This is a genomic window from Traorella massiliensis, from assembly GCF_900104665.1.
GTDB classification, from domain to species: domain Bacteria; phylum Bacillota_I; class Bacilli_A; order Erysipelotrichales; family Erysipelotrichaceae; genus Traorella; species Traorella massiliensis.
The window spans coordinates 122,262-179,932 of record NZ_LT629966.1; the positions used below are offsets into that span (position 1 = coordinate 122,262).

Annotated in this window: 58 protein-coding genes, 1 tRNA gene and 1 other annotated feature (1 of these 60 only partly in view); of the genes, 7 read left to right on the forward strand and 52 right to left on the reverse strand. The window is 34.7% G+C overall.

From position 1 onward, the window contains the following. Positions 1-1,544: IS1634 family transposase (locus BQ5367_RS00815; protein WP_071440694.1), on the reverse strand; the 1,544-nt coding region annotated here is incomplete at its 3' end. A 309-nt stretch (positions 1,545-1,853) separates the two neighbouring features. Between BQ5367_RS00815 and BQ5367_RS00820 the strand changes: the two genes are divergently transcribed. Together BQ5367_RS00820 and BQ5367_RS00825 are read left to right on the forward strand one after the other, a co-directional pair. Further along, complete coding sequence (locus tag BQ5367_RS00820) at positions 1,854-2,555, forward strand: LytR/AlgR family response regulator transcription factor (protein ID WP_071440695.1); 702 nt, start codon at positions 1,854-1,856, stop codon at positions 2,553-2,555. 3 nt (positions 2,556-2,558) lie between these two features. Beyond that, the gene (locus tag BQ5367_RS00825; protein WP_143052324.1) at positions 2,559-3,791 is read left to right on the forward strand and encodes a CBF/MAK21 family protein; all 1,233 of its coding nucleotides are present in this window, start codon (positions 2,559-2,561) and stop codon (positions 3,789-3,791) included. Positions 3,792-4,203: 412 nt separating this feature from the next. Here the strand turns inward: BQ5367_RS00825 and BQ5367_RS12940 are convergent, their stop codons facing one another. From BQ5367_RS12940 to BQ5367_RS00855, 6 genes are all read right to left on the reverse strand, one after another. Next, positions 4,204-5,364 carry an ISL3 family transposase gene (locus BQ5367_RS12940; protein ID WP_083383112.1) on the reverse strand — a complete coding sequence of 387 codons (1,161 nt, stop codon included), beginning with the start codon at positions 5,362-5,364 and terminating at the stop codon, positions 4,204-4,206. Then, positions 5,348-6,319: an IS3 family transposase gene (locus tag BQ5367_RS00835; RefSeq protein WP_083383113.1), complete on the reverse strand. Its 972-nt coding sequence runs from the start codon at positions 6,317-6,319 to the stop codon at positions 5,348-5,350. Before BQ5367_RS00835 ends, BQ5367_RS12940 begins: the two co-directional genes overlap by 17 nt. Then, a complete protein-coding gene (locus BQ5367_RS00840) occupies positions 6,283-6,585 on the reverse strand; it encodes a transposase (RefSeq protein WP_071440699.1) in 303 nt (100 codons plus the stop codon). The genes BQ5367_RS00835 and BQ5367_RS00840 overlap by 37 nt, the downstream gene beginning before the upstream one ends. Positions 6,586-6,725: 140 nt before the next feature. Then, positions 6,726-6,950: a hypothetical protein gene (locus BQ5367_RS00845; RefSeq protein ID WP_071440700.1), complete on the reverse strand. Its 225-nt coding sequence runs from the start codon at positions 6,948-6,950 to the stop codon at positions 6,726-6,728. A gap of 173 nt (positions 6,951-7,123) precedes the next feature. Further along, complete coding sequence (locus tag BQ5367_RS00850; protein WP_161940457.1) at positions 7,124-8,362, reverse strand: FtsX-like permease family protein; 1,239 nt, start codon at positions 8,360-8,362, stop codon at positions 7,124-7,126. A gap of 143 nt (positions 8,363-8,505) precedes the next feature. Then, on the reverse strand, positions 8,506-9,183 hold the full coding sequence (locus tag BQ5367_RS00855; RefSeq protein ID WP_071440702.1) for an ABC transporter ATP-binding protein: 678 nt from the start codon (positions 9,181-9,183) through the stop codon (positions 8,506-8,508). A 296-nt stretch (positions 9,184-9,479) separates the two neighbouring features. On the opposite strand from BQ5367_RS00855, the gene BQ5367_RS00860 reads away from it, so the two are divergent. Further along, positions 9,480-10,664: an IS110 family RNA-guided transposase gene (locus BQ5367_RS00860; RefSeq protein WP_071440703.1), complete on the forward strand. Its 1,185-nt coding sequence runs from the start codon at positions 9,480-9,482 to the stop codon at positions 10,662-10,664. A 178-nt stretch (positions 10,665-10,842) separates the two neighbouring features. Here the strand turns inward: BQ5367_RS00860 and BQ5367_RS00865 are convergent, their stop codons facing one another. From BQ5367_RS00865 to BQ5367_RS00930, 14 genes are all read right to left on the reverse strand, one after another. Then, on the reverse strand, positions 10,843-12,192 hold the full coding sequence (locus BQ5367_RS00865; protein WP_071440704.1) for an FtsX-like permease family protein: 1,350 nt from the start codon (positions 12,190-12,192) through the stop codon (positions 10,843-10,845). Between the two features lie 58 nt (positions 12,193-12,250). Next, positions 12,251-12,715 carry a hypothetical protein gene (locus BQ5367_RS00870; protein WP_071440705.1) on the reverse strand — a complete coding sequence of 155 codons (465 nt, stop codon included), beginning with the start codon at positions 12,713-12,715 and terminating at the stop codon, positions 12,251-12,253. A gap of 18 nt (positions 12,716-12,733) precedes the next feature. Beyond that, complete coding sequence (locus BQ5367_RS00875; RefSeq protein ID WP_071440706.1) at positions 12,734-13,420, reverse strand: C39 family peptidase; 687 nt, start codon at positions 13,418-13,420, stop codon at positions 12,734-12,736. Between the two features lie 768 nt (positions 13,421-14,188). Then, the gene (gene rlmD / locus BQ5367_RS00880; RefSeq protein ID WP_071440707.1) at positions 14,189-15,496 is read right to left on the reverse strand and encodes a 23S rRNA (uracil(1939)-C(5))-methyltransferase RlmD; all 1,308 of its coding nucleotides are present in this window, start codon (positions 15,494-15,496) and stop codon (positions 14,189-14,191) included. Further along, positions 15,480-16,316 (reverse strand): YihY/virulence factor BrkB family protein, encoded by an 837-nt coding sequence (locus BQ5367_RS00885; protein WP_071440708.1) that lies wholly within the window; start codon positions 16,314-16,316, stop codon positions 15,480-15,482. The genes rlmD and BQ5367_RS00885 overlap by 17 nt, the downstream gene beginning before the upstream one ends. 24 nt (positions 16,317-16,340) lie before the next feature. Next, complete coding sequence (locus tag BQ5367_RS00890) at positions 16,341-16,703, reverse strand: hypothetical protein (RefSeq protein WP_071440709.1); 363 nt, start codon at positions 16,701-16,703, stop codon at positions 16,341-16,343. A gap of 33 nt (positions 16,704-16,736) precedes the next feature. Continuing rightward, positions 16,737-17,126, reverse strand: coding sequence for an Inorganic pyrophosphatase (locus tag BQ5367_RS00895; protein WP_071440710.1), 390 nt, complete (start codon positions 17,124-17,126; stop codon positions 16,737-16,739). Positions 17,127-17,138: 12 nt separating this feature from the next. Beyond that, the gene (locus BQ5367_RS00900; protein ID WP_071440711.1) at positions 17,139-18,152 is read right to left on the reverse strand and encodes an alpha-hydroxy-acid oxidizing protein; all 1,014 of its coding nucleotides are present in this window, start codon (positions 18,150-18,152) and stop codon (positions 17,139-17,141) included. 90 nt (positions 18,153-18,242) lie between these two features. Continuing rightward, complete coding sequence (locus tag BQ5367_RS00905; protein ID WP_071440712.1) at positions 18,243-18,728, reverse strand: thioredoxin fold domain-containing protein; 486 nt, start codon at positions 18,726-18,728, stop codon at positions 18,243-18,245. Positions 18,729-18,780: 52 nt separating this feature from the next. Next, positions 18,781-19,257 (reverse strand): hypothetical protein, encoded by a 477-nt coding sequence (locus BQ5367_RS00910; RefSeq protein ID WP_071440713.1) that lies wholly within the window; start codon positions 19,255-19,257, stop codon positions 18,781-18,783. 28 nt (positions 19,258-19,285) lie between these two features. Then, a complete protein-coding gene (locus tag BQ5367_RS00915; protein ID WP_071440714.1) occupies positions 19,286-19,735 on the reverse strand; it encodes a hypothetical protein in 450 nt (149 codons plus the stop codon). Positions 19,736-19,841: 106 nt separating this feature from the next. Then, positions 19,842-20,420: a bZIP transcription factor gene (locus BQ5367_RS00920; protein WP_071440715.1), complete on the reverse strand. Its 579-nt coding sequence runs from the start codon at positions 20,418-20,420 to the stop codon at positions 19,842-19,844. Positions 20,421-20,558: 138 nt separating this feature from the next. Then, on the reverse strand, positions 20,559-21,155 hold the full coding sequence (locus BQ5367_RS00925; RefSeq protein WP_071440716.1) for an ATP-binding protein: 597 nt from the start codon (positions 21,153-21,155) through the stop codon (positions 20,559-20,561). Positions 21,156-21,233: 78 nt separating this feature from the next. Next, positions 21,234-22,913: a DEAD/DEAH box helicase gene (locus tag BQ5367_RS00930; RefSeq protein WP_071440717.1), complete on the reverse strand. Its 1,680-nt coding sequence runs from the start codon at positions 22,911-22,913 to the stop codon at positions 21,234-21,236. A gap of 174 nt (positions 22,914-23,087) precedes the next feature. On the opposite strand from BQ5367_RS00930, the gene BQ5367_RS00935 reads away from it, so the two are divergent. Next, positions 23,088-23,801, forward strand: a complete 714-nt coding sequence (locus BQ5367_RS00935) for a GTP pyrophosphokinase (RefSeq protein ID WP_071440718.1) — start codon at positions 23,088-23,090, stop codon at positions 23,799-23,801. Here the strand turns inward: BQ5367_RS00935 and BQ5367_RS00940 are convergent. From BQ5367_RS00940 to BQ5367_RS01060, 25 genes are all read right to left on the reverse strand, one after another. After that, positions 23,796-24,749, reverse strand: a complete 954-nt coding sequence (locus BQ5367_RS00940; RefSeq protein WP_071440760.1) for a Gfo/Idh/MocA family protein — start codon at positions 24,747-24,749, stop codon at positions 23,796-23,798. The two genes, BQ5367_RS00935 and BQ5367_RS00940, sit on opposite strands and share 6 nt — an antisense overlap. A 29-nt stretch (positions 24,750-24,778) precedes the next feature. Continuing rightward, entirely contained in the window at positions 24,779-26,518 is a 1,740-nt protein-coding gene (locus BQ5367_RS00945; RefSeq protein WP_071440719.1) for an NADH-dependent [FeFe] hydrogenase, group A6, read from the reverse strand. Between the two features lie 13 nt (positions 26,519-26,531). Next, the gene (nuoF, locus tag BQ5367_RS00950) at positions 26,532-28,328 is read right to left on the reverse strand and encodes an NADH-quinone oxidoreductase subunit NuoF (protein ID WP_071440720.1); all 1,797 of its coding nucleotides are present in this window, start codon (positions 28,326-28,328) and stop codon (positions 26,532-26,534) included. Between the two features lie 2 nt (positions 28,329-28,330). Next, positions 28,331-28,696: a (2Fe-2S) ferredoxin domain-containing protein gene (locus BQ5367_RS00955; RefSeq protein ID WP_071440721.1), complete on the reverse strand. Its 366-nt coding sequence runs from the start codon at positions 28,694-28,696 to the stop codon at positions 28,331-28,333. Next, a complete protein-coding gene (locus BQ5367_RS00960; RefSeq protein ID WP_161940458.1) occupies positions 28,641-29,255 on the reverse strand; it encodes an ATP-binding protein in 615 nt (204 codons plus the stop codon). The genes BQ5367_RS00955 and BQ5367_RS00960 overlap by 56 nt, the downstream gene beginning before the upstream one ends. Then, on the reverse strand, positions 29,237-29,932 hold the full coding sequence (locus tag BQ5367_RS00965) for a PHP domain-containing protein (protein ID WP_071440722.1): 696 nt from the start codon (positions 29,930-29,932) through the stop codon (positions 29,237-29,239). The genes BQ5367_RS00960 and BQ5367_RS00965 overlap by 19 nt, the downstream gene beginning before the upstream one ends. Position 29,933: 1 nt before the next feature. Then, a complete protein-coding gene (locus tag BQ5367_RS00970; RefSeq protein WP_071440723.1) occupies positions 29,934-30,266 on the reverse strand; it encodes a hypothetical protein in 333 nt (110 codons plus the stop codon). Continuing rightward, positions 30,256-31,428, reverse strand: a complete 1,173-nt coding sequence (locus BQ5367_RS00975) for a (Fe-S)-binding protein (RefSeq protein ID WP_071440724.1) — start codon at positions 31,426-31,428, stop codon at positions 30,256-30,258. The genes BQ5367_RS00970 and BQ5367_RS00975 overlap by 11 nt, the downstream gene beginning before the upstream one ends. Further along, positions 31,425-31,811, reverse strand: a complete 387-nt coding sequence (locus tag BQ5367_RS00980; protein ID WP_071440725.1) for an ATP-binding protein — start codon at positions 31,809-31,811, stop codon at positions 31,425-31,427. The genes BQ5367_RS00975 and BQ5367_RS00980 overlap by 4 nt, the downstream gene beginning before the upstream one ends. A gap of 16 nt (positions 31,812-31,827) precedes the next feature. Continuing rightward, the gene (locus tag BQ5367_RS00985; RefSeq protein ID WP_071440726.1) at positions 31,828-32,175 is read right to left on the reverse strand and encodes a hypothetical protein; all 348 of its coding nucleotides are present in this window, start codon (positions 32,173-32,175) and stop codon (positions 31,828-31,830) included. A gap of 1 nt (position 32,176) precedes the next feature. Beyond that, entirely contained in the window at positions 32,177-32,659 is a 483-nt protein-coding gene (locus BQ5367_RS00990) for an NADH-quinone oxidoreductase subunit NuoE family protein (RefSeq protein ID WP_071440727.1), read from the reverse strand. A 188-nt stretch (positions 32,660-32,847) separates the two neighbouring features. Further along, positions 32,848-33,588 carry an ABC transporter permease gene (locus tag BQ5367_RS00995; RefSeq protein ID WP_071440728.1) on the reverse strand — a complete coding sequence of 247 codons (741 nt, stop codon included), beginning with the start codon at positions 33,586-33,588 and terminating at the stop codon, positions 32,848-32,850. A gap of 64 nt (positions 33,589-33,652) precedes the next feature. Then, on the reverse strand, positions 33,653-34,564 hold the full coding sequence (locus tag BQ5367_RS01000; protein WP_071440729.1) for a hypothetical protein: 912 nt from the start codon (positions 34,562-34,564) through the stop codon (positions 33,653-33,655). After that, the gene (gene thrS / locus BQ5367_RS01005; RefSeq protein WP_071440730.1) at positions 34,552-36,294 is read right to left on the reverse strand and encodes a threonine--tRNA ligase; all 1,743 of its coding nucleotides are present in this window, start codon (positions 36,292-36,294) and stop codon (positions 34,552-34,554) included. The genes BQ5367_RS01000 and thrS overlap by 13 nt, the downstream gene beginning before the upstream one ends. A gap of 29 nt (positions 36,295-36,323) precedes the next feature. Continuing rightward, positions 36,324-36,522, reverse strand: a binding site (T-box leader). Between the two features lie 38 nt (positions 36,523-36,560). After that, positions 36,561-37,796, reverse strand: a complete 1,236-nt coding sequence (locus tag BQ5367_RS01010) for an aminopeptidase (protein WP_071440731.1) — start codon at positions 37,794-37,796, stop codon at positions 36,561-36,563. Beyond that, positions 37,797-38,696, reverse strand: a complete 900-nt coding sequence (locus BQ5367_RS01015) for an ROK family protein (RefSeq protein ID WP_071440732.1) — start codon at positions 38,694-38,696, stop codon at positions 37,797-37,799. It lies immediately after the preceding gene. 10 nt (positions 38,697-38,706) lie between these two features. Continuing rightward, entirely contained in the window at positions 38,707-39,543 is an 837-nt protein-coding gene (locus tag BQ5367_RS01020; protein ID WP_071440733.1) for an aldose epimerase family protein, read from the reverse strand. A 9-nt stretch (positions 39,544-39,552) separates the two neighbouring features. Then, entirely contained in the window at positions 39,553-39,918 is a 366-nt protein-coding gene (locus BQ5367_RS01025; RefSeq protein WP_071440734.1) for a DUF1667 domain-containing protein, read from the reverse strand. Beyond that, positions 39,915-41,168 carry an NAD(P)/FAD-dependent oxidoreductase gene (locus tag BQ5367_RS01030; protein WP_071440735.1) on the reverse strand — a complete coding sequence of 418 codons (1,254 nt, stop codon included), beginning with the start codon at positions 41,166-41,168 and terminating at the stop codon, positions 39,915-39,917. The genes BQ5367_RS01025 and BQ5367_RS01030 overlap by 4 nt, the downstream gene beginning before the upstream one ends. Further along, a complete protein-coding gene (locus BQ5367_RS01035) occupies positions 41,155-42,600 on the reverse strand; it encodes an NAD(P)/FAD-dependent oxidoreductase (RefSeq protein ID WP_071440736.1) in 1,446 nt (481 codons plus the stop codon). Before BQ5367_RS01035 ends, BQ5367_RS01030 begins: the two co-directional genes overlap by 14 nt. A gap of 261 nt (positions 42,601-42,861) precedes the next feature. Continuing rightward, positions 42,862-43,650 (reverse strand): hypothetical protein, encoded by a 789-nt coding sequence (locus BQ5367_RS01040; protein WP_071440737.1) that lies wholly within the window; start codon positions 43,648-43,650, stop codon positions 42,862-42,864. Positions 43,651-43,717: 67 nt separating this feature from the next. Continuing rightward, positions 43,718-44,902: a sensor histidine kinase gene (locus tag BQ5367_RS01045; RefSeq protein ID WP_071440738.1), complete on the reverse strand. Its 1,185-nt coding sequence runs from the start codon at positions 44,900-44,902 to the stop codon at positions 43,718-43,720. Then, complete coding sequence (locus tag BQ5367_RS01050; RefSeq protein WP_071440739.1) at positions 44,895-45,572, reverse strand: response regulator transcription factor; 678 nt, start codon at positions 45,570-45,572, stop codon at positions 44,895-44,897. The genes BQ5367_RS01045 and BQ5367_RS01050 overlap by 8 nt, the downstream gene beginning before the upstream one ends. Positions 45,573-45,700: 128 nt before the next feature. Then, a complete protein-coding gene (locus tag BQ5367_RS01055; RefSeq protein ID WP_071440740.1) occupies positions 45,701-46,798 on the reverse strand; it encodes an aldo/keto reductase in 1,098 nt (365 codons plus the stop codon). Between the two features lie 117 nt (positions 46,799-46,915). Further along, entirely contained in the window at positions 46,916-47,383 is a 468-nt protein-coding gene (locus BQ5367_RS01060) for a DUF4352 domain-containing protein (protein ID WP_071440741.1), read from the reverse strand. Positions 47,384-47,489: 106 nt separating this feature from the next. Between BQ5367_RS01060 and BQ5367_RS01065 the strand changes: the two genes are divergently transcribed. Together BQ5367_RS01065 and BQ5367_RS01070 are read left to right on the forward strand one after the other, a co-directional pair. Continuing rightward, positions 47,490-48,200, forward strand: coding sequence for an alpha/beta hydrolase (locus tag BQ5367_RS01065; protein WP_071440742.1), 711 nt, complete (start codon positions 47,490-47,492; stop codon positions 48,198-48,200). 322 nt (positions 48,201-48,522) lie between these two features. After that, positions 48,523-49,794, forward strand: a complete 1,272-nt coding sequence (locus tag BQ5367_RS01070) for an ISL3 family transposase (protein ID WP_235858716.1) — start codon at positions 48,523-48,525, stop codon at positions 49,792-49,794. A 168-nt stretch (positions 49,795-49,962) separates the two neighbouring features. On the opposite strand, the gene BQ5367_RS01075 is transcribed toward BQ5367_RS01070, so the two are convergent. The 3 genes from BQ5367_RS01075 to BQ5367_RS01085 are packed head-to-tail and all read right to left on the reverse strand — an operon-like array spanning position 49,963 to position 53,563. Next, positions 49,963-51,465, reverse strand: a complete 1,503-nt coding sequence (locus tag BQ5367_RS01075; protein WP_071440744.1) for a nicotinate phosphoribosyltransferase — start codon at positions 51,463-51,465, stop codon at positions 49,963-49,965. A gap of 41 nt (positions 51,466-51,506) precedes the next feature. After that, positions 51,507-52,478: a metallophosphoesterase gene (locus BQ5367_RS01080; RefSeq protein WP_071440745.1), complete on the reverse strand. Its 972-nt coding sequence runs from the start codon at positions 52,476-52,478 to the stop codon at positions 51,507-51,509. Continuing rightward, positions 52,475-53,563, reverse strand: a complete 1,089-nt coding sequence (locus tag BQ5367_RS01085; RefSeq protein WP_071440746.1) for an Mbeg1-like protein — start codon at positions 53,561-53,563, stop codon at positions 52,475-52,477. The genes BQ5367_RS01080 and BQ5367_RS01085 overlap by 4 nt, the downstream gene beginning before the upstream one ends. Before the next feature lie 98 nt (positions 53,564-53,661). Here BQ5367_RS01085 and BQ5367_RS01090 point away from each other — a divergent pair. Beyond that, positions 53,662-53,748: transfer RNA gene (locus tag BQ5367_RS01090), tRNA-Leu, on the forward strand. Positions 53,749-53,888: 140 nt separating this feature from the next. On the opposite strand, the gene BQ5367_RS01095 is transcribed toward BQ5367_RS01090, so the two are convergent. The 3 genes in view from BQ5367_RS01095 to BQ5367_RS01105 are tightly spaced (at most 10 nt apart) and all read right to left on the reverse strand, a layout consistent with a single transcriptional unit that may run on beyond the window. Beyond that, the gene (locus tag BQ5367_RS01095) at positions 53,889-55,169 is read right to left on the reverse strand and encodes an alpha-L-fucosidase (RefSeq protein WP_071440747.1); all 1,281 of its coding nucleotides are present in this window, start codon (positions 55,167-55,169) and stop codon (positions 53,889-53,891) included. A gap of 2 nt (positions 55,170-55,171) precedes the next feature. Beyond that, a complete protein-coding gene (locus tag BQ5367_RS13315) occupies positions 55,172-56,155 on the reverse strand; it encodes a GNAT family N-acetyltransferase (RefSeq protein WP_143052327.1) in 984 nt (327 codons plus the stop codon). Positions 56,156-56,165: 10 nt separating this feature from the next. Further along, positions 56,166-57,671, reverse strand: the 3' portion of a protein-coding gene (locus tag BQ5367_RS01105; RefSeq protein WP_071440748.1) for an FtsX-like permease family protein. 891 nt of this gene lie beyond the right edge of the window; only the last 1,506 of its 2,397 coding nucleotides appear in the window; the start codon falls outside the window, past its right edge; it ends in the stop codon at positions 56,166-56,168.

Genomic DNA, 57,671 nt, shown 5'->3' on the forward strand with positions numbered 1-57,671 from the left:
AGTCGATATCTTATATGATATTTCTCATCCGCTAATTTAGTTACTCCCAGCCGTTCATAATCTTTCAATACTTTCGGTACTGTGTACTCTTTTCTATTCGTTTTATACAATTCCTTTAATGACTGATAAATCTCATTCCTGATAATCAATGCTATGAATGATACGAACACTTTGCTTTCAAGTTTCTCTTCCGAATGTACTCTGAATACATCATTCCCTAAATATGTCTTTTCCATCCTGAATATCTTTTCCACCGCATCCCTATCCCGATATGTTTCCAGCGCTTCTTCTGCACTCATCTTTTTTGACGTCACTATCGCAAAATATCCCGCTTTATTTATCAGCTTCATGATTTCGTTATCTTTTCTTTGATAATTCATGAAGTATCCATTCTCATCAAATCCCAATCGATAATATTTCTCATAGCTTTTCACATCTTCTGCTTTCTTTATCTTTTTCTCTTTCTTCTTCTCTAACTCCTCATCCATCTTATTGAATCTGTTATTGATCGTAATCTTTTCTTTTTCCGCTTCTATTCCATTATAATATACATGCACATATTCTTTTTTTCCTGTATTGAATAAATCCTTCTCTACTGTCATCCCGTACAGTTCGTATCCCTGCATATAATTTGAATATCCGTTCTTTAATACTGCTCCTGCTTCTTCTGCCGCTTCCTGTATGAACTTTGCATTCCCCTTCGTCATCAGTATATAGTCATAATTATGCTTTTCGAAATACCTTATATTCCGTAATGAAAAATATCCCCTGTCCAGTATGAATCCTATTTCCCTGCATCCGTACTGCCGGGCTCTCTCCACCATCTTTTCACATTCCGTATTGTCGATGATGCTTCCCGGAAACAATTCATAGAATAAAGGCACCTGATCCGTCTGATTATATCCTATTGATAAATTCACTTGCGGTAATTCATCACGATCCTTCGCATGTCCGTATTCTGCCAATTCAAGATTTCCTGCAGCACTGTTCATATTCGTCGAATCATAAGCTATATAGATTTGCTTCTCAACATGCATATGTACCCACGATCTGATGAACAAATCGATATCCTTTACTTTTATTTTTTTAAACAGTCTTCCTATCGCATTATCATCGAAGTTCTCTGCACTGAACAATGTGTGATTATATCCATAGTCTTCAAAATACTGCATTACGTTATTTTCGCTCATCATCATATATGTCGCTATATCCAGGATCTTGTCCGAATCATCTTTGAAAATCGTCTCCAGCAGTTCTTTTAATCCATTCCCAGCACTTATCTTGTCCGCCACAAAATGAGGTCCCGCAATAACGAAGTCTGCTTTATCTCCGGGTTCATTCTGTTCATATGGAAATATTTCAAAATAGTTCCTGTTTGGAATCAGCTTTCCTTCTTCGTTAAGTTTTCCAATAGCTACTCTTACTGGTCTGGTTTGTTTTAATTCTGGCGAATATTTAACCCTTTGTGTCAAGTACACATAACTGCCACTTCTGCCTTTTATGATGACTGTTCTTTCAGGTAAATCCACAGGATTTTGATGCATAAAATCATCCTTTCTATAGATGTATATTTATACATCTATTATATCATACTCTTTCCGAACAGAAAAGCTCAAATACGCTTATTTTATCACCTATTTGAGCTATTTATATTTTTTCTTTTTTATAGATGTATAAAACTAAATTAAGTTAACGATTTATATTTTTTCTTTTTTATAGATGTATAAAACTAAATTAAGTTAACGATATAAATAAAAATTTAGTATATTGGGTATTATTGTAGGAAAATTGTCTTTGAACAAGTCTTAAATAATATTTTAACTTATGGTATAATTAGAACTAGGAATAGTGCAATGAAGATTTTAATATTTGAAGACAACAAAAGCGATTATGATAACTTAACAGATTGCATATTTAAATTTTTTAATGAAAAAGGCATGAGTTATAAAATAGATATATGTCCTAATAAAGAATTCTTATTTAACAGTATTAATAAATATGATATTTTATTTTTAGATATAGAATTAGGTGATGAAAATGGAATCGATCTTGGATTGGAGTTACGGCAAAGACATGAAAAGTGTATTATTATCATTACCTCTAATTTCGCAAAATATGTTTTTGACGGATACAAAATTCATGCAGACAGATATTTTCTTAAACCTATAAACTATATTGAGTTTAAATTGGAAATGAATTCAGTTATCAAAAATTATATGTTCTATGAAATGGGAATTAATGATCCGGAAATAAGTAAGAAAAAAATCTATTACAGAGATATCCTGTATATCGATATATATGATCGAAAATCAAGAATACATCTTATGAATGGAACGATACTTATAAGTTCACGCCCATTATATGCATGGGTAAAAGATTTGGAAAATCTGTATTTTGGTCAGCCTCATAAAACTTTTTTAGTAAACTACAATCATATTAGTGGTTTCAAAAAAAATGATATCATTTTAATTAATGAAGAGCTGATTCCTTTATCACGCCATTTTAGAAAGGAGTTTGAGCAAGGTTATATCAACTATTTGCACGAAACATTGTAAAATATGAACTACATAATATTATCAAATTTTTTTGTACTTTCAATATTAACTTATTTAGGATCTGCCTTTCTTCCTTTTCGCTACGAGAAGGTCTATAAGCGTATCATTATTTTTATAATTTCATTTTGTCTTATGACTCTTATAAATTACTACGGTGCTTCTTCTTTTAAAGCATGCTTTATCTTTCTTATAATGTTATTTCACTTGCTTGGAATATATAAAGCACCAATATCAAAGCTACTCTTTGTTTTATTACCATTTTATATTATTATAGCTGTTTCAGAAATACTTACTGCAAACATTTTCAATATATTGCTAGAGCTTGATGAACACACAAAACCAAATACCATAGAATATTTTTTTGCATTATGTGTTTCTAACACTATGGCATTCATTATTACAATATTCTATATAAAATTTAGTAAGATATTTAAAGATTCAAATTTACCAAAATATACATGGCTTATTTTTATTCTTCCAGTGACTACCATTATCTATATGGTCAGTATTGAAAACTATTATGAAATTTACCAAAACAACGTTATTCTTGTATTTATTTTAGTTGGTCTGTTTATATCAAATTTAGTGGTAATTTATATTTTCTTTAGAGTTACCGAAATGATCAGTCTAAAAAAAGAAATGGAATTAATACAAGTCAAAGAACAAATGACAAAGCAGAAATTAGATTTGCTTGATCAATACTATAAAAATAATTTTGATTTCTTACATGATTTTTTAAATCAATGTAATAGTCTTAGGAAATTAATAAATGAATGTAAAATAGAAGATTTAAAAAATGAAATGAATAAATTAATAGATTTTACTTATCGAGAATTTAATACTTTATATTCCAATTCTGCTGTATTAAATACAGTATTAGAAAGTAAAAAAGAAACTATTATTAATAATAATATTTATATAAAAACAACAATGGAATATACTGATTTTAGTTTTATGACATTATATGACCAAACAAAGTTATATTCAAATTTATTAGATTTAGGCATTTTTTATACTAAAATGAATAACAGTGATCAAAGAACTATAATTATTAAATCATTTAATCAAGATAATCAAATAATTATTCACGAAAAAATCTATTGTAATACCAAACCAGAAATTTTTTTAAATAAAGATGACTTATTCGATATATTGAATAAATATTCTGCTACCGTTTCAACAAAATATTTAGGAAATGAAAGTATTATGAGTATTATAATTTCTTTTAAACAGTGAAAATAATTATGTAAGAGTAAATCATGGTATAAAAAAAACATTTTTGCTAATTTCTAATAATTCCGTTCTTTTTAATTTGTTTTTCATTTCATATTTCTCAAACTCAATTTTAATATTTTTACAAATAATACTGAATGGCACAACTGATTTAAGTTATCGTGGAAATAATCTTATCTTTAAATGACATAGAACCAAATCGTGTATCAGCATAATTTGGTTCTATGCCTATATTTAAAGGTTTTTTCTCCACTATTTTTAAGTGTTCCGGTTTACTTAAAATCGCAAAATATCGGCGCTTTAAAAAATAGCGGGGAAAAATAAAAAAACCTTTAAATATTAGCGGGGTGAATTTACCCCGCTGAAATTTTAAAGGAGCCTACTTTCATTCTAAAAATCAATCATTAATTAAAGGTTATTTATGTTTCCTATAGGTGACTCTTTTGGCGCCTTTTCTTTTGACTTTTGTCTTCTTTTCAGTAATAGAGTAAGTTTCATATAGGTTCTGCGAATAAAGAAACTTGTTCCTTGCTCTCTCAAAATTAGTAAATCCGTTGGCATTGCTGATGATCTTTTTTATATAAGTATTCTTTCCTTCGATAGGTCCGTTTGATAAACGCCTTTCATCAATCCATACAAATGAGTTTAAGATTTCATCCTTCCAGCTTCGAAGAGTCCCCGCACATCCCTTCATTTCCTCAATGCCTGAATCAAGCATATCCTTGAAAAGTTTATTCAGCTCTTCTTCTTTTGTCTTCCGATTGGTGAAACGCTTCCTGTCGCTGCTGTTGAAGCGAATAAATCTTTCCTTTAGAAAATAAGCTGTTTTTAAATGGCTATCCATTTGAAGAAGCAGATCAGCCAGATCCCTTTCTGTGATGGAATAACCCAGAATCATATCCTTTTTCTTCTTTTCGAATTCCAGTTCATTTCGATTCTTCAGTAACAGCTCGTATCTGTTTTTCAGAAGGCTGTAGGAAAACATATCACCGTTTTCTTTCTTCCTGCGCATGATCCGTTTTCTCAGAGTGTTCAGTGCATCATTGACTCTTTTTGCAGCGTGGAACGGATCGATGCAGACAGCAGCATTGGGGAAATACACAGAGGCAATATCCCTGTAGTTGCGGTACATATCGATGATGATATACTTTACAGCTTTTCTTTCCCGCAAAGGGATGGAATAGAAATAGTCACTTAAATGTTGGACATGTCTGGATTCAAGAATATCGAGGATGACTTTCTTATGGAAATCCATCATGATGAAAGCATATTTATAGCGTGAGCGCCGGTTGAAATAGAATTCATCCCAGCACAGGATATCTGTTAAGTGTTTTCTTGGGATTTGGACATGTTTATCAAAGATATCGACAACCGTTCCGACCGAGAGTCCGTAAGTGGACGCAACAGAGGAAAACGTGGAGTTGTAAGGCTTCAGAGCTTCCAGCACGCTGATGATCGTGGAAGGAGCCACCGACTTGCGGGTGGAGCCGAAAGGATGGTTTTCCACAAAAGACTTTCCACAGTGTTCGCATTTCAGACGTCTTCGCTTTGGTACTATGTCAAGAAAAAGTACCAGTTAAATTGATAGTTTTGTAATTTTGTAGTGATTGTATTTGACGATTGTAATATTCTTTTTCATATGAATCTGGACTCATGTATTGACAATGTCCATGTATTCTCACTGTGTTGTAAAATGTTTCTATGTATTCAAACACTAATCTCTTCGCTTGTTCATAATCCCATATTTTATATCTGTTTATCCACTCCCTTTTCAATAATGAATGAAATGATTCTATGCATGCATTGTCCCATGGTGTCCCTTTTTTTGAATAACTTCTCTTTAAATCTTTAGTTAATTCTCTGTATTCCTCACATGTAAACTGTATGCCGCGATCACTATGTATGACCAGTGGATGATTCACATTTCGCCGCTTCTTGGCTCTTTTAATGACTTCCAAAACTGATGAGGCTTTCATGTCCTTTGTAAGCACCCATGCTATGATCTTTCTTGAATACAGATCCATGATGCTCGTTAAATAGACAAAGCCATCTGTATATGTCCATATATACGTGATGTCTGTACACCATGCTGCATCCGGCTTTTCAGGATTGAAATCCCTTTTGAGGATATTCTTGAGTTTGCTGCTGAAATCTTTTGATATCGTTGTTTTTGTTTTGGGCTTGATGTAGCACGCTTTTATGCCCATTTCATGCATATAATTGGTTACTGTCTTCTGTGATATTTTTAGTCCTTTTTGTCGGAGAATATATGTTATTTTTGGTGCTCCATAGACTTCCTTGCTTGTTTCATAAATTCCCCTGATCATCTTCTTGATTTTCTCCTTATTGCTCTGTTGCTTTGATTTCTTTCGATGGAGCCAGCTGGTCAAGCCACTTCGTGATATGCCGATAATCCTACATACTGACCTTATTGAAATGCCTCTTATTCCTATATTTTGTTCAACATATTCCTTTACTGCCTGATAGATGGCAGCTACTGGCTGTTGAGAATGTTCATAGCTTTTTTTAATATTTCAACAGCATCCTTAAGGTCTCTGTTTTCTTTTTTCAGACGTGCAATTTCCTTAGCTTCATCACTTGAAAAATTGCCAGAGCCCCTAAAAACATTCGATTTATCATCGGTTGAAGCATATTCATTCACCCATCTGTAAAGAGAACTTGTAGATATTCCAAGATTTGATGCCACCTCTTCACAGGTTAAATCAGGATGTTCTTCTTTGTATTTGACTGCATTTATTTTAAATTCTTTATCAATGACTTTCTTTTTACTGCTCATAGTATTCAAAACCTCTTTTCAATTTTATAAACAATATCTGTATATCTTTCTCGCAATAAAGATAGTCTTTTCTTTATTAAAAATCAAGATTGATCTTTGGAGAATTTCTCAGTTTAACTGGCCCTAAATTAATACTAGCACTACTTATAATAGACAACAGAATTGAAGCGAATAAAGATCTTCATGTGGAGCTTGCGGATCTTATAGTCCTTAATGGAGTGAGTGAGAGAGCCGCAATTCGGACAGATATGGTCTTTGAGCTTCAGAGTGACGAGGAAATCCTCATTATGAAAGGAAGAAACAGACTCAATGGAATCAATTTCTTCCTCTTTTAAATTTAAAGCATTAATGATAGAATGATTCATAGCTACCTCCTTTGATAAGAATGAAATAGACCAGTAAAATTCTATCAAAGCGAGGTAGTTTTTTTAACCCCATCTAAAATTTAAAGCGAGGAAAGTCTTATCCCACTCAAAATTTAAAGCAGGGGTCATTTCCCACGATAATTTAATATACCAAAATATCATAAACATAATATTTATAACAATATTTTTTTAGGTGTAAGTCTTAATATATAAATTATTGGCAAAGCAGAAGTAAAAATAACTACTACTATTATATTTGCATAAACCTTACCAATAAATGTAATATCAAATTTAGTTTCATAATTTCTTAGAAGATCTTCTTGAGATAAATCCTCTATATACACATATTTACTTGCCTCTAGCTGATTATCAATCATTTGATTAGCAATTGTTTTACCTATTTGCTGTCCTGAACCCATTGAAATCGTAATAGCTAAAAAACAGATAACAAAAATTTCAAGTATATATTGGATAATAATCCTGCTTTTACTTAAACCCATTGAATAAATAATACCGATTTCATATCGACGATCTTTTAAAAAGATAAACAAGGTTACACTTAATAACGCAATCATTGCAATATTCGTTAAATACGACAGTATACCTGCCAAATCTAATAATAAATCTAATGGAGTAGCAATTTGCTCATAGATACTCTGTGTAGTTATAACCTGAAAATGTGATTTTAACACAGGATAATAATCTAAAATGTCGTAGTATCTATTTACATCATTCATGTCTGCCATTTTGATTTCGATTTTTTCTAAGCTAAGAGTAACAGTATTTATAGATTGAGGATATAGTTCAGATAAGCTTTGAAATTGTTCATATTCGTTAATTATAGTTGTATAGGGTGTATAAATACGAGCATCATAATTTCTACTGTCATAGGTATTATAATCATCAATAATCTCTTGTTTCTTAAAAATTCCTATAACTGTATAATAAGAAACTTCCTGATAAATAACATTAAACTGTGAATCATATAAAATTTTTTCAACTGGAATACAGTCATAAATTTGAATTTTATTTCCATCCATTAAGAAATTATCACTAATAAGGATTACTTTTTCACCATTTTTAACTTCATCTTTAGTAAATGATCTTCCACTTATAATCTCTATTTTCTGATTTGCCTGATCAAGGAGTTGATTTTCTTGAGTTCCATATAAATGAAGAGTGTTAGGAAGAGAACATTCCAATTCTTCTCCATTTGATTTTCGATATGTAAGATCATGTGCATAAAAACCATTTAGTAAAAATTGTGCATCACTATATTGTACTGTCCCTGTTTCTTTTAATGAATTGAAATATTGTATTAATTTCTCAACATTTTCCCTATACTCACCACTATATTCCTGGTAACGATTGGTATTATTTTTAATTTCTAGTTTGGCACCTAATTGTTGCATAAAATCCTTTTGTAAAACATTCATTGAATTTGAAATACATAAAGAAGCACATAATACATTTCCCAAAAGAAATACAATCATAAATAAGATTAATGATTTTGATAATCTTCTAGTAATACTTAGCCATATACATTTAAAAAAACTCATAGATTAGTAGTAAAATTTTGAACTGATGAATCTAACTGTAGAATAACATCAGATTGTAAAGCAATCTCTCTATCATGAGTAACCATGATGATGCATTTATTCTTTTTATAGGCTAAGTTTTTAAATATACTAACAATTTGCATGCTTGTTTCATGATCCAAATTACCGGTAGGCTCATCAGCCATAATAATATCTACATTTATACTCAGTGCTCTGGCAATGGCCACTCTTTGTTGTTCACCACCTGAAAGATGTGTAACTCTCCGCTTTGCATCTGTCTTACTAATACCTACCTCTTTTAAATATAAATAAGCATCTGCTTCATTAATTTTTCTTGAATTTTGGCTAATGCCCATAGCCATCATTACATTTTCAAGTGCGCTCATATATGTTATCAGATTATAATTCTGAAATATCATGGCAATACAATAACGGCGATAAGCGTCTAAGCCAATTTGATTGATATCAGTTCCTAAATACTCAATTATACCCTCCTGCTGCGTTTCAAGACCTCCGATAAGTGAAAGAAAAGTTGTTTTTCCTGAACCGGAAGCCCCTAAAATAGTATAAAAAATACCTTTTTCAAATTTGACATTAACATGATTTAATATCGTTCTTTTTTGACCGCCATCTTTATATGCAAAACATAAATCTTTCGTTTCTAAAATAGTCATATTCCTGGTATATTATAAATGACTCATTTAATAGTCATTTACAGTATACTTTTCCTTTCTATCAACCCTTTAAACCGTGGTTGATTACGGTTTTGTTAATCTGTAAAATTGAATAATGTGAATGTGGATTTGTATTATTCCTTGTGGCTTGACTACTTTAAGGAGGTTCTTACCACACCTTATTCCTAAATAATGATGAGTTAGATGAGTCTTTGAATTCGTATTTTGAACCAGGTTTTGTGGTTTAAGTGTTGTGGATACCATTTTCACGTATTTTAAAGAAAGGATTTTATATCATGAAATTAGTTGGAATCGACATTGGAAAGAATAAACACTTCTTTTGTATCATGGATAAAGATACCGGAGAACTTATCGTTCACCCTGCTTCTTTCTCTAATGATAAACATGGCTTTGATCTGCTTATTCAAAATCTTAAACCTTACTCTAAAAAATCTATCTTAATTGGTATGGAAGATACCGGACACTATCATTTTGCTTTGTTGAGATTTCTTCTGGATAGAAACTTCTCCGTTGCTCTTATCAATCCTACAACCACTGATTTTTCCCGTAAAATGCAAGGTGGTATTACCAAAAATGATAAGCTCGACACTTTGACTATTTGTGATGTCCTGGATACTCCAGAACGTAAAAAGCAGTATCGTATCACGAAAGTTAACAGCTTCGATCTTTATGAACAGAAACAGTTAACCAGACATCATCATAATCTGAAGGAAGAGCTCAATGTCTACTCAAACCGCCTGCAAAGGTGTATTGATATTGTATTCCCTGAATTCAACAGTCTGTTTGATTCCAAATATAGCCGTGTATATATGGCGGTGCTTAAAACTTTTGGCAGTGCTGAAGCTATCGCTAATGCTGATATAAGAAGGATTCGTCGATGCTTTGAATACAAAGGCAGAGGAAGACGTATTTCTTTAACCCCTGAAATGCTTAAGGATCGTGCAAAATCCTCTGTTGGAATTCCTTCATCAGCAGACGTTATTCAGATCAGACATCTGGTCGATCAAATAGAATTGATCCATGAGCAAATTACTGAAATAGATAAAAAAATAGAAGAGTTCTCGCTCAAGACAAACTCTCCTATCCTCTCCATACCAGGAATTTCTCATTTCTCTGGTACTTCTATTTTAGCGGAATTAGGAGATATAAGCAACTATTCTAATGCAAGAAAAATCATAAAGGCTGCAGGGGTGGCCCCTTACCATTACGAATCAAGTCAGTTTGCTGCACAGCATACAGCTATTGCCAAGAAAGGATCAAAGTATCTTCGAAAGACCTTGTATCAGATCATACTGACAGTTATTCGATGCAATCCTGTATTCAAGGAATACTATCAGCTTAAGATCTCTCAAGGCAAGGGACATCGCTGTGCTCAAGGACACTGTGTAAGAAAGCTGCTTAGAGTTATCTATCATTTAGTCACTACGAATCAGCCATTTAATCCTGATTTGTTAAGATAAATAATTAACTTCAAACAAATTTTAGAAATTCCCTTCATCAAGGTTGTTTTCATCATGCCCAAAAAGTACAAATCACTATTCACTTTTCAAAGAACAGCTCCAGCTAACATACAAAACTAGAAATTTTATATTTTCAAACTTTTTCATCTAATTCTCTTGATTTTTATATAGTTAGCTCCTACATCAATAAATCCTTTGGTTTCTGTTTGAATTGCTTAGCTAGTGGAAGCAATGCTGATAAGCACAATAATATACATCCAATTCCCATTATGATAATACAATATTCGATATCAATGTTAATCGAAATTATTTCATCTACTTGCAATTGTTCAGTGATAATATTCTGAGATAATTTACTGCCGATGATTCCACTAGAAAAAACAGAAAGAGAAAGCCCTAATAACCCAATAATTAAAATTTCTCCTACCATTTGCGCTAAAATATTTTTCTTATATTCGCCTATAGCTATAAGGATACCAATTTCTTTGGTATGATCTTTTAAATATAAATAAACAATTAAGGTTGTTATCAAAATACTAGCAACTATTGAAGTGCAGATTATTATCAATGATATTGAACGAAGATTTTCGAGAGTTCCTTTTACTGCAAAATAATTATCAGCAGAAGTCAACATATGATAATATGGATTATTCTTGTTCAGTTCTCTGAATTTATCCTTGAATATTTTCAAATTCTCTGGATTTTTCAATTCAAAAATAAGATTTCTGTATGAAAAAATAGTTTCATCAAAATATCCTGTCTTTGAAATATCAGCTTTTCTGATTTCGTCTCGCATTTGAGATAATGTGCTATAAGGTATGTATGAATCATACAATATATCTTCCCAAACCGCACTATTTTCTTCACGAACAATGTATTTGCCAATAACTTCAAACTCATAATCTATTCTATTTAAAATAACTGCTTCATTCGTTTCATTATTCCATTCATAGTTCTGATAAGTGACTCTGATTTTATCACCAATCTGAATAATTGAGCCATCACGATAGGTCGTATTTTGATCCAATACAATTACTTGAGCGTTATTATCATTATCCTGCTGTGTTATGAAACGGCCTTCTGCCAAATCAATTATATTTTTTTGTTCAAGCATAGAATCAGCTTCTATACCGTTTAGCTTTAATCCCCCTTCGTCAACATCATAAAAGAAATGATAATCAGGATATGAAAGATCAGAAACAAAACCATTCATCTGTGAACTTAATTGCAAATAACTTGCTTTAATTTCATCATCCTTTTTTAAAGTATTGAATATATCAAATATATGGCATTGAAGCTCATAATATTCATCATCGCTCAATATAGCATAATTGTATTCTTCAGTTTGACGGATAATAGCAAAACTATCAAGGTTTTCTTTAATGGATGTTGATAGAATATCAAAAGCTTTATAAATTATATAAGAACCACCAGTAAAGGTGCCTAATAGCAAGATAGATAAAAGCAACAGCAGACTTTTAAAAGGCCTTCTTACGATGCTGATAATAATTCTTTTGATTATTGACATGAAGATTCCCCCTAAAATTACCGCTTAAATTACTATAAAACGGATTTGATAATCCGTTTTAGTTAACTGTATAACTTGACTCCATTAAGGACTGTCTTTTAATTTTAAAAGTAAAAGTATACTGTCTTTCAGTACCTCCTGGTGGTGTATGTTTTACTGCTACGGTTACTACTAACGTTTCATTCGTATCACTACTAGCACTACCACTATGCCCTTCGCCGATTATTCTTACAGAACCATAATTTGTTGTTGCACTACAATTTCCGCTTCCATCAATATATGAAACAAAATATCCAGTACCGGTTAGTGTTTTTACACAACTAATGTTTACTTTTAAATATTGGGTTTTGCTATCATTAAAGTAAATTGTGTGAGAATATCCTAAATATTCTTGTGCTGGACCTCTCTCAACAACCAAATTTTCAGGTGATGCAAATGTGGTATTTTCCGTAGCATGAATTGGAAGCATTAATGAACAAATTAGTGAAGATATAGTTAAAAACGATAATAAAAATTTTTTCATATATTTCTCTCCTTATATTTAATAACTAGCATATATAACTAGTTGTGTAACTGTCGCTCCGCTTGACAAATAAGCATTTAGAGTTGTTTTTCCACTATACTTATTAGGATCAGCTATATTAAATGTTGTCGTTGAACCACTAATACTATATCCTTTAACAACAACATAATGAGAATTACCATTTGCAAGTCTCATACCTACAATTACCGGAACACTGTTGTTGATTTGTGTTACCAGTTCAGAATTAACATACGATGTTGTTAATCCAGAAGTTTTATTAGCTACTTTTTTTATATTATATGCTGAAGCTGCAGCATCCCAATACAATGGACAAGCGTTTGACCCCAGCTTACTATTTACTTGAGCAGGTGTATAGTTTGTCCCATTTAAGTAATTTGCAACCATTGTAAATGATGTCAATGCACAACCTGCACTTGCAATAGTCAAGCCACAGCTTTGCATGACATTGCTATAGTCATTTTGGTAAAGATTTGTAATAAACAAATTTCTTGTTGTTGCGTATGGCTGAATTTGAGTGCCAGCGTTACCATTTGCTACACTAATCCAATCTGGATCAATATAATCTTCACCTTCGATAGCAACACATGGATTACAACTGATTTCTGTGCTTTCAGCCTTAATATTTATAAAACTAGAATTAAGTAAAAATATGCTACATAATAATAGAGATAAAATTTTTTTCATATAAGTCACCTCCAAATATCTCTATGCTAGAAATTATTTAAATATAAGATTCAATTTAATGGTTTCTAAATTTTATAGTTAGAAACGCTTTATCACTCTAATATCTAAGTATAATAAACTGTTTAGATGTAGTATAATCATTAATTAAAGTTTAAATTTTATCAATATTCATTGATTAAGATTAGATGATTAAATATTATGTTACAACATTCAACTAAATATTTAATCAATCTAATTTCCAAAATAATTCTATTATTATGAGCAAAATAAGTTTTCATATATTTCCCTCCTTCTCCATAATTTAATGACTTTAACTACACTCGAAATATAGCATATAATTTTTTTACAAACAATAATATTTGCGTAAGAAGCAAATTTCTTGAGTAAAATGCAATAAAAGAAATTTGATATATTAAATAATTTATAGATCAGATAAGGTATTAAAATATATAGAAGAACAAAACTCAGTTAACTTATTAATCATCAATAAGTTATCTAAATCTTCAATTGTTACAATTTTTTAGAGGGTAAAATGATGTATACAAGTTAAATTTAACCACATTTAATCGCAATGACTCTTTGGTGAAATGTTTAGTTCTAATTTTTTACTTATTAACATGCTGTTCTTACTTAAGAAAGTTTTTTAAATAAAAAGCCTGATTTACTTAAAACCCAGGCAATTTCTATTTAGTATCAGTTAATACCTATTTTTCTTTTAATTAAACTTAGATATCTTAGTGAAACAGCATTTATAATCCCTGCTTAAATCTACTTTCTTGTCAGTACAGTAACAGACTCTATCCAAGCTGTCTGTGGAAACATATCTAGAGGTATTACTTTGTTTACCTGATATTTTTTCTTAAGTACTGCGAGATTTTTTCCTAGTGTTGCTGGATTACAAGATATGTATATGATCTTTTTAATTCTGCTTCTTAAGATGACATTCAACATATTCTCATCTAATCCGCTTCTTGGAGGATCTACCACTAACATATCAATTTCCTTATGTTTAGAAAGATATTCCAATTTATAAGCAGCATCATCACAGATAAAATGCATATGATCAAGACGGTTTTCCTTGGCACTCATATTTGCATTCACTACAGCATCTTTAACACTCTCAATACCAATAATTTCTTTTGCATTATCTCTTAATGTGAAAGAAATACCGCCAATACCACTATAGGCTTCAACTAATAAGTTGACTTGACCAGCTTCTTCCTTAACAATGTCATATAAACGATTGGCTTGTTGTGTATTTAACTGAAAAAAAGAACGTGGTGATAATTTCACATGCACCCCTTTTAAATCAAAATCTAGAAATCTTTTTTCAGAAAGAGGAATCATTTTATTACCGAAGATTTCTACTGTTTTCTTTTGTGTATGAATACTTTGCCACAAAGAAATCACAGAAGGAATCTTCAAGATTCTTTGTACACATTCTTCATCAATCACATCTTCTCCGGTTACTAAAGTAACTTGTGCATGATTTCCAAGCAGACGAATGGCTAATGTACGGAAACCTTTTTTGACAGATGAATCATATGCCTTATAATGATAATCATTTAATATAATCAGAATTTCTTTACGTATCCGTTCAATTTGTTTATCATGAACGATACATTCTTCAATAGGAGTAAAATAATTTGAATTTGGCTGAAACATTCCTGTAACCAGCTTCTTTCCTTCCATACCAAATGGAATCTTGCAGGCATTGCGATAATGAAAGATTTGATCGCTTTTAATGATTGGTCTGACTAATGACGATGAAACCGAGGCATATTTCATTAGACTCTGTTTAAGATTTTCTTCTTTCATCTGACACTGTAATTCATAGTCTGCAATCATCAATGAGCAAGCCTTGCACTGTTTATAAATGTGGCACTTAGGTGTACATCGATGTTTTGATTTATGAATGATCTGCCTTGTTTTCGCAGTCATGTAAGTTTTATTTTTTTCTATGATCTCTGCTTCAACGGTTTCTGAAGGTAAAGCTCCCTCCACAAATACTGGCTGACGATCCACATAACCAATACCTTCTCCATTAATACCACTTTTCTTAATTTCTATTTTCATATTTTTCTTTAACCTTTCTTAACATTCTTGTTTCAATATCCGCACAGAAATGGAAAAACCAATTCCGACGATTTTTTTCTTTTTTTGTATGAATAAACTGGGTATTTAAAACATATCCCATATAAATGATCATTGAAATCACCAGTACTGATAAAAATAAAACCATTAAAGAAGCTAAAGGACCATAGATCGAATCATAATTGGTAAAATGATAAACGATTTGAAAAAACAAAAGTCCTACCAGATATATCGCAATCGTTGAAAACAACGCTCCTATCAGCCCATAACTCTTTCCTCTATCTTTAAATGTACATAAATGATAGAAGACATAAAAACCGACAAATGCTGCTGCAAAATACAAAACAGGCACATATATAAACGATATTCTTCCTAAATAAGAAGTCAGCATCACACATCCGATTACATATAGATAGATTAACACAAATTCAAAAACACTATAAATACGTATGGACCATTTAGGATAATCTACTTTTTCTACGCTTATTGCAATTAATAAAAATGAATAGATACAGCGACTTGCAAGAAATAAAGAAACACCCATTGATATCATAGATACTAAAATAGAAGAACTGCTTTTATTTAAAAGAAAATCAATAAATGGTGAAATAAGTTCTACAGGCATTATTTGAGAAAGCAAGTGAATAACCTGATTTATATCAATGTTTAATAACTGAAAGGATGCCACAAAAACGATCAATGCAGGTGCAATCGTCAAAAGCAATGAAAACGATAAAGAATATATAAAAAGACTTCCTTCAAATGAATTGATTTGATCAATACAGGCGATAATTTTTCTCATGACTTCATTATATCCGAATATAGGCTATTCATTCAAATACTTTGTAATCAAATTTAATAATTCTTCATCTTTTTCACTTAAATACACTGTATATTTATCGAATACAGATATAAAACTCTTTTCTTTTTCCTTTAATACTTGAAGTAAATGTTCACTTGCATTTTCAAAAATAAATATTTCTTTTTCATTAAATACAAGCAGTGTCTTAAGAGCAATAAAATCGCTAAAATCCTTTTCATTAATGGAAAAATATTCAAAAACAGCTGCTTTCTCCATTTCCACATATACATCTTTTGTTTCATATAATGCATTTTCTAAATCCTCCAGTTTTCTAACCGGTGTACAGCCAACAAACATAAGACAGATCATAAGCAGTAGTTTTTTCATGTTCCTCCAAAAAAAAGAAGTAAATATTACTTCTTAATCTGCACTTGCCCAATCAGGCATTTCGTCTCCTCTTTGTAATAAAACAGCTTTCTGAAATTCTGTTTGATTCAAAAAAACCAAAATATTTTGTATTTCTTCCTCACTACATCCAATAAGAAGCTTAGCTTCACAATCTCTTTTTAATATATCGGCAGTTACTACGATAGCTCCTACCTTAGTACTTTTAATACTTCCTTTAAAAACATCGATTGGAGACTGATCGCTGCCCGTACTATCGCTCAAATACCCATAATCAACCGGATATACAAGATTAGAATATTTATAATGACATGTATTTTTTGGGCGATCAATCACTAGCTGACTGGATAGATATAAAGTATCTAGTTTTTGCCAAAAAAAGGCGTTGTTTTCATATGCGTTCATATTATTTACCTCCTAAAACATCACTCTTACGCAAGCTTTCTTTATATCGGATATGCTGCGGCATCCACACATCATCATCGTTTCCTTTAATTCATTTTGAATCTGATGAAGATAAGTTCTGACACCATCTGCATGATATCCTATTGCCGCAATGGAGAAAGGTCTGCCAATTAATACACCATCAGCACCTAACGCCAATGCCTTAAAAACATCACTGCCGCTTCTGAAACCGCCATCGACAAATACTTTCATATGATCACCAACAGCATCGGCAATTTCTTCTAACACTTCAATCGTTGACAAGCTATCCTGAAGCACACGCCCTCCATGATTGCTTACCACGATTCCTGCAGCACCCGCTTCCATTGCTTTCTTAGCAGCATCAACTGTCATGATTCCTTTGAAAATAACAGGCATCTGAGCAGCTTCAACAATTTCCTTCAAACCTTCTGTATCTTTAAATTCAACTGCTGGTGTTCCTGTTTTTAATGAAACCAGACCTGCTGCATCTATATCACTACAACATACGCTACATCCGCTTAATTTAATCATCTCAATGCGCTTTTTCATTTCATCTTTCTGCCAAGGTTTGATCGTCGGAACGATCCATCCATCATGAGCAGCTTTAAGGGGCTCCATGAGCACATCTAAATTCTGACCATCGCCACTAAAAACGATCGTTTCTTTTCCACAGCCTTCAACCAAAGCATATGTATATTCGTATTCGCTCATATCAGCACCATAATTTGCTTTTATATTGCCAATCGGTGCAACATAAACAGGTAATGCTACTTTACTTCCAAAAAAATCACTTTCAGTAGAAACTTCTTCATTTGAAGCAATTACATTCATATTGACACAAACTTCTTTTAACTTAGAAACATTTCTTATAAAAGTTGAACCATTCCCTTTGCCGCCACTTCCCGGTGTCTGTCCAGCACATACAATCCCATTACATTCCCTGCAGGCTTTACATTTCGTCATCTTACTTCTTGCCTGTCTTTTTATTTCATCTATATCATTCATTATTTTCACTTCCAATTGTTATTATATCGTACTTGAAAGGTATTTTCAATTCTTTTCATTATTTTCATTACTTTTCAAAAAAAGCAGGAATCATTCCTGCTCTTCCACCTTATCTAACTGATATTTCTGTATGTATTCATCAAACTGTTTTTCTGTCAAATTAGCCCCCACAAAAATATCTTCTACTTCGCCATCTTTCACAAAATAAAAGGTAGGTGTTAATACATCTGTTTCAGAATAACCTTCCGGTATTTGATCTGCAGGATTTGGATGCTCTGCCACAAAATCATAAACTGACTGTGGATCTTTTTCATTATCCAGTACTACTTCATTAAATTCAAAACCATGATCACGAATATAGTCTGACAAAATATTTTCTTTAAAATCCTCACAATTGTGACAAGATTCCATTGTAAAGGCAAACATAAAAGTTTCCCCATTCTCCATTCTTTCAAGCACTTCATCTAATGATAACGTATGAATCGTTCCCATATCTGTCGATCTATCATAACTTGGCTGTGATGAACATCCAAACAAAGCAAGACTCATACATAATCCCAATATTAATTTTTTCATTGAAATACCTCCAGCAATTAAAGATTATATCATATTCTACGAAAAATACAAACTACTCCTCTATTTTATCTAACTGATACTTCTGAATAAGCTGATCAAACTCATCCACGGATAAATCGCCACCAATATAGATTTCCATCACTTCTCCCTCTTCTATAAAGTAAAACGAAGGTGTTAACACATCTGTTGGCAGCAAGTCTGAAGTCAGAAACTGTTCTGGATTAGGATGTTCTGCCACAAAATCAGCAGCTTTTTGAAAATCATCACTTCCCATGTCTAAAACGACTTCGTTAAAATCAAAGCCATGATCCTGAATGTAATAAAATAAAACATTCTCTTTGAAATAAAGACAGCTTGAACATGTCTCTTGTGTAAATACAAACATAAATGTTTCATCATTTTCAATCATTTCATTCACTTCATCCATGCTTAACTGGCGTAAACGTGCCGTACTTGTATCACGTGGATAAGATGGCGAACAGCCAGCCATTAGCAGCATAGTTATACAAGATAATAATATTTTTTTCATGTTACCTCCTTTTAAAAAAAGAAAATGATCATTCCTCATCATCTTCTATTTTATATACTACATGCTTTTTAAAATTTTTTTGTATCTTACGTCGATCTAATGACTTGAATTCTAAAATTTTCTGATTTTTAAGCTTAATTTTCACAACATCTGTATCAAACAATTTACGCTGATATTCATAATTTTCAATATCAGTATAATATATCAGATAGCATTCGCCATGATGATCATCCAAATAAAAAACTACAAAATCATCACTAAATTCAACAGTTGTCTGATTTTTTGAAAACAAAAGCGAATACCCACTGAAAAAAAGCAAGAGAACTCCCATAAAAAAATAAGAATCCTGAAATAATAAAATAAATCCTGTAACCGCAACAAAGCACATCGACATGATAGGCTTTGATTTGATTCTTGCATCAACTACATAGTTTGCAGGCAGATTACGACATTTAAAACGATTGCTTTTGATTTTCATATTACCCTCAAACATATTATACTTCAAAATGAAAACTTTTCAATATATTCCCAAAATTCCACATAATTAAGACTTTTCCACATAAAGAAAAGGGATCCAATCCCTTTTAATCAGCCAATGTCATAGTAATCGTAGCTTCTTCTAAACCAATCTCATCATCGTTTGGCAGACGTACAGAAGTAATTCGAAGATTATATAAAGGAATAAATGCTTCGGTTACGACACCTTTTTGATATTGGTCCCGAGACATATCCACCACTGTCCGTTCAATTTCAAATACATACGTCTTTCCTTCCTCAACCTGAGAAATCAGTTCATCCCCTAAATAAATCACGAATGGACTACTCTGAAAATGACTGACAACAGCACAAAGCGGACGCTCAGGATGAATGGCATAATTTGGAATCAGTGAATGAACAGTGACAGTAAACCCACCACTAAGCACGACCTTCACCATTCCTTTTTCATCGCTCACCTCATTTAGCTGTTTAACTTGTTCAAGTTCTACTTCGAGTTTATGATTTTCAGCTTCAAGATCACGGATCTCATCTGCCAGCTCATCTCTATGGGCAACGACTACATTATATTTTTCATTCAAATTATCGTATTTACTCTTAGAAATATTGTTACAGCCACTCAAGATTACAAACAATGCCACAATTATGATAAAATACTTTTTCTTCATAAAATTTACCTCCCTTATCTATTCATTCTCTAGTATCTTTTCTATCATTATATTATCATTTTTACTCAATAAATAAAAGTAGATAAGGTGGTCGTTCTTTTACAAATTTTTATCATATTTTCTATTAGTAATTATTTATCATTCAAAAATTTCCCCATCTGGTGTAACAATTCTTTCATAAACTTCATAATTCTTACCACTCAGCTGAATAGCTTCTCTTATCGTTTCTAATAAAGGTTTACAGCATGGCGCATTCATCGCAATCACTTCCACGCTTTCAAAATCTACATTTTTAAATAAAGCCGTACATTTTTCTAATAAATGATTCGTCAGATCATTTTTAGGACAGGCAATTAAGGCTACATGATCCCGAATAAAATCCTGATGAAAATTAGCATAGGCATAGGCTGAACAATCGGCCGCAATAAGCAGTCTTGCATCCTTTAGATAACGGTTATTAGAATTAACACTGGTAATCTGTACCGGCCAGTTATATAGTTCTGAGGTAGCTTCACAATCACACTCATCACCTACACAGAAACTTTTGACCTTTGGCTGAAAGCTCATCGCATTTTCCTGACAAAACTGCATACAGTAGCCATTATTGTCACATCTTTTTTCATTTACGACGTGTACTTTTCCATTTATTAATTGTAAAACTGAATTCGTACAAACTTTTACACAGTTTCCGCAGCCATTACATTTTGATTCATCAATGACAACTCTGTTTTTCATTGTTCTCACCCATTTTCATTATACAATTTTTCCCAAGTTCTTTCATGTCTTATGCTTATCATTTTAAAAGAACCCGTCTTATTGATCCGAACGGGTTCTTCTTTTCTTTTCTGTTTTATAGGATGATTTTCTTGAAGATGATTTTTTCTTTTCAGAAACTGCTTTATGACCTTTGCCACCATCTAATTTAACTGTGACATCAAATCCTTTGATCTTACATGAATGCATGCTGTTAAGTACCAGATCAACGGCACTGTTTTCAATATCCACCAAAGCATAAGAGCTTTTCATTTCAATCTTGCCGATCATATCACTTGAGCCATTTGTATATTCCGCAATGGCTGCTACGATATGACTAGGCGTTACTCCCTGGTTTTTACCAACATTCACATGTAAAGTAGTTGTTTCGCCTTCTTTAAAATTACGTTGCTTGTTTTTTCTCTTTTCAGGTTCTGTAATATGTACATCTAATGGCTTATAGCTCAGCGATATCAATGCTCCTACAAGATTTTCAATCGCAACGCCTTCACTTAACAGCTCATTAGCAATTTCAAAAGTCTGTGAATTGATACCTTCTGAACAAGCTTGAAGTACTTTCTCGATATATTTTCTTTTATTAAGTTCGATCAGCTGTTCACTGCTTGGCAATGGAACATTACGAATATGGGTTTTCGTATATCTTGAAATATCTTTGATAAAACGTTTCTGAGCACTTCCTGAAACAAGCGTTACCGCTAATCCTTTTTTTCCTGCTCTGCCGGTTCTTCCTACACGGTGTATGTAATATTCATGATCTTGCGGGATATCATAATTAACTACCAGATCAATATCATCGACATCAATACCTCTTGCTGCAACATCGGTTGCAATTAAAATTGGATAATTACGTTGTTTGAACTGATTCATGACCCTTGTTCTTACTTGCTGTTTCATATCACCATGCAAGCCAATTGCTTTGATATCATGCTGATTCAGTTCATCAACCAGCTCTTCTACCATCTTTTTTGTATTTGTGAAGATCATGGTTAAACTTGGATGCAGCGTTTCTAAAACAACACGCAGTGCTTCCCCTTTTTGTCCTCGACGACATTCATAATAAATCTGATCAACCGTATCGATCGTACGCTGGGCACTTTTAACTTCAATCATCACAGGATCATTTTGAAATTGCTGAGTGATCTTCAAAATTGCATCCGGCATCGTTGCACTGAACAGTGCCATCTGATAGCTTCCTTTTTCCATGTAATTGAGAATCGTCTCAATATCTTCCTTAAATCCCATATTCAGCATTTCATCCGCTTCATCTAAGACAACCATGCTGATCTCATCCAGTTTAAGTGTCTTACGACGCAAATGATCCATGACTCTTCCTGGAGTTCCTACTACAATATTACAGCCTCTTTTTAGAAGACGAATCTGATTCTCGATGGATTCTCCGCCATAGATCGGAACGATTTTTACGCCCTCTTTATATTTGGAGAACTTTCTTAGTTCTGTCGCAATCTGAATATCCAGTTCTCTTGTTGGTGCCAGTATTAAAATTTGGGGACTACGTATCGATGGATCGACTTTTTCAATTGCCGGCAGCCCAAAAGCGGCCGTCTTTCCTGTACCGGTGTTACTTTTTCCAAGAACATCTCGATTTTTCATTAAAACAGGAATTGCATCTTCCTGTATTTTAGTTGGTTCTAAATAACCGCACTCTTCAATTGCACGATTTATCTCTTCGCTTAAACCTAGTTTATAAAAATTACTCATTTTTTCCTCTTTCTATCGTTATCTGTACCACTATACCATTTATTGTCAGTAAATGCAAAAGAAATCCTCTTTAGTGTCTTTTTTTCGAACATTTCTGATAGGTTCCCATTTTTTCACAAATTATCAACAATAAAATAAACGGTTTTAGCGTTATAATAAAAATGGTGATTATTGATGAATGAAATAGTTGAAGCATTACCTCGAATACAAATACAGCTTGAAAAAACAATGCTGCTTTACCAGGCAGCCTTAGAAGAGGTTTTAACACGTATCAATATTTTAAATAGAGAATTTAAGATTGCTAATTCTTATAGTCCGATCGAACATATTTCTTCACGTATCAAGACTCCTAAAAGCATTTTTAAGAAAATGCAGAAAAATAATATTGAAATGACAACAGAAAATATGGTCAAACATATTGATGATATTGCCGGAATACGTATCGTATGTAAATTTACAAGTGATATTTATGCAATCGTTAATTTGTTGGAAAAGCAGCATGATTTAAAAATCCTTGTTCACAAGGATTATATCAAGAATCAAAAACCTAGCGGTTATCAAAGTTATCACTTGATTGTCTCCGTTCCAGTCAATCTGGCAGAAGGATGCATCAATACAAAAGTAGAAATCCAGATTCGTACCATTGCCATGGATTTTTGGGCCTCTATTGAACATAAGATTCGTTATAAATATGAAAAAGATATACCTCCTCATATTCAACGTGAATTAAGAGAATGTGCAGATATCGTAAAATTTTTAGACAAGAAAATGCTGGCTTTAAATGAAGAGGTTCATCAGGAGGAAGCTGATCAAAATGATGACTATGAAGAAATGATTGATTCGCTAAAGAAAATAATTGTTGATTCATCGCAAAAAAAGACTTTATGATGAAGTCTTTTTTCGTTGTCTTTTCATTTCTTCTAAAACTAAAGATATATGAATGCTGAAGCTTTCAGACATTATAGGACTTTGTAAAAGTCCTTTTTGGATACAGTCGATCGCATGATCGATCTCCCCTGTAAAATCACTTTTTTGATTTACTTCAATGCGTTCTTCATGACCTTGGATCACGATCTTAGCTTCTGTATTTTTCCAAAAATCAGTAACTTCGATACTTCCTTTTTCTCCGATAAGAATGCCTTTATTTTCTTCTTTGTTTAACCAGCTTGATTTAAGTGTTGCGAGAATGCCATTCTCATATTCAATCTGACACTGGCATTCAAAATCACAATCAAAGTTTTTATAGGTATTGACATGAAAGTTCATCCGTTTGATCGGACTTTGTGAATATAGATGAGCAAAACAAATAGGATAGACTCCTACATCATAAAAACTTCCACCCATCTTTTCTTCTACGTTCCATTCTTTTAAATTTTCTTCATTAAATTTTGCACAGTATTGGGCATTGATCGTATGGATAGGACCTATTTCATGTACTCTTTTTAGGAGTTCTTGCTGGAGCGGGGTAAAACAAGTTTTATGAGCTTCCATAAGAAAGCAGTGATTCTGTTTTGCTATTTCAAATAGTTCTTTTATTTCCTGGCTGTTAGCTGCTAGAGGCTTTTCTATAATAACGTGTTTTTGATGAGACAGGGCTTTTTGAGCGAGCTTAACATGTGTTGGATTTGCCGTTGCAATATAGATTAGATCAACAGCAGGATCATGAAAGGCTTCTTCATAAGAATAGATATGACTTATATGATGTTTCTGGGCGAATGCTGCAGCCTTTTGTTTATCTCTAGAGGCAATGCCATAGAGATTTCCTTTCGAATACTGAATTCCTAAAGCAATGCGTTCAGCAATGTGACCACAGCCGAGAATGACGATATTGATCATAAGCAAGAAAAAGGCTCAATGAGCCTTTTTTAGAACCTTTCTCTTTTATTGTAAGTCGTATGAAGCAGATGATGTGCCTTTTCACTGTTTGGTTCGCCCAGATAGTTTTTATACAGTGCCTGGATCTGTTTATTTTCATGCGATTTACGTACCGGCATTTCTTCATCTTCTGCATATAAAGCAGCTGCACGTTTTGCTTTATAGTCAAAGCCGCTATTGCGAATATCAGCGCTAATATATGGCATACCGCCACCATTGATACAGCCGCCTGGACAACCCATGATTTCAATGAAATGGTATTTGCTGACACCGTTTCGAATATCATCCAAAAGCGGTTTTGCGATCTTCATAGAATGAGCCACAGCTACATGAATTTCCATGCCAGCAATTTCCAGTGTAGCTTCTTTTAAGCCTTCTACGCCACGCACAGCCTTGTACTCGATATTTTTAAGCTCTTTCTTTTCCAGAATATCTGCTACTGTTCTTAAAGCCGCTTCCATGACGCCACCACTAGCTCCAAAAATGACACCGGCACCTGAATATTCACCAAACATATCCTGATCAAATTCAGAATCTGTCAGATCAGCAAAATTAATACCAAACATCTTGATCAAACGAGCACATTCTCTTGTTGTTAAGACAGCATCAACATCCTGCATACCTTCATGAACATTTTCTTTTTTATTGATTTCACCCTTCTTAGCTACACAAGGCATGATAGAAACAACATAAATATCCTTAGGATCAATTCCCTTTGTTTCTGCATAATAGCTCTTCAGAATGGCTCCAAACATCATATGCGGTGATTTACAGCTTGAAAGATGATCTAATAAATCCGGATATTCTCTTTCACAGTAGTTGATCCATCCTGGTGAACAAGAAGTGATCATTGGCAATACGCCACCTTTTTTTACACGATGAAGGAATTCATTCCCTTCTTCCATGATGGTTAGGTCAGCTCCATAATTTGTATCATAGACACGATCAAATCCACAAAGCTTCAATGCGGTTACCATCTTTCCAGTTACCTTCGTACCGATTGGCATTCCAAACTCTTCACCTAAACCTGCACGGATAGCTGGAGCTGTTTGTACGATCACATGCTTAGAAGGATCATTCAGTGCTTCAATGACCTCATGAATCGTTTCCTTTTCATGTAAAGCACCTACTGGACAAACATTGACACACTGTCCACACTGCATACAGTTAACATCTTTTAAAGATAAATCAAAAACTGGTCCAACACTTGTTTTAAAACCACGATTGATATAATTGAGTACACCTAGACCTTGAATTTTTTCACAAGCATTCACACAGCGTCCGCAAAGAACACATTTGCTCGTATCACGAACGATTCCATCACTGGCATTATCAAAGGTTGGCTTTGTCTTTTCACCCTTAAAGGCATCTTCACGAACACCCACTTGTGCCGCTAAACGCTGTAATTCACAATTGTTGTTACGGATACACTGCAAACAATTTTTAGAATGGTTAGACAGCATTAATTCAACAATACCTCTTCTAGCATCCAAAGCTTTTTTAGAATTTGTATAAACTTCCATTCCTTCACTAACTGGATAGATACAGGCAGCACATAAATTACGAGCTCCTTTGACTTCTACCTGACACACACGACAGGCTCCCGTTCCCGTTAAATCCTTTAAATAACAAAGTGTCGGAATATGAATATTATTGGCTCTGGCTGCTTCAAGAATCGTTGATCCTTCTGCAGCTTCAATTTCCTGATTATTAATTTTTAATTTCACCATCTTCAAAGCCCTCCTATCTCATCTCAACAGCGCCAAAGTGACAAGCTTCCTTGCAGGCACCACACTTGATACACTTGCTTGTATCAATCTTAAATACTTCCTTACCAGCAATACCGCTGATAGCGCCAGTAGGACATTTCTTCGAACACAAAGAACACTTCTTACATTTATCTGGATCGATCGAATAAGAAAGCAATGCCTTGCACACATGAGCCGGACAGCGTTTATCTTTCACATGTGCTTCATATTCATCTCTAAAGAAACGCAATGTTGACAATACTGGATTAGGTGCAGTCTGTCCCAAACCGCAAAGAGCTGTTGATTTGATCGTATAACAGAGCTGTTCCATCTCATCGATCAGTTCCATCGTACCTCTTCCTTCACAAATATCTGTTAACATCTCCAGAAGACGTTTGGTTCCTACACGACATGGCGTACATTTACCACAAGACTCATCAACGATAAAATCCATATAGAAACGGGCAATATCAACCATACAGTTATCTTCATCCATGACGATCATACCGCCTGATCCCATCATTGAACCTTTAGCTACTAAAGTATCAAAATCAATTGGAGAATCCAAATCAGCTTCGGTCAGACAGCCACCACTTGGTCCACCTGTCTGAACAGCCTTAAAACGTTTATTATTTGGACAGCCACCACCAATTTCATAGATCACCTCACGTAAAGTTGTTCCCATTGGAACCTCTACAAGACCTGTATTCGCAACTTTCCCACCTAAGGCAAATACTTTCGTACCACTTGATTTTTCTGTCCCCATCGACTTGAACCAGTCAGCTCCATGATTAATGATCTGAGCTACATTCGCCAATGTTTCTACATTATTGATGATCGTTGGTTTTCCCCAGACACCTTTATGAGCTGGAAATGGTGGTTTTGGCATTGGCATACCACGTTTTCCTTCAATTGAAGCAATCAATGCTGTTTCTTCACCACAAACAAAAGCTCCTGCTCCTAAGCGAAGCTCTAGGTCAAAGCTAAAATCTGTCGAGAAAATATTTTTTCCTAATAAGCCTAATTCTCTAGCCTGTTTAATTGCAATATTTAAACGTTCTACCGCAATTGGATATTCTGCACGAATATAAATATAACCATAATTCGCACCAATCGCATAACCGGCAATAGCCATCGCTTCAATAACGCTATGTGGATCTCCCTCCAGGATAGAACGATCCATGAAAGCACCTGGATCGCCTTCATCAGCATTACAGATCACATATTTCTGATCACTTTCTTCCTGAGCAGCAAACTGCCATTTTAAACCTGTTAGGAATCCTCCGCCGCCACGTCCACGAAGTCCTGATTTCTTGATTTCATCCACGACCTGCTGCGGTGTCATTTCTGTCAGCACCTTACCTAAAGCCATGTAACCATCACGAGCAATATATTCATTGATATCTTCTGGATTGATCACACCACAGTTTTTCAATGCAATACGCTTTTGTTTTGCATAAAAGCGAATCTTATCCATACTGAAAACTTTTTCTTTTGTTTCTTCATCAATATCATGCATTTCCAGACGCTCTACACGTCTTCCCTTATAAATATGTTCATTTACAATTTCACTGACATCTTCTACTTTTACCTGACAATAGAAGACTCTATCCGGATGAATCGCAACAATTGGACCTTTCTGACATAATCCAAAACAGCCTGTTTTCACAACTTTGACTTCTTTATCCAGGCCCATTTCCTCTAAAATACGATTAAACTCTTTCTCAATCAGATCACTCTTGGAGGAAGTACATCCAGTTCCTCCGCAGATCAGTACATTCATTCTCTCCATACTTATCTACCTGCTGCTCCTATCGTAAATTCCTCACAAATTTCTCCCTGTCCAATATGTTTTCTTGCAACTTCTTCAGCCTTAGCAGGATTCATATGAACATAAGTTGTCTTATTCCCCTGCTTATCAAAAACTTCTACAATTGGTTCATACGAACATAATCCCATACATCCGCTCTGTGTAACAGTTGCACTATAATTATGCTTTCCAACTTCTTCTACAAAAGTGTTCAGTACCGGACGGGCACCCGCTGAAATTCCACATGTTCCCATACCGACTACGATACGGTAATCATTTTCACCATCGCGCAGGTCAAGACGCTTTTTTGTCTGATCGCGCAGAGCTTTTAAATCTGCTAATGACTTCATCTTTTTCCTCCTCTTTGATACCTTCATTGATATAAGCTTTACACCAAGAAGAAATCTCAGCTTCACATATGCTTACATCACCTAAGATTTCCCTGATTTCTTGTGAATCAAAGCTAAAATGCTTCTCATCACTTATATAATCAAAGTGAATATGAATGGCTTCATTCATACATAGAGCTAATACCAGTGCATCACCAATATCACCTCTGGGAGGAACATCCCAATGATCTTTTTTCATCGTACATTTGATCCTTGTTCCTTCATTCACTTTTGATTCCAATTCAAAATGGCCTTCACACTGCTCAGCCAGTTCTTTAAAAAATGGTATACCTAATCCAATTTTTCTTGTTGTTCGTGTGGTAAAAAAAGGATTTTGTACTTTTTCCACCATCTCTGCGTCCATTCCCCTTCCATCGTCAATAATTTCAAGAGATATTTCATTTTTCTTCTTGCTATCTTCAAAGCGAATCATGATATGAGATGCATCCGCACGTATGCTATTCGATGTGATATCCAGCAAATACATACTTAAATCAGCCATCATAAAGCTTTCCTCCATAATGCTTCCCATTTTTCTTCATCGATATCTTCTTCAAAAAGATCGATATCCTGAAGATAATGAGCATCACTGTTTCTGACCCATAATACTTCTTTCAGCCAAGGATGCATTTTCTGCACCCATTCTTTTTGATCCTTATTTTTAACCTCAATTAAATCAAATTCCAAATTTTGAGGAATAAAACCTAATTGGGTTAAAATGGAATTCGCTTTATCACAAACATGAGCCAGTGACACAATTCCTTGACACTGATGAGCCTTTTGAGCAATCACATCAATGCTTTGGGTTACTGATTGAAGAAGCAGGATATCTTCACTGCCAATCACCTCATCTTTATCATCAAACAGCCACTGATTTCCAAAATAACGAACATCATTGCTGATGGAAGGCAAATTCATTTTCAGCCAGCTATCAAACTCCATAGCCTTTTCATAATTCTTAAAATAGATACATAAATGCACTTCCTCGATACTTTGTACCTCAACGCCAAAGATGTATCCCATATTTAATTTTTGAGCTACCTCAGCCATCATTCGCTGCTGTCCTAGCGTATTATGATCACAAACGCTGATCATCTCTAAGCCACATAACTTAGCCATATTGACAATATTATGTGGTGTCATATCATCGCTAGCACAAGGTGAGAGAGCTGAGTGAATGTGCAGATCAACACGCATGCTACAAGCCTAACTCCACACACTTCTTACAGATTTCGTATGCAGGAAGTTCACACGCACATAAAGCAATATCCTCTTCGAGTGCCTTATCGATCATTTCCTGTTCAATAGGTGCTCCCTGAGCAATCACTAACACGCTTATTTCTTTTAAAGCGCTTACAGCAACACTATTAAGATGACTTTGCACAGTAATCCATATCTGATCGGCTTCACAGTTACCCATGACCCAGCTTAAAAGATCGCCTACAAAAACGCCTGCAATTTCTCTTTCTAAGGCTTTGTCGCTCGCCCATATCTTAAACCCTGTTTTTTGCGCAAACTCTTTAACTCGCATCTTTTTCTCTCCTTTTAATAATTCGACAGTCGCCTAATTGCTGTTGTCCATCAGCGATTGCTTCTGCCATGCTTCGACAAGATGGATAACCACAGGCTCCACAATCAAATCCCGGCAGATGATCAAATATTTCATTAACCGTACTGAAACGTTTCAGCTGCTCCATCATATTCTTTGGCTGCAGCTTTAAATCATCTTTTTCTTTCTGAAGTTCTTCAAGCGTATAATTCTTTATTTTCCCATGAGCCGTTTTCATCAGTTCATGCATATTGATCCTTCCATTAAAAGGATTGCCCCATAAGAACTGTCCACCGATACAGCCATTAAAACAAGCACTCAGTGACAAATATTTCACTTCTTTCAACAGACCAAATTCACTCAATTCTAAAGCCCTGCGAACCTTATCCATTCCATTAACAGATAAGATTTGAGCATCAAATCGCTGTCCTAGCCCACAGGCTACTGAGCGAATGCCTTCTTTACATAATTCAGCATCAGCTTCATCCTGATTACGATAAGCATTGATATTAGGAAATAAATCAACGATTGAAAGACAGTGATCGATCTCACTATTTATATTGCCATATGGATATTTTCCGAATGCCAGTTTAGCAGGACATTCACATAATAAGAAGATTCCTGCATCCTTGCCATATTTCTGACGAACATCTTTTGCAGCCAATACAGAAGGATATTCAAAATTGATTTGGTTATCCAGCAGCATCGGATACTGCTTTTCAATCAATTCATTGACAACTGGACAAAACGAAGAAATATAAAGTTCTTTCTTTTCTTTTAAAAGATCATTTACTTTTTCATAAACAGCGCCCTCATAAGGACTTAAACTCACTAATTCATCAAAGCCGAGTTTTAATAAGGCTGCATTTAAACGCCGCGCGTCTGTTTCATTAGAACAATCACAATAGATCGAACTTGGAACCAGACCAATTTTTATCTTATAATTCTGCAAATCAACCAGTGTTGATCCTTTTGCACTCAATCCAGAATGCTTGCAGGCACTGATACACGCCCCACAGTTAATACATTTATCTGCGGATATAAGTACTCTTTCATCTTTGATCGTAATAGCTTCAAACGGACACGTTTTCAAACAGCGCATACATTTTACACACTTATGAAGTGTATAAGTAATGACTCTCATATATGAAATCCTATCCTTAAGCATGTTCCTTCAGGAGATGTTTTTAGATCAAATGTATCCGAAACTCTTTTAATATTCGGAAGACCCATGCCGGCACCAAAGCCAAATTCCAATGCTTTTCCCGAAGCTGTCGAATATCCGGGTTTCATCGCCTTCTCCACATCAGCAATTCCAGGACCTGTATCTTTAAACAAAAGATAGATACCTTCTTCACTGATTTCCAAAACGACTTCGCCTCCATAAGAATGAATGATCATATTGATTTCCGCCTCATAACAGGCAACCGCAATTCTACGTAAGATATCAGCAGGAAGTCCTAACTGCTTTAGCAGGCTTTTGACATTCGTTGATACCTTGCCGGCATTCGCATAATCTTCACGCATGATAGGATATGTCTCTTTAAACACTCTTTAATCCTTTAGCATGTAAAATGCCACATGTTTCAAACATCGTTAAAGGAGTCGTCATCACATTGATCTTCATCTCTTTCGCCAATGCAATTTCTTCCTCATTGTATTTTTTCCCTCTTACGATCAATATAGTATGAATATCCAGCATATCTGCCGTACGAATGCTTTGGGAGTTACATAATCCTGTAATCAATACTGTTTCTTCCGAATACTGTTGAATCAATGCCAAAGCATCACTCATCAGATCCGAAGAAAACCCATAATTAATCTCACATTCGCTGTCACAGCAAACAAGCCATTCGCCATGTACGGCTTCTATAATATCATTTAATTTCATATTATTCACTTGCAGCTATCGCACTAATCAGCTGCTTTACTTCATTCATATCCGTGATATTACCATGTACCTTACCATCGATAATAGCTACCGGAGCTAAACCACAGGCACCAAGACAGCGTGTTGCATCAATCGAAAACAAGCCGTCCGGACTTGTCTTATTGACCTCACAGTCACAAGCCTCGCATATCGTTTCTAATAATTGCTGAGCTCCTTTTACATAACAAGCTGTTCCCATGCAGACATTAATAACATGCTTGCCTTTTGGCTGCGTCGTAAACTGTGCATAAAAAGTAACTACTCCATATACATTGGCAACGCTTACATCACAGGCATCAGCAATCTTCAACATCGCTTCGAATGGGATATAGCCACATTCATTTTGAACATCATGCAGCATCAATTTGACAGGTCCCATTTTTCCTTTGTGTCTTGCGACAATCTCATCAATTTTTTTTCTTGTTTCAGCATTTATCTTTTCCATTTGACAACCTTCCTTCTGAATCAAAAAACTTCATGAAATTATTTTAACATTTTTCTCTCTTTTAGAAAACCCTCTTTTGTTATTTCTATCACAAATTCGCCTTTTTCTATTTCTTCATAATAAAAGAACTGTGATGAGTCATGAAATTGATCAATTTTCACTCATACAGTTCCTGTAGCAAATGATTCTCAATCTGTTTCTTTATATTTTAATAATCTGTTTTCTATCAATTTCAATAATGATTCAAAAACAATCAAAAATACGATAAGCCAGATCGTCCATGCGAAGATACCAATCATATCTACATTGATACGACACAGCTGAAACTGTCGCCCCATTCCTGGAGATACTGAGCCTAAGATCTCTGCCATGATACCTACTTTAAATGTAAGCCCTAGACCATTTGAAAAAGAAGCATAGATATAATGCGAGATCAAAGGCAGATAAACTTTAAAAATCTTGTAAGTTTTTCTTACAGGATAGATTCGCATAAGATCTAAATATTTATTTTCAATACTTTTCATACCACTTAATGTATTGGCATAGGTCATGGGAAACATGACCATAAACCCTATAACACAGGTAGCAATCTTTGAATTTGTCCAAATCAAAACAATTAATATATAAGAAACATTCGGAATACTTTTAAGTATCGTATAAATAGGTTCAAAGTATTCTTCAAATTTACGACTGATACCACTACATATTCCTAATAAAACTCCTATAAACAATGCTAATAAAAGCCCAAAAAAGCTTCTTGCCAGCGTATAAGCAAAAGCCTCATAAAAAATTGCACTTTTTGCTAATTCAAACATTCTTTCAGCGACATCAAAAAAAGAAGGGAGCTTAATCGGATTATTTATCATTTCTCCACTTACGATCCATAATATCAATAAAATAACGATTGTGATTAGACTGCGTTTTTTCATACTGCTATTATACTCAATTTTAAATAAAAAGAAAAGGGAGATACGGTGACCTCCCTTTTAAAGATTATTTAGAAAGCATCTCTTCATTGAAATCAATATTCATCAATGAAAGCAGTGTCGTCAGATCATCAATGCATTCACTCGCTTCCACATAACGAATGCTTTGTCTTTCCCATGTAGCTTTTGAAATTGCTGCACTTGGTACACCTAAAGTATCTACACCAATCGTATCTACCAGTTCTTCGATCTTATCAGGATCGTTGAGCGCTGTTTCATTGACAAAAGTTTCAATAGTACTCATTAAATCAGCACTTTTATCTTCACTGCCTTCTTTCACAAAGATTGCAGCCTGAGGGAAGCCCTCTAATTCTGTTTTCATCTTTTCCTGATAAGCTGTTTGAAGATTGGCGATGACCTGAAGTTCGATTCCCTGCTCTTTTGCTTTCTGAATCGTTGCCGTTACAGCAGGTTCTGCCAGCATACCACAATTAGCATTACCACTCAATAAAGCTCCCTGAACATCTTGAGCGCTTGAGTACATAACAACTTCAGGTGTGATATTATCTAAATCTACTGCCTGACGTAAAACAAAATCCGTTACGCTTCCTTCACCGAAACTTGCGAAAGTACCTTCTTCATTTAAAGCATTTTCACTTGTACCTACTAAATAAAGATTTCCCCATGTAATAACCGCTTTTAAACGATAAGGGCTATTCCCTGCTTCAATCATCTTTGCACCAAGATTTACTGGTGCAATAATGACATCATATTCACTGTCCTCTTTCACAAGTTCTGCACTTAAAACTTCACTACCAGTTACAAATTCAAATGTATTTTCGCTTTCTTCACTTGCTGCTTCTAAAAGTGAAAGAGCTGGAGCTCCTGTTGGTGAAAGTACCTTGACAGGTTCTGTTGTTGTAGTTGAGCAGCCTGCCAAAAGCAGAGCAGCTGCCATTAATGATTTTAAATGTCGCATCTTACTTTATCCTCTATTTCTTTCTGAAGCATCTTCACAAATTCATCAAATGATACCGTTTTAGATTCTTTATGACCTTGGCGGCGAATCGTTACTGTATGATTTTCTTTTTCACCGTCACCTACTACTAATTCTATAGGTATCTTTTTCATCTGTGCTTCTCTAATACGATAACCCAATTTTTCATTTCTTGCATCTAATTTGCTTCTAAAGCCAAGCTTATTTAATTCATCATTGATCATTTTCGCATATTCATAATGATGTTCATGATGGACCGGGATCACTTCTACCTGTACAGGTGCCAGCCACATTGGGAACTTGCCGCCAAAGTGTTCGATCAAGATACCGATGAAACGTTCAACTGAACCGAAGATGACACGATGTAACATAACTGGTCTTACTTTAGCTCCATGTTCATCTACATAAGTAAGATCAAATCTTTCTGGAAGGTTCATATCTAACTGAATCGTACCACACTGCCATACTCTTCCTAATGAATCTTTGATATGGAAATCCAGCTTAGGTCCATAGAATGCTCCATCACCTGGATTGATCTTATATGTCTTGCCAGCAGCCTCACAAGCCTTTGCTAAAGCTGCTTCACTTCTTTCCCATACCTCAAGCTCACCAATATACTTTTCCTCAGGACGGGTGCTTAATTCAATGTCATAAGTTAAACCAAAGATTGCATAAACACGGTCGATAAAACGAATCAAAGATATAACTTCACTTTCGATCTGATCCATACGCATAAAGATATGAGCATCATCCTGTGTAAACGTACGAACTCTGAATAATCCATTCAATGCTCCACTAGCTTCATGACGATGTACCTGCCCTAACTCACCCATACGAATTGGAAGATCCTTATAAGAATGTAAAGAGTTCTTATAAACAAGCATACTTCCTGGACAATTCATTGGTTTGATTGCAAACTCACGATCATCCACCATCGAAGTGTACATATTTTCACGATAATTATACCAGTGTCCACTCACTTCCCATAATTCCTTGGACATCATGATTGGTGTTTTAATAAATTCATAGCCTTCTTTAGTATGTTCATCATACCAGAACTTTTCAAGTTCATTTCTAAGAATCATACCATTTGGTAAAAAGAACGGAGCCCCTGGTGCATATTCACTCATCATGAATAATTCCAATTCTTTACCTAGTTTTTTATGATCCCTTTGTTTTGCTTCTTCTAATAGATCCAAGTGTTTCTGCAGATCTTCAGCTGTTTCAAAGCAGACACCATAGATTCTTTGAAGCATCTTATTATTCTTATCACCTTTCCAATAAGCACCAGAATGTTTCAAAAGCTTAAAATTCTTTAAAAGCTTCACACTTTCCACATGAGGTCCACGACAAAGATCTACAAAATCTCCCTGTCGATAACAAGTAATGCTTCCCTCTTCCAATCCTTCGATCAAGTCAAGCTTATATTCATCATCCTTAAACATTTCCTTCGCTTCAGCTTTTGTATGATGTTCACAGACAATACGTTTGCCATCTTTAGCAATCTTCTTCATTTCCTTTTCGATCTTTGGAAGATCTTCATCACGAATGACATCATCTCCTAAGTCAATGTCATAATAGAAACCTTCACTGATAACAGGTCCTACCCAAAACTTTGCCTGAGGATAAAGATGCTTCACTGCCTGCGCCATTAAATGTGCACAGGAATGATTCAATACATTTAACTTTTCATTTTCTTTAATATCGATCATAACTCTCCTCCTATAAAAAAACGACTCTGCCAAAGGACGAGAGTCGTGTTCGTGGTACCACCTTATTTCGTGTATTTTCATACACCTCTTTTCTTTAACGCAGATCTACGGTCCTATTTTCATAGGACAGCTCCTTGGGAGTAAATACAGGCTATCAAAATGTCTTGCACCACCCGACATCTCTCTTGATTGAATCACAAGTATTCATGTCCAATTCATCGCTTATGGCATTATTTAACACCCAATTAAGAAAAATGTCAAATGTTTTATATCACAAAATCACCCTGTACAAAAATATCCGTTTCTTTACCATCAAAGCCAACTCCCATTACATGCATATCTTCACTGCCAAACATAAAGTCTACATGTAATAAAGAATCATTGGCACCTGCTTCTAAAAGCTGTTCACCGGTCATATTTTCACCATTCTTGAGTGTCGTTGGATAAGCAGCACCTAACGCTAAATGACAACTGGCATTTTCATCAAATAAGGTATTATAAAATAAAAGATTCATCTGTGAGATTGGTGAATGGAAAGGAACGAGCGCAACCTCACCAATGTAATGACTGCCTTCATCAAACTCAATCAGTTCTTTTAAGGCTTCCATTCCTTTTTCAGCGTGATAATTAACGACTCTGCCATCTTTAAAATCAAGATAGAAGTCTTCAATAAGCGTACCGGAATAATCTAATGGTTTGGTCGAATAAACTCGTCCATTCACATGATTGCGATAAGGCATCGTAAAGATTTCTTCAGTTGGCATATTCGGATTAAAGATGATCTCATCCTTTTGTGTTTTTTCATAACCACCTGCCCAAATATGATTTGGTGCTAAAGCAACATAAAGATCTGTTCCTTTACCATTAACAAAATGCAATTCCTTGAAATTCAATTCATTTAACAGGGCAATACGATGTGCAAAAGCTTCATCATGTTGCTTCCATGCCAATACAGGATCATTATCTTCAAAAACATGACAGCTTGAAAGAATGGCGTCCCATAATTTTTCATTGGCCTCTTCTTCATCAAGATCACTAAAAACCTTTTTGGCCCATACCTTATTAGATGCTGCTACGACACACCATTGTGTCAGATTGGCACTTGTATATTTTTGAAAAGGTTTTGTCTGTTTAGAAAAGGCAATATTACGGGATGATATCTTTTTAGAATCAATCCCCTTCATGATTTCTGGAATCGGTGAAGTGATCGATATAAAACAGCTGCCACTTTCATACTGATCTCTCATTTTTTCAATCGTATAATCCTTGACATCACATAACTCTTCAATACTTTGATATTCATAATCCATACGATTAATGAATGCATCATTCCATTCAACCGTCACTTTTTTTGCCTGAGCTTCATAACATGCTTTTACCAGTTTTCTGACAAAAGATGCATTATCAACACCTGCACGAATAACTACATTTTGATTTTTTTGTACATGAACACCACTAATGGCGATCAGTTTAGCATATTGATCTAATCTTTTTTCTAACATTTAATTACCTCTTGACATTGGCAGCATCGCTGCTCCTACTAATCCTGGCTCTTCAAGCCGAGCTTCACTGAATTTAGTACAACGCATCCCTTCATGAACGAGTGTCTTAAAGATATCCTGCATCTTATCAAAGAAAACATCTTTTGATTTCATACATCCCCCACCCACAACAAAGATATGCGGATTTACGACATAGGCAATATCCGCAAACAAAAGTGCCAGATCATAGGTCATCTCATCAACGATCTTTACTGCTTTCTCATTACCACTGCGAGCAAGATCAAAAACATCTCCTGCATGTTTGATCGAATCACCAAACACTTCTTTTCCTTTGCGTGTGATCGCAAGTCCGCTCGCTTCATTTTCAACAGCCCCCACATTCAAGTAATTAACTTTTTGACGATTACGATCAATTACGATATTTGCAATCTCACCTGCATATCCCGCCATACCGCTGACAAGCTGATGATTAACCGTAAAGGCACCGCCAATTCCCGTAGAAATCGTTACATAGTAACAGATTGGATACTCTTTTCCAGCACCATGATAGCTTTCTGCAAGACAAGCAACATTTACATCGTTATCCGCATAAGTCGGCAATCCGCATCGTTGACTAATTTCTTCACATAATGGATAATCTTTAAATCCCGGTAAATTCGTAGAAAGCATCATGACACCTCTTTGAGTATCTACAGGACCCGGAACACCTAAACCAATGCCCTGACATTCTTTCCAATGATCAAGTGATGTGATCATACGCACGATCTTATCCATGACATGACTGACGCCCTGATCGATCTCAGTACTTTCTTTTACAACTTCAAGAATCTTTCCATTTTCATCTACTTTGGCGACACGTACATTTGTGCCACCCAAATCTACTCCGATATATGTTTTCATTTCTATCTCCCTATTCATAAACTTCAAACCAGTAACTTGTCATAAATGATTTATTTGGCGAAAGCGACATCATGCCTTCTCTTTTCTCAAAGGGTACATCCACCTTTTCAAAATCTCCATGTCCATACCATGGTTCAATACATAGAAAATTTGCTTCTGGATCACTGCTCCAAAGAGCTAAAAATGGAAAACCATCAATGGCCATACGGATCTTATATTCATTCATGATTAAATCTACATAAGGACTTTTCAGATCTTTATATACGATCGTCTGTTCCTTAGCAATCGTTTCATGCGATAAATCCCAATGATCGAAACTTACCTTTTCCTCACATACACCATCATGGATATGAATCTGTGTTGCGGTTTCAGGACATGCAAATTTCAAAGTACTGCTAGTAAAATCACGTACATTAAAACCTGGATGCAAGCCAAATGTAAACGGCATGATACGTGATGAATCATTGGTAATCAGATAAGTAACGATCACTCGATTTCCAATTAATTTATATTTGATCTGATAAGTAAAATCAAAAGGATACTGACTTTTCGTATTTTCATCACTTTTTAATTCCATCGTGATCTCATCATCACTTTTTTTGATACATTTCAATACAGCATAACGTATCAGTCCATGATTTTTCATCGCATAGGTCTTACCATCGATCATATAATCTTTAGAATACGTATTTCCTACCATGGGAAACAGTGTTGGATTTTTACCTTTCCAGTGTTTTTCATCCCCTTGCCACATCACTTCAAGATCTTTTTTCTTATATTTAAGACTTGCGATTTCACCACCGGCCTCACAGACTTCAAGGCGTAAAACATCATTTTCAATTATCATACTTTCCTCCTACTTTATAGCATCCATCGAACGGGATGCAACTACATTTACACCCGTACGAGCAACATTTTCGATAATTACATCATACATCTTAACAGGTGCTTTTACTTTTACTTTATTGATTTGTTTCATAACATCTGCAACTTTACGTTTAGGTACCGGTGCTTGTGTCATCACCGGAAGACGTGTCAATGCAGCATTTTTTAATACGACGGTACTTGTGACCATCCTCGTAGGATTTGTCATCTCTTCATTAGCATATTTTACACCTCTTACACAGCCATTATGACTTACAGATATTACTTTTTTCTTATCCATTTCTACACTCATCCGGCAGCTCATCGGACAAATGATACAAACCATTTCCTTGATCATGCATCCTCCTTTACTTCAAATATTAAACTCTGTGCATCCGTTAACATCCTTTTTTCTAAATTGATTTTTTCCATTTCCGCAGGAAGCATCACTCTTTTTTTCACTTCCCGAAGGATATGATCACCACTGCGAATGCGAAGAATACAGTCCCGCATCGGTTTTTTTACACGGAAAGAAAAACGGCAATCATCCTCCATATTTTCTTTACGCAAATGCTGTGGAACGACATGGGTAACATTTTCTCCGGCATATACCGGAATACCTTCTTCTTCATGAAAACCTTCATTGAGATAACGTGCGACTGCCATACCGCATGCCTGTGCTTCCAAGCAAACATCATCGACCAAGTCATGTACCTGAAGAACATTTCCACAAGCAAAAAAACCAGGAAGGCTCATCTCATAAGCCTCATTCACAGACACACTTTTGGTTTGTGAGTCACGTTCTACATTTAACTTATTTAATAAACTGATATCTGGAAGCAGACCTATAGAAAGCAGCAGACAGTCAACATCGAGATACCATTCACTTCCTTGAATAGGCTTTTGGTTATCATCCACTGAACTTAATTCAATTCTTTCTAATTTTGGACGTCCAATGATTCTTGTCACTGTTGTTTTTAAATAAAGCGGAATATTAAAATCCTCTAAACACTGCACGATATTTCGACTTAAACCATTTGAATAAGGCATGATCTCTGCGACTCCCAAAACCTGGGCACCCTCCAGCACCATTCTTCTAGCCATGATCAGTCCAATATCCCCACTGCCAAGAATAAACACTCTTTTTCCACACATATAGCCATCAATATTTAAATAGCGTTGTGCTGTCCCTGCTGTCAAAACATTGGCACAGCGATCACCCGGTATCGATATCATACCTCGATTTTTTTCCATGCATCCGCTTGCCATTACGATTGCTTTTGCCTGAACCTCCACAACACCTTCATAACGATTGACATACATGACTTTCTTGCCTTCACTGATATTGATAACGGTCGTATCCAGCTTGACATCAATATGATATTTTTTTAGTGACTCGATCAATAGCTGTGCATATTCAGGACCTGTACATTCTTTTTTATAAATATGAAGACCAAATCCATGATGAATACATTGATTCAAAATACCGCCCAGTTCTTTTTCTTTTTCAATGATCAAAATATCTCTGATGCCAAATCTGGCAATTGCGATAGCACAGCTCATACCTGCACTACCTCCGCCAACTATAACACAATCAACCTTTCTCATGGCGCACTCCTTTACTTTCACAGACAAGAATCGGGCTTCCTTTCTCATTATAATCCACTTCAGCTGGTGAAATACCCAGCTCTTTCGCAAGTATTTTTACAACAAGCGGTTCACAGAATCCTCCCTGACATTTACCCATGCCTGGACGAACTCTTTTCTTTACCGCCACAACACTGCGAGCTCCGCACTTTCGTCTAATACAGTCAATGATCTCACCCTCACTCACCTGTTCACAACGGCATATAATTCGCCCATATTTTGGATTATGGGCAATATATCTTTCTTTTTCATCTGTACTGCATTCATTGATCACTACATTTTTGACACGATGTGCAAAAAACATCCTTTTTGATAAATTCAAGCGTTTTAAAACATAATCATTGACAACCATTTCAGCAATTGCCGGAGCACTTGCTAATCCTGGTGAATCAATAGCCGCAACATTGATAAAATTTTTAACACTGCTTTCTCCTATGATAAAATCATTATCGGCACATGGTGCACGAAGTCCGCTAAAACTATGAATGATTTCATCATAAGGAACATTTTTGACGATCTTTTCAACTTTTTCACGGACAAATGTTAACCCACGTTCACTGGTCGAATTATCCTCACGATCAATTTGCTCAGACGCAGTTGGGCCCAATAAAATATTACCATGTATTGTTGGTGTAACTAATACACCCTTTCCTTTTTTCGTAGGTGCAGGGTAAATTACATGTTTAACAAAATTAGATGCATTTTTTGATAAGACATAATATTCCCCCTTACGTGGCAGAATTTTAAAATCTTTCTTATGTGTAACCATTTCATTGATCTTATCAGCATAGATTCCAGCACAGTTGATAACAATTTTCGCATGATAAGTGTGATCCTGTGTTTTTACTATAAATCCATCTTTTTCTACAGTAATTGCCTTCACTTCCTGATTCAGTTCACATTTACACTGATTGCTCATAGCTGTTTCCATTGCAGCAATTGCAACTTTCCATGGTGTAACGATTCCTGTCTGCTTACAATAAAGCGCCTTGATAACATCATCAGAAATATTTTCTTCCAGCACTAATATTTCATCACGATTAATCATCTGAGTTCTGATTCCTCGTTTTTCAGCTTGCTTATGCAGTCTTTCCAATGTGTGAACCTCGTCCTCATTCACAGCTACGACCAGTGAGCCAATCTGCTTGAAATCAACCTTTAGTTCTCGACACAAGGAAGGATACTTGCGAGCTCCGCGAATATTCATTTCAGCTTTCAATGAATAATCATCAGGATCATATCCGGCGTGAATAATAGCACTGTTGGCCATCGTTGATTTATTCGCAATATCATTTTCTTTCTCAAGAAGCAGCACATTGCAGTGATATTTCGAACAATTATAAGCAATGAGCGACCCAATGATACCGCCACCTATAATAATAATATCTTCCATACTGAAATCTCCTTTACTTTATTATTATAAAAAAGAATAAACAAAAATACAAGTAAACGCTTTCAAATATCCTTTTTTTTCACCATCCTGCAACTCACCTGCAAATAATCCTGTCAGATAAAAGCTTAATCGCATACCTGATTCTTCAGCCTCTTTATTTTAGAAGCAGCCATTTCACAGATAATCTTTTCCATTATCCGTCTGTCCGTCAAAATAGACATATGAAAAAAACAGATAGCATTTTAAAATACCTTATCTGTTTTATTTAGAAACCTGAATATTCTCTTGATTAAAAACTGCTTCACTTGGATTTTCTCTAAAAGTATCGCTTACACGAACACCCACACTTTTAAAATTATATGAGAAGTCCCATGTAACAGTCTCATTTGGAAAATCAGTCATATAGACTATATAGTAAGCCCTAATTTTTTGGTAATTTCCTTGACGCTCCTGAACAGCTCTGCCAATATAACTAGCATCCCATGAAGAAGAAATACTTGAATTAATGTGAATGATCGGAATACCTACCGGTGTATTCGTATTATATTGATATTCAATCGTAAACAAATACCCTTTGCCAAGATTATTATCTACTGCCTGAACATTCATATCAATATCAAACACATAATCAACAAATATATCTGCTTGAGCATTCACTACGACTCCTTCATCATAATAAAGTCTTAGTTCAAACGTATTATCTCCTGTAACGATTCCATGATCGAAAATAGAAACGGAAGTTTCCATTTCATTTGTAAATGTGCTGATCAGCGTATCTCCATAATACAGCTCTACTTTATCAAAAGAGTGATCATTTAGCTGATAATCCCATATCAGTGATATAGTCTTTTGTTCGTCATCAAATTCACCACTAAAAAGTGAAATCTGAGGATCCACTTCTTCTGATGGATCATCTATCAGAGGAAGATCAGGATTTACTTCCCCTCGCAGCTGTCCAATAACAAGACGTGCTGTTAAGCCTGCAATAACCAGCAAACAAATAATCAGGCATCCCGAGAATATTTTATTTCGTTTAATAAATTCAATCATTTTCCCACCTTTGAACTATTATACTCTATTTAATGAATGAATGCAAAAAGAATTCAAAAGAAGCTTCTTATAGTTCTACTTTAAAAAGTATTCCATTATGAAACATTTGAGCACTGATCTTTCCATGATGAATATCCATAATTGCCTTAGCAATTGAAAGACCGATACCTTGACCGCTAACATTTGAAGAATGTGCTTCATCTCCACGATAAAACCTTTCAAAAAGTAAATTAGGATCACCCGCAAATGGCTCACAGCTATTATAAACTTCTAAGATACATCTTCGGTTATGCAGGCTCAAACTAACAGAAATCTCAAATGGTTCACTAATATATTTTAATGCATTTTCTAATAATATATCGATTAATGTCTGCATACAAGCAGCATCTGCACTCACAACAACGTCCTTTTGAATATTCTTTTTTAAATGTACCTGCTTTTGATCAAGCAATGGTCGGAATTCCAAAAGTGTTTTTTCTAGACACTTGCTCATATTGACATGAGTCATTTCTATTTCTCTGCTTTCTTCCATCTTTGAAAGCATAAGAAGCTTCTTTACCAGTTCATTTAAACGAATAATCTGATTCTGTGAACTTTTTATCCACTCGTTTTCTCCTATTTCCATTTTTAAAACTTCATTATTTGCGGAAATAATAGCTAGTGGTGTCTTAATTTCATGTCCTGCATCCGTGATAAAACGTTTTTGCTGTTCAATTTCTCTCACGATAGGCAGAATTGCTCTTTTTGATGCGAAATAAACGATAATGAATAAAATTAAAAGAGAAATAAGAACGATCCAGATCGAAGACACAAAAACAGCCTGGATTGCATCCATCTGATTATGGATATTGATAAATACGATCATCCCATTTTCTTCATCACCGCTAGTGCGATAAAAATAATCATTGATGATTCCTCTAGGATCCCATTCAATCTGAAAAGCATATTCTTCAGCTTCCGATCGGGAAATAGAGGCAATATGCGAAGTATTGACTTCAGAAATCTCACCATTCTCATATTTAACCGTAAAAAATCTTGTTTCAAACATCGTGTCATTTCTTATTTCTTTTTTTATTTCGTTAAAATAAGGAAGCTTGCCATCATGTTGAATCAAATAATCTGCTTTATGATTCACTTTTTGATACAGCTGATAGAAATTTAAAATGTTGACTAGTGTAAGCACGACAAGTAAAATCAGTGTCAGTGATATCATCATCGTCTTGATAAAGCGATGCTGATAGACCTTAACCATCTTTTTCCTCCAGCGTATAACCAACTCCTCTAGCTGCCTTGATAATCACATGAGCCCCCAGCTGATTCAGCTTTTTTCGCAAAGCACTGATATAGACCCATACAACATTGATTTCCGCATCTGAATCAAATCCCCATATCCGATCCATAAAATTTTCAGTAGAAATCACCACACTTGGATGACTCATCAACATTTCTATCATTTGAAATTCACGATTACTTAAGCGTATCCGCTCATCTTTAACAATTAACTCATAAGTTAATCGATCTAATGTCAAATCAGCAAATGTCAGAACGTTCTCCATCACTTCATTTTTTCTTCTCGTCAATGCCCGTATACGAGCCAGCATTTCTGCCATTGAAAAAGGCTTAGGAAGATAATCATCCGCTCCCATATCTAATCCTGTAATCCTGTCCTCAATCTCTGATTTTGCACTAAGGACCAGGACAGGTGTATAAACATGAATTTTCCGTAATTGTCTCAATACTTCTAAACCATTCATCTTAGGCATCATGATATCTAATAAGATAACATCATATTCCCCGCTAATAGCATAATCTAAAGCATCCGTTCCATCATAAACAGCATCCACCGTATAATTATGATGTTTTAAAATAGCAACAATCGCATTTGATAATTCTCTTTCGTCTTCACATAATAATATTCGCATAGTCCTACCTCTTTTTTATTTTATATGGTTTAGATTAAAATAACTTAAAATCAAAGATGTTTCAATAGATGATATGCATAAATGAATGAAAATGCATTAAATCTTTAAAGATTCAATGCATTCATTCATTATTCAAAAATCTTTGTCGCTTCCTGCAATAGATCACGAATTTTTAAATGCTGCGGACAGGCATGTTCACACTTACCGCATTTAATACAATCTGAAGCTTTTCCTTTATTTTCAGTACATTTTTTATAATTGCTCATACTTGTCCAGTCATTATAAATTTTTTTTGTATTATAAATGGCAAATATATCAGGTATTGGTATTTGTTTTGGACAACCGGCCACACAATATTGACAAGCTGTGCATTCGATTTGATCAAGTGTTTTTAAGATCTCACGCACTTTCGCAACGGCTTTAAATTCTTCTTCATTCATTTTTTTAAAGTTTTTCATCGTTGCAAGATTATCATGTACCTGTTCGATGCTGCTCATACCGCTAAGAACCATAAATACCTGATCAAAGCTGGCAGCATATCGTAGAGCATAACTTGCATATGAACCGCCATTTAAGCTATCTAACACTTTTCCTGCCTCTTCTGGTAAATCAGCTAATCGGCCACCACGTACCGGCTCCATGACAATGACTGGCTTTTGATGTTTTACACATACCTCATATACTTTATCACTTTCAACATTCGGATTATCGGTATCAAGATAATTAAATTGAATTTGAACGACTTCAATTTCAGGATGTTCATTTAAGATCTGATTCAATACTTCTGGCTGATCATGAAAAGACATACCAATATGTCTGATCTTTCCTGTTTGTTTTAGTTCTTGTACAAACTCAAAAGCCCCACATTCCGTAAACTTTTTATAATATTCAAGATTCATTGCATGTAGAAGATAATAATCAAAATAATCTACTCCGCACTGTCTCAGCTGTTTTTCAAAAAAAGGCTGTAAATCTTCATGTGTCTGAAAAAAAGTTGAAGTTAGCTTATTTGTCAGATAATAAGCATCACGTGGATAACGTTGAACTAAACATTCTCTTAGTGCTGTTTCACTTGCACCATCCAAATAACCATGTGCCGTATCAAAATAATTGAAACCCGCTTCAATAAATTCATCAACCATCTGATTTACTTGTTCAAGGTCTACTTCTTTTCCCTTCATGGGAAAACGCATACATCCAAAACCAAATTTTTCTCTGAGTTCCATCTTTTTTTCCTCCCTATGAATGATATGTATAATTCATATATTTATTGTAACATCTTCTGCCTGCTTCAAGTCAAGCAAATATGAAAATTCTACAAAGAAAAAGAGCCTAAGCTCTTTTTATTGTGAGATCACATAACGAAGACGATATTCTTTCATATGCTGATCATCATATGATTCATAGTATTTAAAAGCAATCTTTTTTGCACTTTTACTGATAGTATATACATATTTTCCATTTACTGATTCAAAAGGCTGAATAACCAGCAGGTCGTTAAACTGATTATCAGCCCCAAAATATTCTTCCGCATCAAAGGGCCCATCACGATCATAGCTAATTAAAAAATCACTTCTTGAAAAGGATAAAATCTCGCCTGTAAGATTTTTTATTGTAAGATCAATGCATAAAAAGGCGCCTCCCTCTTCAATCACATAACCAAAATATTCATCTTCATGAATTTCCAGACGATTGATCTTCAATGAAAAGGTAATGGTCTGAAATTCATTTTTCATAGCAAAATTAGGTATATGATCTTTACAAAGCAAATGTAGCTGCGTTTTATTTTTTCTGATTTTAATTAAATCCATAACATTTCCTCCCTCTTCTATATTATGACAAGTTAGAGGTTGTTTTTGTCGAATCCTAGAATAGTCTGTTTGTTTAAAACATGTTATAATTGAAACAGGTGATACTATGTTTGAGAATTTAAAAAAATTATTTCATAAAAATGAAGATAAAGTTTTAATTACGATTCATGGTTTTGGTGTGAACCGCAAGCATGAAATGGATGACTTTATTGAATATGCTGCTGATTTTAAAATTGAAATTATAAGCTTTAATATGTTTGACATTAATGATGAAAGCGATGATGACTACAATAAGTGGATCCTCGTTGCGGAAAATAAGCTTCAACAAGCTTTGAATCAAAATAAGAAGGTTTATCTTTTAGGATTTTCTATGGGTGGAGTCATTGCTTCCTATCTTGCCAGTAAATATCCTATTGAAAAATTAATTCTAATAGCACCGGCTTTCATTCATTTCAACATTGAAAACTATGCCGGTATTGCAATTAAGACAGGGAAAAAGCTTTTAAGTGGCAATGATGAAGGTAAACCTTCGATGCCACGAAATTTCTATAGTGCTTTTATGGGATGTGTAAAAGAACATAAGAATGATATTCGTAAAGTTAACTGTCCTGTATTGCTCATACAGGGAGATGAAGATGAAGTCATTCCGCTTAAAAGCAGTGAATGGGCATATGAACAGATTCCCCATGATCAGAAAAAATGTATCTTTCTCCACGGTGGAAAGCATCGGCTTCTGCAAGATCAAAGTGTTCAGGATATTGCTTTTCTTTTAATTGATGATTTTCTTCATGATAAACTGCTCCCATCAAAAAAATGATTTATATCCAAAGCTATATGTAAATAACTTATTATCTGTCAAAAATGAAACATAGAAAAAAAATAGCTGGTTTATAGCTATTTTTTTCCGGTATATACCATATCGTGTGGTGTGGTTACCCCTATAACAGAAAATGTGGTTATGTGAAAATTATGTGACTATGTGGTCTGGTATAACAGTTTTTGTGGTAGTCCTATGACATTTCTGTGGTTTTTGCTTGTAAAATAAAATCCTCCTTGTCGTATAATGTGTGTGTTCAAAATCACTTTATACAGAAAAGGAGGTAGACATATTCATGTCCTTACATAAGTTTATCACAGATATGCTGAACATTAAACCGGATAATATTGATAAGATTGATTCCTTTGATCTTTCTGACGGTTCTGTAAATCTTAGAATCAGACTGAAAGCCAAGAAAGATATCTGCTGCCCTGTATGCGGCGGAAAAGTCCATATCCATGGCTATTCCTTAAGAAAACTGATCCATTCCACTCTTGTCAACAGAAAATGCACCATCTTTTATGAACGCAGAAGATTCAGATGTGATTCGTGTGAGATGACTTTCTTTGAAGAGAATCCTTTCATCAATTCTTCTGAAAATGTGACCTTTGAAACCAAGGTCAATGTTCTCAAGGATCTCAAGTTCGTCAATAATACCTACACTTCTACGGCTGCCCGCTATCATCTTTCTGCCACCAAAGTCCAGCGCATCTTTGATGCCCATGTCAATATCCCCAGAAAGCCTTTGCCGGAAGTCCTGTCTATCGATGAACACCATTTTCCTGAATCCAGCTATGATTCTCTCTACTGCTGTCTTCTGATGGATTTTGAGGACGGCACCATCATCGATGTGCTTCCTGACAGAAAAAAAGATTATCTTGCCGGCTATTTTACTAAAGTGCGGCTGGATACTTACGATGAAAAGACCGGAAAAAGCGAACTCGACAATGTCAGATATGTCTCGATTGATCTCTACAAGCCTTATAAAATCATTGCTCAGATTTATTTTCCTAAAGCTCTCATCTGCGCCGATTCCTTTCACGTTCTCAAACATCTCACTGAGGCCTTCAGAGCTGTCCGTCTGAGGTGCAGAAGAAACACCGAAGATGAAAATCTCCGGTATCTTCTTACAAAGTTCAAGTATATCTTCAGTCATGGCTTCAATCTCGACAACGATCCTAAGTACAATAAAAGATTCAAGCGCCGCATGAACTACAGAGACATGCAGACCATCCTGTTTGAGCGTTTCCCTGATCTGAAGAAAGCCTATGAACTGAAAGAAGGCTATATTCTCTTCAACGAGTCCTGCTGCGTGCAGAATGCAAAGGAAAAGCTTGCAGATCAGATCCGGCAGTTTGCAGATTCCGGAATCAGTGAATATGCTGGCTTCTACAATCTTTTGATTAACTGGAATGAAGAGATCGTCCATTCATTTTCTGCTGTCAGCGGCAGAAGAATCAACAACAGCTATATTGAATCAAGAAACAATCAGCTGGAAAGACTGATGATGAATGCAAACGGGTTTAGAAATTTCAAAAGAACCCGTAACAGAATACTTTACTGCCTGAATAAAAAAGACACTTTTAAAATTTAAAAACAGCTACAGTATATAACGATAATACAAGTGATTTTGAACAGAAAAGGCGATCGAACCGATCACCTTTTTCCTCATATAAACCACAGATTTGTCATAGTCATACCACACACTCTGTTATAACTTTCCACATGGTTGTGATAGCCTGACCCACACGCTGTTTATAGCCTAGACCACAGAATTATTTAGAATCCCTTTTTTTCTTAGTTTTTCAATAAGCTGTGTTTTAATGCCTAACAATTCTTCTGTTAAAGATACTTTATAGACATGAGGATACTCAAAACGTTTGTATTGTGGCCATAAATGGTCAAGCTGATCAGTACAGTAGTCACGTACTTCTTGGATCGTTGGCACATCATAAACCAGCTGTCCATTGATAAAGATCGGCTGAAGCAAATCTTCTACATAATATTCTCCAGCATGGAATGTTTTATTTTGCCAGCGATTATTAGGGTGGTAGATCGTTAAATCCTCCTTATCATTGATTGGATGACCATAAACGCTCATCACATCAGCACGCATCATATGTGTTTCGCTGTCATAAATACGATAAAGGTCTTTAAATCCAGGATTCGTCATTTTTTCAATATTTTCAGAAAGCTTGATTTTAGGAATGATCGTACCATTTTCAATAACGCTTGATAACTTATATACCCCGCCAAATACAGGAGTTGATTTTGAAACGATCAAATTTTCTCCTACTCCAAAACTATCAATTTTAGCCCCCTGATCAATTAATGACTTAATGATATTTTCATCAAATGAATTACTTGCAACAATCTTGCAGAAGGACATATCATTTTCATCAAGAATTTTACGGATCTGTTGCGAAAGATAAGCAATATCTCCTGAATCAATACGTACTCCTTGAAGATGATATCCTCTAGGAGCCAGATATTCTTTTTCAACACGTATCGCATTTTTTATACCACTACCCAAAGTATCATAGGTATCTAATAAAACGATGCAGCTGTCAGGATAATTTTCAGCGTATGAAAGGAAGGCTTCATATTCACTGTCATATGACTGCACAAAGCTGTGAGCCATTGTGCCTACAACCGGTATACCAAACTTCTGACCAGCAAAAACGGTCGCCGTAGAGTCAACTCCTCCAATATAACAAGCCCTGCTTCCATAATAAGCAGCATCAAAATTATGAGCTCTTCGTGCACCAAATTCCATCACATTTCTTCCTTGAGCAGCCAGTTTCACTCGATGTGCCTTAGTAGCAATCAGTGTTTGATGGTTGATGGCTAACAGAAGGGCCGTTTCTAAAAGCTGGGCATCAATCATTTTTGCTTTAACTCTTACTAAAGGCTCATTAGGAAAAACAACCGTTCCTTCTTTTACAGCATAAACATCTCCCGTGAAAATAAAATGACGAAGATAATCTAGAAACTCATCTGTAAATTTATGCGTGCTTTTTAAATATTCAATATCTTCATCTTTGAAATGCAGATTCTGGATATAACCGATCATCTGTTCCAGACCACAAAAAATTGAAAAAGCACCACCATCTGGATTTCTCCTAAAAAATAAATCAAAAGTTACTTCTTTATTAGCCTTTGGATCGTTAAAATAGCACTGACTCATCGTTAATTCATAAAAATCCATGACTAATGAAAGATTACGTTCATCTCTGAAATCATATTTATAGTCTAGACTTTCCATTTTATCACCCGGAAACATTATACCATGAATAAAAAATTATGTCATGAATGAAGATTTATGAACACGATCTCACATTTGCTTCCTAAACGATTTTTCATGCCCCATGCTCCCGCACCGCTTGATGTAATGCGATAACCTTGCTCTGTTTTATGAAGGCCTGTATCTAAAACAAATCCTAAAGGAAGTATCTGTCCGGCATGGGTATGTCCTGATAGCTGTAAATCGACATTTTCATAAACATGCGGAACATGATCAACTAAAACACAGGGCTTATCTTCTTTAAGCAGCCAGTTTATATCAGAAGCATCACGTTCATAGTTTTTTCCTATAAGATAAAAATCATCTGCAATTAAAACTCTTTCATCTTCCAGTGTTACTACTCCTGCAGATTGAAATGCTTTTCTTGTTTCATCATCTAACTCATCATGATTTCCTTCAATATAATAAATCCCTTCTTTTGTCTGAACTTTTTCAAGCCTTGAAAAGGTTTCATTTTTTATCTCTTTACTACTTCCTTCATCAAAAATATCACCAGCCATGATGAATAAATCAATATTATTTTTATTAACACGATCAATAATATCTTGTAAACGTTCAACTGATGCCCCTTTTCCAAGATGAAGATCCGAGATCATCATGATCGTATAATCATTTTTTAAACCTGAAACTTTAATGTCATAGCTTGTCATGACTAAATCACTGTAGTTAAAGCTTCCCCATACAACTAAAACAAATGCAATCATAAAAGGCATAAATCCTTTCAAATAAAGGGTATCTGCATGTATAAAATGAAGCTTTCGAAATAAATCAAAAACAAGGAAAGAGATAGCAGCATAGAACAGAAATACCAATACAACAGGAAACTGACAGCAAATAATCATTATAGGAATGATAAACAGCCCATATATGATCTTATCATTTCTATTTATCAGCTGCTTATGAAAATGCAGATAAAAAAAGAACATCATAAGTAAAACGGCAGGCATAAATAACAGATAATGAATGGGTTTCATCTCTCTTTTTCCTCCTTTAGCTCTTCAAATACCGCATTCATAAAAGCTTTCAAAGAATCAAGAACCACCTTTTTATTCTCCATATCTATCTTTGAAATAGCTTTGATTAGAACACTTGTATTTTTCAGCCAATTATTCGAAAGATCATGAAAAGTTTCTTCATTTGTAGAAGAAAGTACCTCAAAAATCACATTTACACATTCTTCACGTTGTGAAGGAGTTATTTTCTCAAGAAAATCATTCATAGCACCTTCAATCACTTCACTTTGTCTATCAAAATCATCTGCACAAATAAAATCTTTTCCTAATAATTGCCAGGAATATAAATCATGCTGATATATTCCTTTTTTATTGCTTTGAATCAAGATATAATCTCTTTCCTTTTGATAAAGGAAACGACCAATGATGCTATTTTGTGGATAATAAATACGCACTTTTTGATAAATCTCATGATTTTTTCTTTTTACATACATTTTTTTACTCAGACCAGGACCATCAAAATTATCAACTTCTAAGATTCTCTTTTGAATTGATTTTAATGTAAATAAAGCACTGTAAACCGCTAAATTACCACCTTTGGAATGTCCCCCTAACCTTAACTTGCCTCTATGTTCATTGGCAGCATCACGTATATATCTTAATGCCGCTTTTTGTGAACCTACCACATCTTGAAAACACATATTCAAATTCTCTTTCCATCCAATCAGCGTATTATCTGTTCCCCGAAAAGCAATATAATGCGTGTGATCTTCTAAATGAAAAATAAGAGCACAAAACTGTAAAGATCTTTCTTCCTGATGTTCACAAACGAAATTGCTAATAATACAGTTTTGAAAACGCCGGCTTTGTGCCAGCAAAGAGAACAGCTGTGGATCTTCATCTGCCAGAATCTTATCATCATTTAAAGAATCTGACTCATATTTACGATACGCTTTTTGAAAGGTATATTGTTCTTCACCTTCAAATATATATTCCCATCGCAAATATGCAGCTCTTGAAAGAATTAACGAGTCAATGGCATTAAAAGGATCTTGCGCAAATGTTAGATCTTTTCGCCATTGTAAATAATCAATAATATTGCTCATAATATCACTTCCTAAAATTTATACTAAATCGTTTTTATAATAATTTCAATGTTTTTATTGATTTTAGTACGTAAATGTTTTATAATATACGAGCACATGCCCGAGTGGTGAAATTGGTAGACGCAACGGACTCAAAATCCGTCGGTAGCGATACCGTGCCGGTTCGAGTCCGGCCTCGGGCACCATATGTAAGTAAAGCCTTATTTTCAAGGCTTTTTTTATTGTCGATTTATAATTTGGTGGGATTAAATGCTGAAATTTTCAGATATAGTAAAAACCACTCTCAATCAAGAGAATGGTATATCAAATATAAGCATACGACTCTTTATTTTAGAATTATTTTTATAACTGTATCAATAGGATCAGGAAGATCGTTACCTTTTATATCTATAAATACGATATCTGGATAATTATTGACGATCCAGTTATCCATGATCTGTAACTCTGAATGATCAGAAAGCAGATATATAGCTTCTACATTATCTCGATGAATCCCATATAAAGGAATTCCGCCAATCGACATTTCCATGACATGATAATATAAGATCTTTCCATTTTGTGTAATACGTCCATTTTCAGGCTTATTTAAAACAGATGCGCCACAACCATAAATACTTTCAGAGTAATTTCTCATCCATACAGAAATTTCATTTAATATACGTATTGTTTCTTTAGGAAAACGGCCTCTGGCATCAGGTCCGACATTTAAGATCATATTACCGCCTTTAGAAACACATTCTACAAGTTTACGGATAATGGTCATTGGTTTTTTATAGTTATGATCTTGACTATGATATCCCCAATGATCATTCATTGTGATACAAGCCTCCCATAAAACAGGACGTCCCTGTTGATCAAAAAGTCCATAAGGAGGGATGATTTGTTCCGGTGAAACAAAATCGCCACAATAATCAGAAGGATGATCGCTCAATAGGCTTCCAAAACCTTCACCACTCACTTCTAAACGATTATCTAAGATAATATCGTTTTGAAGAGAACGTACCATCTCTACAAGTTTTTGAGCCTGCCACTTTTCTGCCCGCATTTCATCATAAGAAAAATCAAACCACATGATATCTAACTTTCCATAATTGCTGCAAAGCTCTTTCACCTGTCCATGCATAAAACGCAGATAGTTATCAAAATCATGTTTCACATTTTTATAAGCTTCATTATTTCTCTCAGGATGATGACGGTCATGATAATGTGGATAATCAGGATGATGCCAATCAATCAAGGAAAAATAAAGTCCCACATGAAGTCCTTCAGCACGGAATGCTTCTAGAAATTCCGCTACAAAATCCCGTCTTGTCTTATAATCTGAAAGCTTTGTATCAAAAAGAGCATATCCGTCATGATGTTTTGCTGTCATAACTGCATATTTCATACCAGCTTTTTTGGCCATTCTCGCCCATTCTTTCATATCACAATCATCCGGATCAAAAGCATCGATATACTTTTGATAATCATGAACGCTCATTTCTTCAACACTTCGTACCCATTCGCCACGAGCTGCTGTCGCATAGGCACCAAAATGAATGAACATCCCAAAACGGGCGTCTTTATACCATTCTATTCTTTTCTCATAGTTCTCTCTATCAAACATGCTTATCTTTCCTCATTTAAAGCTATTCGAGTATAATATTCTTTTTCATCTTCATGATCGATCCAGGCACCATTTTTCATCTGTACTTTTAAAGATGCCGGATTATCCTTATGCACAGAAAGGTAGATTTCGTCCTCACGAATAATTTTTTTTGCTTCTTTGATCGTCAATGCCAAGCCAATGCTCGCATATCCTTTACCACGATAATCTTTCGCTATGCCATAACCAATATGACCAGCACCATTTTTCAATCCTTCCGTTAAGTAATGACGCAGTTTAAAGATACCTACAGCCTGATCTTTTTCCATCAGCATATAAGTTGTCTGCGGTACTTTCCAATCTGGAAGATCAATCCCTTTAGAATCTTTGACACATCGCTCAACAAATTTCTGATATTCTTCAAGACTTAACCCATAAGCATCATTCATAAAGCCATGCTCATCTTTTTCAAATGAATGATAGCAGGCATAGCTTTGTTCCAAGCTAACATCTTCAATTCTTTCAAGCCGAAGATCAGCAAATCCATGATCTTCAAAAAATGCTTCCACAGCTTCTTCAAAAGAAGAATAGATCGTTATTCCATTTCCTTTTAAAATTCCTACCATCATAGAATTAAAACCACAGCTGCTTTCTAACCCTGCCAATGAATTGCGTTCTAAGCGAGTATCATGAATTACAGGATAAAAATGAACATTTTTACCATTAAACTTTTTCTCCATCATCATACCTAGCGCAACACATGATCCGCTATCTTCCGTCGAAAGATCAAAAAATAACACATCAGCTTCATTTAAACGCTGTACATCAGCCAATGCTATCTCGCTTGAAGTAACATCTGATTTATTATTAAGAGGCATCTCAACTGGATTAAACAATTCATATTCTACATGATTCAGATCTAAAACATTGCGAATTCGCTTTCCTTCATATCTTCGCTGCTTTTCTTCCGCCTCGCTAAATAAAGGCCCCACAATATATATTTTCATTTCAATCCTCCTACATCATTGTAATTTCATTTTTTAATATTAAAGAATACCTAAGTGTTCTCATTCGTATATAAATATAACACATAAAAATTGTAATTGCTGAAACAAAAAAGATAATACTTCCTAAAAGTGAATTTTCTGGTATGAAAAATTGTAGACCAATGCTCTTAAAATAAAGCTGATAACAAAGGTAATTCAAAGTTTGAGATAATACCCACGAACCAGCAAAGATCTGTATTCCATAATAAAGAAGTTCCACAAAAACCAATATCATCATATCTTTCATCCGTAAACCCAAAGCCCGATATAACATAAACTCTTTTTTGCGATACTCAAAGTTTACAGAAGCTATGCTGCTAGTCGCTAAAATTCCCATCAGAATCAAAGAAAGGATATAGCCATAGGAAAGAATACGTATCAAAGATATAAATATTTTTCCATCATTAAATGCTTTCTGTACATTGACCACTTCAAGTCCTGCTCCAAAAGAATCATTTATAATGTTAAGCTGACGAACTAAAGAAGCAGAATCATTGCTTTGAAAATATACATGATATTCATGTTCAACAGCTCCTGTCTGATCATAGATTTCTCTAAAAAGCTGACGTGATACCAGGATCTGTGGCTGTTTCTGATAACCACATCCAGTGATCAGCTTATTGGTCATTAAAAGATTTAATGAAGAAAAGATCTTTTGGTCATCATAATATAAATCATGAATTACGGTATTTTTAAAAATATTATAAAAACGTCTTTGAGAAGAGCTATACATCTGATTGATCAATATGCCCCATGGCTTTTCAACACTTATTTCATCTCCAAATGCTTTGTGTGAAAAAGCCTGTAGCACTTCATCACTATAAGCAATGACTTCTACATAAAAATTCTGATTGAAAAGTATATTCTGAAGGTAATCATAATCTAAAGCCGCTACATCCGAACTATACAATCGTATACTTTCACTAATCACAACGGCAGAAACATTTTCAGCATTTTTTAATTGTGTCATCAAGCGTGTTGGATAAGTATCATCATGAATGATAACCTCTACATCGTAATTATGATCATTGACATCATAAAAGACACCCTCTCGAAGATAACCCATCAATGAATTCATAAGTATAAAAAGAGTGATGATTGCTGTAACTCCGATAATCAGATGACGGTAACTTCGATGATTTTGACGAATATTTTTATGAAAAAGACGAATTAGAATCGGTTTTTTCTTTTCTAACTGAAGATAAGGATGATCCATAACCTCTACTTCATCACTAGACTGAAGTGTCGTAGTTACATTTTGAACAACTATTTTTTTCGTACTTTTACGAATAAAATAAAAGGATGTCAACGCAACATAAATAACACTGATCAGTAATATAACTTCCCGATAATGATGTCCCAAAGTTAAAGAACGGACAGAAACCGAATAAATCAAACTGTTTAAAATGTTCACTAGAACATCATATAGCAGCCATCCTAAAGGAATTCCTATCGCAAGTGAAATGATTAACAGTAA

Excerpts from the sequence above, each read along its gene's own strand:
- BQ5367_RS00905 (WP_071440712.1), bottom strand. The coding sequence starts at position 18,728 with ATGAAAAAATTAATATTGGGATTATGTATGAGTCTTGCTTTGTTTGGA.
- BQ5367_RS00910 (WP_071440713.1), bottom strand. The coding sequence starts at position 19,257 with ATGAAAAAAATATTATTATCTTGTATAACTATGCTGCTAATGGCTGGC.
- BQ5367_RS00970 (WP_071440723.1), bottom strand. The coding sequence starts at position 30,266 with ATGCGAGTTAAAGAGTTTGCGCAAAAAACAGGGTTTAAGATATGGGCG.
- BQ5367_RS00965 (WP_071440722.1), bottom strand. The coding sequence starts at position 29,932 with ATGCGTGTTGATCTGCACATTCACTCAGCTCTCTCACCTTGTGCTAGC.
- BQ5367_RS00955 (WP_071440721.1), bottom strand. The coding sequence starts at position 28,696 with ATGAAGTCATTAGCAGATTTAAAAGCTCTGCGCGATCAGACAAAAAAG.
- BQ5367_RS00920 (WP_071440715.1), bottom strand. The coding sequence starts at position 20,420 with ATGAAGAAAAAGTATTTTATCATAATTGTGGCATTGTTTGTAATCTTG.
- BQ5367_RS01055 (WP_071440740.1), bottom strand. The coding sequence starts at position 46,798 with ATGGAACTCAGAGAAAAATTTGGTTTTGGATGTATGCGTTTTCCCATG.
- BQ5367_RS01065 (WP_071440742.1), top strand. The coding sequence starts at position 47,490 with ATGTTTGAGAATTTAAAAAAATTATTTCATAAAAATGAAGATAAAGTT.
- BQ5367_RS01050 (WP_071440739.1), bottom strand. The coding sequence starts at position 45,572 with ATGCGAATATTATTATGTGAAGACGAAAGAGAATTATCAAATGCGATT.
- BQ5367_RS01010 (WP_071440731.1), bottom strand. The coding sequence starts at position 37,796 with ATGTTAGAAAAAAGATTAGATCAATATGCTAAACTGATCGCCATTAGT.
- BQ5367_RS01080 (WP_071440745.1), bottom strand. The coding sequence starts at position 52,478 with ATGAAACCCATTCATTATCTGTTATTTATGCCTGCCGTTTTACTTATG.
- BQ5367_RS00860 (WP_071440703.1), top strand. The coding sequence starts at position 9,480 with ATGAAATTAGTTGGAATCGACATTGGAAAGAATAAACACTTCTTTTGT.
- BQ5367_RS01020 (WP_071440733.1), bottom strand. The coding sequence starts at position 39,543 with ATGATAATTGAAAATGATGTTTTACGCCTTGAAGTCTGTGAGGCCGGT.
- thrS (WP_071440730.1), bottom strand. The coding sequence starts at position 36,294 with ATGATCGATATTAAAGAAAATGAAAAGTTAAATGTATTGAATCATTCC.
- BQ5367_RS01015 (WP_071440732.1), bottom strand. The coding sequence starts at position 38,696 with ATGAAAACATATATCGGAGTAGATTTGGGTGGCACAAATGTACGTGTC.
- BQ5367_RS00845 (WP_071440700.1), bottom strand. The coding sequence starts at position 6,950 with ATGAATCATTCTATCATTAATGCTTTAAATTTAAAAGAGGAAGAAATT.
- rlmD (WP_071440707.1), bottom strand. The coding sequence starts at position 15,496 with ATGAAAATAGAAATTAAGAAAAGTGGTATTAATGGAGAAGGTATTGGT.
- BQ5367_RS00960 (WP_161940458.1), bottom strand. The coding sequence starts at position 29,255 with ATGGAGGAAAGCTTTATGATGGCTGATTTAAGTATGTATTTGCTGGAT.
- BQ5367_RS00895 (WP_071440710.1), bottom strand. The coding sequence starts at position 17,126 with ATGAACGCATATGAAAACAACGCCTTTTTTTGGCAAAAACTAGATACT.
- BQ5367_RS01040 (WP_071440737.1), bottom strand. The coding sequence starts at position 43,650 with ATGATTGAATTTATTAAACGAAATAAAATATTCTCGGGATGCCTGATT.
- BQ5367_RS00930 (WP_071440717.1), bottom strand. The coding sequence starts at position 22,913 with ATGAGTAATTTTTATAAACTAGGTTTAAGCGAAGAGATAAATCGTGCA.
- BQ5367_RS00850 (WP_161940457.1), bottom strand. The coding sequence starts at position 8,362 with ATGCAACAATTAGGTGCCAAACTAGAAATTAAAAATAATACCAATCGT.
- BQ5367_RS01085 (WP_071440746.1), bottom strand. The coding sequence starts at position 53,563 with ATGAGCAATATTATTGATTATTTACAATGGCGAAAAGATCTAACATTT.
- BQ5367_RS00945 (WP_071440719.1), bottom strand. The coding sequence starts at position 26,518 with ATGGTGAAATTAAAAATTAATAATCAGGAAATTGAAGCTGCAGAAGGA.
- BQ5367_RS00855 (WP_071440702.1), bottom strand. The coding sequence starts at position 9,183 with ATGACTATTTTAGAAACGAAAGATTTATGTTTTGCATATAAAGATGGC.
- BQ5367_RS00870 (WP_071440705.1), bottom strand. The coding sequence starts at position 12,715 with ATGAAAAAATTTTTATTATCGTTTTTAACTATATCTTCACTAATTTGT.
- BQ5367_RS01095 (WP_071440747.1), bottom strand. The coding sequence starts at position 55,169 with ATGTTTGATAGAGAGAACTATGAGAAAAGAATAGAATGGTATAAAGAC.
- BQ5367_RS00980 (WP_071440725.1), bottom strand. The coding sequence starts at position 31,811 with ATGCGTGAAGATTATGCGAATGCCGGCAAGGTATCAACGAATGTCAAA.
- BQ5367_RS01075 (WP_071440744.1), bottom strand. The coding sequence starts at position 51,465 with ATGGAAAGTCTAGACTATAAATATGATTTCAGAGATGAACGTAATCTT.
- BQ5367_RS00820 (WP_071440695.1), top strand. The coding sequence starts at position 1,854 with ATGAAGATTTTAATATTTGAAGACAACAAAAGCGATTATGATAACTTA.
- BQ5367_RS00995 (WP_071440728.1), bottom strand. The coding sequence starts at position 33,588 with ATGAAAAAACGCAGTCTAATCACAATCGTTATTTTATTGATATTATGG.
- BQ5367_RS01070 (WP_235858716.1), top strand. The coding sequence starts at position 48,523 with ATGCTGAACATTAAACCGGATAATATTGATAAGATTGATTCCTTTGAT.
- BQ5367_RS00940 (WP_071440760.1), bottom strand. The coding sequence starts at position 24,749 with ATGATCAATATCGTCATTCTCGGCTGTGGTCACATTGCTGAACGCATT.
- BQ5367_RS01035 (WP_071440736.1), bottom strand. The coding sequence starts at position 42,600 with ATGGAAGATATTATTATTATAGGTGGCGGTATCATTGGGTCGCTCATT.
- BQ5367_RS00885 (WP_071440708.1), bottom strand. The coding sequence starts at position 16,316 with ATGAGAAAAATTATCGCCTGTATTGATCAAATCAATTCATTTGAAGGA.
- BQ5367_RS00840 (WP_071440699.1), bottom strand. The coding sequence starts at position 6,585 with ATGAGCAGTAAAAAGAAAGTCATTGATAAAGAATTTAAAATAAATGCA.
- BQ5367_RS00925 (WP_071440716.1), bottom strand. The coding sequence starts at position 21,155 with ATGAAAAACAGAGTTGTCATTGATGAATCAAAATGTAATGGCTGCGGA.
- nuoF (WP_071440720.1), bottom strand. The coding sequence starts at position 28,328 with ATGGAGAGAATGAATGTACTGATCTGCGGAGGAACTGGATGTACTTCC.
- BQ5367_RS13315 (WP_143052327.1), bottom strand. The coding sequence starts at position 56,155 with ATGAAAATATATATTGTGGGGCCTTTATTTAGCGAGGCGGAAGAAAAG.
- BQ5367_RS00900 (WP_071440711.1), bottom strand. The coding sequence starts at position 18,152 with ATGAATGATATAGATGAAATAAAAAGACAGGCAAGAAGTAAGATGACG.
- BQ5367_RS00985 (WP_071440726.1), bottom strand. The coding sequence starts at position 32,175 with ATGAAATTAAATGATATTATAGAAGCCGTACATGGCGAATGGCTTGTT.
- BQ5367_RS00865 (WP_071440704.1), bottom strand. The coding sequence starts at position 12,192 with ATGTCAATAATCAAAAGAATTATTATCAGCATCGTAAGAAGGCCTTTT.
- BQ5367_RS00825 (WP_143052324.1), top strand. The coding sequence starts at position 2,559 with ATGAACTACATAATATTATCAAATTTTTTTGTACTTTCAATATTAACT.
- BQ5367_RS01025 (WP_071440734.1), bottom strand. The coding sequence starts at position 39,918 with ATGATCAAGGAAATGGTTTGTATCATTTGTCCGATGAGCTGCCGGATG.
- BQ5367_RS00890 (WP_071440709.1), bottom strand. The coding sequence starts at position 16,703 with ATGAAAAAACTACTGCTTATGATCTGTCTTATGTTTGTTGGCTGTACA.
- BQ5367_RS00915 (WP_071440714.1), bottom strand. The coding sequence starts at position 19,735 with ATGAAAATCAAAAGCAATCGTTTTAAATGTCGTAATCTGCCTGCAAAC.
- BQ5367_RS01060 (WP_071440741.1), bottom strand. The coding sequence starts at position 47,383 with ATGGATTTAATTAAAATCAGAAAAAATAAAACGCAGCTACATTTGCTT.
- BQ5367_RS01045 (WP_071440738.1), bottom strand. The coding sequence starts at position 44,902 with ATGGTTAAGGTCTATCAGCATCGCTTTATCAAGACGATGATGATATCA.
- BQ5367_RS00875 (WP_071440706.1), bottom strand. The coding sequence starts at position 13,420 with ATGAAAAAAATTTTATCTCTATTATTATGTAGCATATTTTTACTTAAT.
- BQ5367_RS01000 (WP_071440729.1), bottom strand. The coding sequence starts at position 34,564 with ATGCGACATTTAAAATCATTAATGGCAGCTGCTCTGCTTTTGGCAGGC.
- BQ5367_RS00975 (WP_071440724.1), bottom strand. The coding sequence starts at position 31,428 with ATGAGAGTCATTACTTATACACTTCATAAGTGTGTAAAATGTATGCGC.
- BQ5367_RS00935 (WP_071440718.1), top strand. The coding sequence starts at position 23,088 with ATGAATGAAATAGTTGAAGCATTACCTCGAATACAAATACAGCTTGAA.
- BQ5367_RS01030 (WP_071440735.1), bottom strand. The coding sequence starts at position 41,168 with ATGAGAAAGGTTGATTGTGTTATAGTTGGCGGAGGTAGTGCAGGTATG.
- BQ5367_RS00990 (WP_071440727.1), bottom strand. The coding sequence starts at position 32,659 with ATGGAAAAGATAAATGCTGAAACAAGAAAAAAAATTGATGAGATTGTC.